Source organism: Streptomyces sp. NPDC029159, assembly GCF_055564055.1.
Genome location: NZ_JBVHWT010000005.1, coordinates 396,396 through 453,668, shown reverse-complemented (window position 1 = coordinate 453,668; position 57,273 = coordinate 396,396). Strand labels below are relative to the sequence as shown.

Genomic DNA, 57,273 nt, shown 5'->3' with positions numbered 1-57,273 from the left:
GCGCGGCCGATGGGGTTGTCGAGGAAGAGCGTGCCGGCGTGGGGCTGCTTGTCGCGACCGCGGTCGTTGCTGCGCAGCGCGGCCATCGTGCAGTACAGCGCGATGGCGGCGGTCAGCAGCTGGCCACCGGAGAAGACATCGCCCATCTGACCGACCGGCACCCGCTCGGCGCGCAGCACCGCGTCGGGCTTGAGGATCTCCACGGCCACCCCGCGCGGCGCCAGCGCGGCGGCCACCCCGCGCAGCAGCAGGGACATACCGTCCCGCCGCAGATCGCTGTTCTTGCGGACGGCGGCGCGGGTCGCCTCGTCGATGACCTCGCCCAGCCGCTCGGTGAGCGTGGCCTGGTCCGGGTCCTCAAAGCGGATACGCAGGAACTCCTGGCCCGACCACTCCCCCAGCCCCTCCGGCAGCCGGGAGAGCCGCTGGGCGGAGCGGAGCGTGGTCAGTGAGGACTCCACCAGACCGCGCAGCCGGTCGACGATGGAGTCGCGGTTGCGCTCCAGCTGCTCCAACTCGTCGGTGAGCACCCGCAGACGGGGCGCGAACGCCTCCGCCCACTTCGCGGCGTGCTCCGGCAGCGCCGCCGCCGGCAGCTCCCGGATCTGCTGCCGCGCCGGGGTGCGGACGTGCTCGAAGCGGGTGGCGTTGGCGTGCCGGACGAGGACGTCGCTCGCCTCGCGGACGGCGGCGTCGGCGGCGGAGAGGTCCTGGGCGCAGCCGCGCAGCGAACGGCGGGACTCGGCCGCGGCACGGCGGCCCTCCTCCAGCCGCCCGGGGTAGGGCTGCACGGGCTCGTCCGCGGTGTCGTCGGCGGGCTGGGCCTCGCGCAGCAGATCGCGCAGGAGCGCCGCGGTCTCCTCGAAGCCGTCGGCCGCCTCCTCGGCGGCGCGGTGGCCGCGCAGCAGCTCGTCGTGGTGGGTGCGGGCGGACTCCAGCGCCTCGGTGGCGGTGGCGAGTTCGCCGACGGCGGTGCGCAGCAGCTCCTTGGCGCGCTCCGCGTCGGCGGGCACCTGCTCCTCGGCGAGGTCGGTGTGGGCCGTGCCCTCGGCGGGCGCCAGCCGCTCGGCCTCGCCGCGCAGCCGGCCCAGCTGTTCACTGGCGGCCGAGGCGCGGGTCTCCAACATCGTCACCAGCGACTCGGCGCGTCCGGCGGCGGCCTGCCGGGACGGGCCGTCGGCGGCGTCCGGGCTCTCCAGCAGCGCCTCGGCGCGGGTGCGGACCTTGTTGGTGAGGCGGTTCAGCTCGGCGAGTGCGGCGGATTCGTCGCCCTCGGCGCGGGCCTGTTCGGCGCGGAGGTCGGCGCCGACGCCGACCTTCTCGTACAGCTGCGAGGCCGAGCGGTACGCCTCGCGCAGCGCGGGCAGCGAGGTGGGGGCGCCCTGAGGGGCGGGGCCGAGGTCGTCGGGGACACCGGCGATCTCGGCGCGTTCGGCGCGCAGGGCGCGGGCGGTGCGGTGGGCGTCGTCGGCGGCGCGCTGGGCGGCCCGGCGGTCCTCGTCGGCGGCGCGGGCGCGGTCCACGCACTCCTCGGCGCGGGCCTCGAACTCGGCGGCCTCGTCGGCCAGTTCCCGCATCCGCGACTGCCATCCGGCGCGCTCGCGCAGCCGGTGGGCGAGGCCCGCCAGCAGGTCGGCGGAGCGGCGGGCGCGCTGGGCGGTCTCCTGCCGCTCGTCGCGGACGGCGGTGGCCTCGGCGGCCGTCTCGTCGGCCTCGGTGCGGGCGGCGCGGGCCTCGGTCAGCTCGGCGGCCGCCTCGGTCGCCGCGGCACGGGTCCGCTCGGCGGCTTCGGCCAGCTCGGCGAGGTGACCTGCCGGGCATCCGGCACGCCAGGAGGTGAGGCGGGCGGCGAGGGCGCGGTCGGCGGCGAGGCGGGCGGCGAGCGCGCGGATCTCGTCGTCCCGCTCGACGGCGCGGGCGCGCAGCGCCTGCCGCTCCTCGTCGGCGGCGGACTCGTCGTGCATCGCCGGGTTCGGCGGGACGAGGAAGACGCCGGAGTCCGCGGCGGAGGTCTCGGGGGCGGGTGCGAGGAGCGCCTCGGAGGTGCCGACGGCGACGGCGGAGCGGGGCAGCAGCGCGGCGGCGGCGAGGATCTCCCGGGCCCGGGCGTGGGTGTCCGGGTCGGTGATGATCACCCCGTCGACCAGTTCGGGCCGGGCGGCGAGCACCCGGGCGTGGTCGGCGGGGTCGACGGACTGGGCCAGATAGCGCCAGCCGGGCAGCGCGGGGACGCCGTGTTCGCCGAGGTATTCGACGGCGGCGAGGACGTCGGGGCCCGGGGGCAGCAGTCCGCCGTCGCCGAGGGCGCCGAGGATGCGGGCGTCGTCGGCGGCGGCGGTGCGCAGGTCGAAGAGGTGGCGCTCGGCGGAGGCGACGCCGCCCTCCAGCAGCTCGCGCAGGGCGTCGGCGTTGCGGTCCAACTCCTCGGCGCTCAGGGGGCCGGCCGGGTCGGCGGCGTCGGCCGGGGTGCCCGTGGCGGGGTCGGTCTGCGGCAGGCCGAGGAGGTCGGCGAGGCGCTGTTCGGCGCCGAGGGCGGCGGCGGTGGCGCGCTCGGCCTCCCAGGCGCGGGCGGCGGCGGTGGCGGCGTCCTCGGCTCGGGCGGCGGCCAACTCGGCGGTGGTGTGCCGGGTGGTGGCGCGGCGGGCGTGTTCGGTGGCGGTGCGGGCGGCCTCGCGGGCGGTGCCCCAGGCGGCGACGGCGTCCTTCTCGGCGTCGGCGGCGGCGAGGGCCGCGCGGGCCGGGTCGGCGTCCGGGGTGCTGTCGTCGAGCCAGCCGGCGCGGACCGCCTCGGCGGTCTCCTCGGCGACCTCGGCGAGCCGCTGGCCGAGGTGGTCGGCCTCGCTGCGGGCGCGCTGGGCGTGGGTGGCGGCGGCGGTGGCGTCGCGGTGGGCGCTCTCCCCGGCCTCCTGGAGGGCGGCGGAGCGCTCCTCCTCCTCGCTCGCGAGGCGCTCGCCGGCCTCGGCCGCGGTGTGCAGGGCGCGGACGAGGTCGGCGGCGGCGGTGGCGCGGGCGGCCAGCGCCGGGGCGGCATCGCGTTCGGCCTCGCGGATGGCGGCGGCGACGCGGGCCGAGCGGTCGGCGGCGGCGCGGTGGCGCAGCACCGTCTCGGCGGCCTGCCAGGCGCTGTGCAGGGTGCGGGCGTCGTTCAGCTCGCGGCGCTGGGCGGCGGCGCCCTTCTCGGCGGCGGCGAGCGCCAGCGAGGCGTGGCGGTAGGCGAGTTCGGCGGAGACCAGGGCGCGGCGGTCGCGGGTGCGTTCGGCGTCGGTGACGCGGTGGGCCGCGGCGGCGACCTGTTCGGCCAGTTCGGCGGCGCGGCCGTGCTCCTCGGTGGAGCGGGCGTGCAGCTGCCGGGCGAGGGCGCGGGTGCGGCGTTCGGCGCCGGCGTGCACCTGGCGGGCCTGTTCGCGGCGGTCGGCGGCCTCGGCGATGGTGCTGAGCAGGTCGAGGGAGCCGGCGGTGAACTCCCGCTCGGCGGTCAGCTCGGCGCGGCGGCCGAGCTTGTGGGCGAAGCCGTGGACGAGGTCGGCGAGGCCGTCGGTGTCGCGGGTGTCGGTGACGGCGCGGAGCAGCAGGTCGGTGAAGTCGGAGTCGTTCTTCACCGCGAAGAGACCGGCGGCCTCCCCCTCGTCGGCGTTCATCTCGCGCTGGTAGCGGAAGAGTTCGGGGTCGAGGCCGAGGTCGCCGAGGTGTTCGTTCCAGCGTTCGTGGATCTCCTCCCAGACGACGTCGAGGTTGGGGTAGTTCTTGCCCGCCTCGGTCAGGACGTCGCGGAAGCCCTTCATGGTGCGGCGGCGGCCGCGGGCACCGGAGGCGCCTTCGCCGTCCTCGCCGCGCGGCCGGACGACGGTGGCCTCGGCGACGGGCAGCGCGTCCAGGCTCATCCCGGGGCCGGGGCGGAAGCTGTACCACGCCTCGGCGAACTTCCGCGGGTCGTTGGAGACCTGACGGCCGCGCCATTCGCTGACCTTGCCGACGACGACGGATTCGCCGGTGACGGTGTGCTGCCACTCCAGGGCGACATGGCCGCAGTCGTCGGCGAGCAGGAATTTGCGCAGCACACCGGAGCTGGCGCCGCCGAGGGTGTTGCGGTGGCCCGGCAGCATCACCGAGAAGATCAGCTTGAGGAGGACGGACTTGCCGCCGCCGTTCTCCAGGAAGAGGACGCCCGCGGGGGCCGGGCGGCGCGGCGGGCCGGTCGGTTCGTCCTCGAAGAAGTCCGCCTGGGCCGGTGCGGGCTGCGGTACGGGGGCGCCGACGCCGCGCAGGTCCAGCACGGTGTCGGCGTAGCGTGCGCCGGCCGGTCCGATCGAGTAGAGGCGGACCCGGGACAGCTCGTACATGGCGGACTTTCGTTGTCGGAGTGGGCGGGGACGGGCAGGAGACGGCGTCGGGCGGGCGGTCAGGTGCTGTGGAACGGGAGTCCGGCGTCGGCCACCAGGTCGAGGGCGTCGGTGTCCTCGCCGGGCAGCAGGGAGGCGGTGCCGTCGGCGACGGGGACCACGCCCAGCTCCAGCAGTTCGCTCATCGCGGCGCCACCGGCCAGGTCGCGGACCTGGAGTTGGTAGCGGGCGGTGGTGCGGTAGGTGCCGCCGGCGTCGTCGCCGGTGCGCTGGAGGAAGCCGGAGTCGACGAGGAAGGTGACGGCCTTGGCGATGATGCCGGTGGTGGAACCGGCCAGCCGCCGGGCGTCCTTGGTGGCGCCGGTGGCGCTGCGGCGGGCGTAGACGCGCCAGGCGGCCTCCAGGCCGGGGGCGCCGGTGGCCGGGTCGGTGTTCTCGCCGCTCTCGGCGGCGCGCTCCTCCAGGCGGCGGCATGCCTGGCGGACGAAGGCGTCGACGCCGTTGACGGTGAGGCGGCCGATGTAGCCGTCGTCGGCGAGGTCCTCGGGGCGCGGGAAGGCGAGGGCGGCGACGGCGAGGTGGGCCAGTCCGTGCAGGAAGCGGTCGGCGGAGTCGGCGGAGGCGCGGCGGGCGTAGTCGCCCATGCGGACCGCGAAGACGGAGTCCTCGGCGGCGGTGACGGCCATTCCGGCGCGGGTGGAGACCTCCAGGACGACGAGGCCGAGCCCGGAGGCGACGGCGTCGGCGAGCCGGGCGAAGGCGGGGTCGTCGCGGTGGCGGCGGAGCAGCTCGGCGTATTCGGCGTCGCGGGCCGGGAGCAGCTTGGGCTGGAGGCCGAAGGAGACGAGCCGGGCCGCGTCGGCGGCGTCGGCGGGGGTGACCGGCGCCGCGGCGGGCTCGGCCCCGGCGGTGGCTGCCCGCCCGGGGGGCGCGGGCGCCTGCTCCGGCTGCGGCACCTCGTCGGCGGCGTACTCGGTCACGGGCGGGGCTCCTTGCGGGGGACGGACGGGCGGGGCGGGGGTGCGGCGGGTGGGAGCCGGCGGCTGCGGGCGGGCCGGGGCATCAGGACCCCTCCGAGCGGTCGGCGGCCATGCCCGCGGCGTCCAGGAGGGCGGTGCCGACGATGAGGTCGGCGCCGCCGAATTCCGGGTCGGTCAGCTCGGTGCCGTCGTCGACGGCGAAGAGCAGCTGAGCCTCGCCCTGGCGGTAGGCGGTGCCGACCGGGGGGCTGGCGGCGTGCACGGAGAGGAGGGCGACGAGGTAGGCGAGGTCCGGGTCGCCGGTGCGGCGGGCGTCGGCGAGCAGTCCGGAGAGGCGGCGGGGCGCGTCGGACGGCAGGTCGAGCAGGGCCATGGCGGCGTCCAGCTGCGCCTCGCTGAAGCGGCTGTCGTCGGGGGTGGCGACGAGATCGGGCTCGGGCATCTCGGCGCCGAGGTGCTCCCGTTCGGCGGGCGGGGTGAGCAGGGTGTCGACGAGGTCGGTGACGCGGACGACGGCCGGGGTGCGCAGGCCGGTGCCGTGGGTGAAGAAGGCGTCGGTGACGCGGCGGGCCTGCTCGGTGGGGAGCGGCAGCAGCGGGGCGACGAGCTGGCCGTAGAGGTCGAGCCCGGAGCGGGCGGTGGGGGCGGCGAACGCCTGGCGGTCCTGCTCGGCGCGGAAGAGCGGTCCGGCCTCCAGCAGACGGGACTGGAGCTGGGTGTGGCGCCGGATGCAGTCCTTGACGATGTCGACCAGCTCGGCGGCGCGGCGCTTGTGCTCGGGCTCCTCGGTCTCGTCGCGGGCCTTGCGGATGTTGGTGAGGATCGCGTTCTCGTGGCGGTAGCGGTCGGCGACATGGTCGAGCGCTTCGGCGATCATGTCGGGGACCGTCTCCAGCCAGTCGACGGCGCGGACGTTGCGCCGGGTGGCGTCGAGGGTGCGGCGCAGGGTCTCGGCGTACTGGACCGTGCGGTAGCGGGCCTGCTCGGCGGCGAGCTGGGCGTCGGCGAGGCGGCCGCGGCTGATCAGCACCTCCAGCTTCACCTCGGCGGCGATCTGGGCGCTGGTGACGTCGGTGTCGAGGGCGCCGACGAGGACGTTGACGGCTTCGTCGGTGGTGCGCAGGAAGACCGCGCCGCCGGATCCGGGGACCTCTTCGACGAGTTTGAAGTCGTAGTCGCGGCGGACGTAGGTGCCGGAGGTGTCGAACGTGCCGTAGACGGCGCGGAATCCGCGGTCGACGCTGCCGACGTTGAGGAGGTTCTCCAGGACCCAGCGGGCGACGCGCTCGTGTTCGGCGGCGGGGCGGTCGGGGGCCTGGGCGGCGATGCGGGGCAGGACCCGGGCCACTATCTCCTCGTGGTCGGCGCCGGTGTCGAAGTCCATGTGGAGCGTGACCAGGTCGATGACGGCGAGCGCCACCTCCGCCATGGCGTAGCCGCCGTACTCGCCCGCGAGGTTGGTCTTGCGCGCGTCGAGGTCGTGCAGCGGCGCGGTGCACGCGAGGGCGCGCAGGCGGCGGGCCAGGCCCTCGTCGGCGGCGGGGCCCGGCGCGGGCCGGTGGGTCCCGGCCGGCTGGGGCGCGGCGGCCCCCGGAGCTGGAAAAGTCACGTCGCACAGAGTAAGCGCTCGCACTGACAACGGACGAAACGGCGGTGCCCCGGCCGGCTCCCGGGGCACGTTCCGGCCGGTCAGCCAGTGTACGCGGGCCTGCCACGGCCGGTGACGGCCCGTACCCGGCGGCCCGGCCGGCCACGCCTCCGCGCCGCCGGGCCGGGTCCGGTGTCAGTGGGTGGTGCCGCCGGGCAGCCGCAGGTCCTCGCGGGTGGTGGCGGCGGTCGCGGCGATCTCGCACAGTGCGCGGGCGACGGTGTCCACCGGCAGGGACGGCTGGGCCCGGCCGGTGACCTGCTCGGGCGCGTACGGGACGTGGACGAAGCCGCCGCGCAGGGCGGGCAGTTCGGTGGCGATGAGGTGGGCGAGGGCGTAGAAGACGTGGTTGCAGACGAAGGTCCCGGCGGTGTGCGAGACGGAGGCGGGCAGGCCCGCGGCGCGGACGGCGGCCACGCACGCCTTGACCGGCAGGGTGGAGAAGTAGGCGGCGGGGCCGCCCGCGACGACGGGTTCGTCGATCGGGGCGGCGCCCGCGTTGTCGGGGATGCGGGCGTCGTCGAGGTTGATCGCGACGCGTTCGACGGTGATGTCGGGGCGGCCGCCGGCCTGGCCGACGCAGATCACCACGTCGGGCCGGTGCTCGGCGACGGCGGCGCGCAGGGCGCGGGCCGCCTCGCCGAAGACGCAGGGCAGTTCGGCGGTGCGCAGGTCGAGCCCGGCGGGCGGCTGCCCGGCGGCGGCGCGGACCGCCTGCCAGGAGGGGTTGGTCTTCTCCCCGTCGAACGGTGCGAAGCCGGTCAGCAGTACCCGGGTCATACGGTCTCCTCGGTGGTGGTGGCCCGGCGCGGTGGGCGGACCGTACGGCGGCGGCTTCGGCCGGAAGACGGTCAGAAGGCGAAGAGCGCCATGATCACGATGTTGCAGCCGAGCAGGACGCCCGCGGTGGGCAGCTGCGCCTTGATCGGCCCGTACTGGTCCTTCAGCTCCAGCAGGGCGGCCGGGACGATGTTGAAGTTGGCGGCCATCGGGGTCACCAGAGTGCCGCAGAATCCGGCGAGCATGCCGAGGGCGAGGACGGCGGGCGCGTTGCCGTGGAAGTGCTCGACGAGGACGGGCCAGCCGACGGCGGCGGTCATGACGGGGAACGCGGCGAAGGCGTTGCCCATGATCAGGGTGAAGCCGAACATGCCGAGGCAGTAGACGACGACGGCGATGTACAGGGAGTTGTCGGGGAGCACCGCGGTGGTGATCTTGCCGACCTGGGTGCCGACGCCGGAGACCTGGAAGATGGCGCCGAGCGTGGCGAGCATCTGCGGCAGCAGCATCGCCCAGCCCATGGACTCCAGCATCGAACGGCCGGCGGCGACGGGCACCGGGAGCCGCTTCTCACGGAGCATCACCATGGCGACGACGAGCGCGACGACGGCGCCGATGCCCAGGCCGAGGATGGTCTCGCTGCCCTCCTGGAGGACCGGCCGTCCGCCGATGTGCAGCCGGGCGACGCCGACGGCGCAGACCAGTGCGACGACGGGGATGGTGAGCGCCGGGACGAAGAGGCGGCTGCCGAAGCGGGCGGCGTGGGCGGTGCGTTCGGCGGGGGTGGTGGTGCGCGGGGTGCCGCGTCCGGTGAGACCGCAGCCGGCCAGGAGAACCATGGCCAGCACGGCGGCGCCCAAAGGTTCGGCGGGCGCCCGGCCGCTCACGACCCAGCTGCTGTAGATGAACCCGACGCCGATCAGGCCCCAGAAGGCGGCGGTGCCCCGCCGTTTGGCGTTGCTGCGGTCGGTGTACATCTGCCCGGCCATCACCAGGAAGCTGAGGCCGACCAGCCAGTAGAACCACTCTGCCTTGATCATTCGGTGGCCTCCGCTGCGGTGGCGTTCCCGGCGTGGCCGGTCGGGTGGGTGGTCTCGGTGGGCCGGTCGCCGCCGGTGCTCGCGGGGTTGGCGGCGCGCAGTTCGCGCTCCAGCTGCCGGTCGAGGCGGAGCATCCGCCAGCCGTGGACGACGAAGGCGCACACGGCGGTGGGGATGGCCCACAGCGCCAGGTGGAGCGGTTCGAGGTGGGTCCCGTAGGTGGTGTTGACGAAGCCGGTGATCAGCAGGATCGAGCCGACGGCGAGGAAGACGTCCTCGCCGAAGAACCGGCCGACGTTGTCCGCGGCGGCGGCGCACGAGCGGATCCGTTCGCGGGCGGCGTCGGTGAGTGTGCCGTGGCGGCGCTCGGCGGCGCCCTCGGCCATCGGGGCGGCCAGCGGACGGACGGTCTGGGCGTGGCCGAAGACGTCGGTGAGGCCCAGCGCGGCGCCGATCTGCCGCATGCCCAGGTAGAGGGCGAGGAACCGTCCGGTGGTGAGCTTGGCGAAGCGGGCGATCAGGTTGCGGGCCTGCTCCTGGAGGCCGTAGCGCTCCAGCAGGCCGATGACCGGGAGGGTGATGGCGAAGATCGTCACCGACCGGCTGTCGGCGAAGCCCTTGCCGAAGGCGGCCAGCACCTCCTGGGGGGAGAGTCCGCCGAGGAGTCCGGCGACGATGCCCGCGGCACCGACGACGAGCAGGGGATGGCGTTTCGTGGCGAAGCCGATCACGACCACGAGCACGCCGAGGAGCACGATCATGGGCCCGCCTTCCGCGTACAGGACCCCACGCGGACCGTGAGGATCGTTGAATGGATTGCAGCGGAGGCTAGGCGATTGTTCAACGATCCGACAAGGGGTTCGGGGGCGGGAACTTTCCGGCGCCATCCCGCCGGTCGGGCGCCGGGCGCGTCGGCGACCCCGCGCCCGGCCGGGCGCCGCCGCACCCGCCGCCCGGTCCCTCACTCCTCCGCGATCAGCCGCCCGTACGCCCCGGAGAGCTGGGCGAGCGAGTCCTCCAGATACGAGCGGAGCAACTCCTCGGCCGCGGCGGCGTCGCCGTCCTCCAGCGCCTCGACGATCTGCCGGTTGCGGGTGAGGTACGGCGCGTGGAAGCGGCGCGGGTCGTCCATGACGTGGAAGACCAGGCGGAGTTCGGCGAGCACGGCGCGCATCAGCTCGTCGGTGCGCGGGCTGCCCGCCAGCGCCGCGACACCCTGGTGGAAGCGGATGTTGGCGGTGGACAGCTCCTGCCAGGCGCGCTCGCGCACCGCCGTCTCGCCGGAGCGCACCGCCGCCTCGATGGCGCCGATCGCCGCCCGCGTCCCCCCGCCGTACGGCCCCTGGCCCAGACCGCGGACGGCGGCGCACTCGACGAGCAGGCGGACGCGGTAGATGTCGGCCAGGTCCTCGACGGTCAGGACGCGGACGAAGACGCCGCGGTTGAGGCGGTGGACCAGCAGCCGTTCGTGGGTGAGCAGCCGGAACGCCTCGCGCAGGGTGTTGCGGGAGACGCCGAGGGCACCGCCGATGGACTCCTCGGAGAGCCGGGCGCCGGGCGGGAAGTGGCCCTCGGTGATGCGGTCGCGCAGGATGTCCGCGACCCGCTCGGCGGTGCCGGCGCGGCCGAGCAGCGCCCGGTCGCCCGCCAGCCCCCCGACATCGACCGGCTGCCGCCGCTCCGTCCTCGCCGCGCCGCCCGCCATCCGGCCCACCCCGCTTCCGCCGTGGCGCCGGTCCGTGCCGGGCGCCGTCTCGATCGTTCTCCCGCCGGAAGTCAATCCCAGAAGCCGGATCGGAACAACACACCTCTTGTCGGATCGTTCAACGATCGCTACCTTGGGCCCGACGCCGGTCGGCCCGTGCGCCCCACGGCCCCGGGCCCCACCGGCCCGCCCCGGGCGCCCGCTCCCCGCAGCCGCCGTGCCCCCTGCCACCGAGCCCTGGAGCGGAGACCCATGAGCGACCTCGCCGTCCAACCGGCCGTCATCGACCTCAACGCCGACCTCGGCGAGGGCTTCGGACGCTGGCAACTCACCGACGACGACGCCCTGCTGTCCGTCGTGACCAGCGCCAACGTCGCCTGCGGCTTCCACGCCGGGGACCCCGGCACGATGCGCCGGGTCTGCGAACGCGCCGCCGCCGGTGGCGTCGTCATCGGCGCCCAGGTCTCCTACCGCGACCTCGCCGGTTTCGGCCGCCGCGCCATGGACGTCCCCGCGGACGAGCTGGCCGACGAGATCGCGTACCAGATAGGCGCGTTGGAGGTCTTCGCCCGCGCCGCCGGGGCCCGCGTCGGCTACGTCAAACCGCACGGCGCGCTCTACAACCGCTGCGTCCACGACGCCGAACAGGCCGCCGGTGTCGTCGCCGGGATCCGCACCGCGGGCGGGTCGCTGCCGGTCCTCGGCCTGCCCGGCTCCCGGCTGCACGAGGCGGCGCGCGCGGCCGGACTGCCGGTCGTCGAGGAGGCGTTCGCCGACCGCGCCTACACCGCCGAGGGCACCCTCGTCCCGCGGCGCGAGCCCGGCGCGGTCGTCGAGGACCCCGAGGAGGTCGTCGGGCGCGCCCTGGGCATCGCCCGTGACGGCGCCGTCCGCTCCCACGACGGCACCCCGGTCACGGTCCGCGCCCGGTCGCTCTGTCTGCACGGCGACACCCCCGGCGCCGCGGCGCTCGCCCGCCGGGTGAAGGCCGAACTCGCCGCCGCCGGCGTGGTGGTGCGGAGCTTCATATGAGAGCGCTGCCCGTCGGCGCGCACGGACTCCTCCTCGAACCGGACACCGCCGACGGGGTCGGCGCGCTCCACGCGGAGCTGCTGCGGCGCGCCGCGGCCGGGGTCCTGCCACCCGTCACCGAGATCGTGCCCGCCGCCCGGACCGTCTTCCTCGACGGTCTCGACGACCCCCGCGGCTTCGCCGCCTCCCTCGCCACCTGGGACATCCCGCCGCTGACCGCCACCGACCGGCCGGCCGTGGAGCTGCCGGTGGTCTACGACGGCCCGGACCTGGCCGACGTCGCCGCGCTGTGGGGCACCACCCCGGACGAGGTGGTGCGCCGTCACGCCGCCACCACCTTCCATGTGGCGTTCTGCGGGTTCGCCCCCGGCTTCGGCTATCTCACCGGGCTGCCCGAGGAGTGCCACGTACCGCGCCGGGCCACCCCGCGCACCCGGGTCCCGGTCGGCGCGGTCGCGCTCGCCGGGCCGTACACCGGCGTCTATCCGCGCTCCTCCCCCGGCGGCTGGCAGCTGATCGGCCGGACCGACGCGGTGCTGTGGAACCCGGCACGGGAGAACGCCGCCCTGCTCACGCCCGGCACCCGGGTCCGGTTCGTTCCCGCGCACCGGGCCCGCGACACGGAGACCGTCCGATGACCGATCACGCCTGCCTCGTGGTGCGCGCCGGAGCCCTCACCACCGTCCAGGACCTCGGCCGCCCCGGCCACGCCCACCTGGGCGTCCCGCTCTCCGGCGCCCTCGACGCCCCGGCCCACCGCCTCGCCAACCGCCTGGTCGGCAACGCGGAGTCGGCGGCGACCCTGGAGACCACGCTCACCGGGTGCGCCGTCCGGATGCGCCGCGCCACCACCGTCGCGGTGACCGGCGCGCCCTGCCCGGTGACGGTCGACGGCCGGCCCGCCGCCTGGGGCGCCCCGGTCCGCGTCCCGGCCGGCGCCGTCCTCGACGCCGGGCCCGCCGTCCGGGGGCTGCGCTCGTACCTGGCGTTCGGCGGCGGCATCACGACCGAACCGGTGCTCGGCAGCCGCGCCACCGATCTGCTCTCCGGGCTCGGCGGCGATCCGCTCCCCGACGGCGCGGTGCTGCCGCTGGGCGCCGAACCCGCGGCCCCGGCCTGGGCGGACGCCGTCCCGCACCCCGGCCCGCCCGCCGAACTGCTGCTGCCCTACCGGCCCGGGCCCCGCGACGACTGGTTCACCGCGCACGGCCACCGCACCCTGGCCACCGGGCGGTTCGGGGTCTCGGCGGCGAGCAACCGCATCGGGCTGCGCACCGAGGGCCCGCCCCTGGAGCGCGCGCGGGACGGTGAACTGCCCAGTGAGGGTATGCCGCTGGGCGCCCTCCAGGTGCCGCCGGACGGGCTGCCGGTCCTCTTCCTGCACGACCATCCGACGACCGGCGGCTACCCGGTGATCGGCGTGGTCCCCGCCCGCCATCTGGCGGCCGCAGCCCAGGCCGTACCGGGCACCCCGATCCGCTTCCTGCCGCTACACGGGGCGTGAGGGCAGGGCGCACGCGCCCCCGCTCACGTCTCGTCCGGCTCCCCGTACCCGCCCCCGCCCGGCGTCCGCACCACCAGCACGTCGTCCGGGCCGACCTCGGCGGTGTCGCGGCCACGCAGCTGCTCGGTGGTGCCGTCGGCGCGCCGCAGGAGGTTCTCGCCGAGCGCGCCCGGGGCGCCGCCCGCCATGCCGTACGGCGGGACGCGGCGGTGGCCGCTGAGCAGGGCGATGGTCATCGGCTCCAGGAACCGCAGCCGCCGCTCGACGCCGTCGCCGCCGTGGTGGGCCCCGGCGCCGCCGCTGCCGGGCCGTACCGCGAAGGCGTCGACCCGCACCGGGTAGCGCCACTCCAGCACCTCGGGGTCGGTGAGCCGGGAGTTGGTCATATGGGTCTGGACGGCGTCGGTGCCGTCGAAGTCCGGGCCGGCGCCGGAGCCGGAGGCGACCGTCTCGTAGTACTGCACCCGGTCGTTGCCGAAGGTCAGGTTGTTCATCGTGCCGGAGCCCTCGGCCTGGACGCCCAGTGCGGCGTAGAGGGCGCCGGTGACGGCCTGGCTGGTCTCGACGTTCCCGGCGACCGTGGCAGCCGGGTGGGACGGCGCCAGCATGCAGCCGTCCGGTACCCGCACCTCGACCGGTTTCAGACAGCCGCTGTTGAGCGGGATGTCGTCGGCGACCAGGGTGCGGAAGACGTAGAGCACCGCGGCCATCACCACCGAGCGCGGGGCGTTGTCGTTGCCCGGCTGCTGCGGTGAGGTGCCGGTGAAGTCCAGCACCGCGGTGCGGGCGGCCCGGTCGACGGTCAGCGCCACCTTGATGTGCGCACCGCTGTCGGTGACGTAGTCGCAGCCGCCGTCGGAGAGCCCGGCGATGATCCGGCGGACCGACTCCTCGGCGTTGTCCTGGACGTGCCCCATGTACGCCCGGACCACGTCGAGACCGAACTGGGCGGTCATCCGGCGGAGTTCGGTGATGCCCTTCTCGTTGGCGGCGATCTGGGCGCGCAGATCGGCGAGGTTGGCGTCGGGGGCGCGCGAGGGGTACGGGCCGGAGGTCAGCAGCGCGCGGGTCTCGTCCTCGCGCAGGTGCCCGTCGCGGACCAGCAGCCAGTTGTCGAAGAGGACGCCCTCCTCGTCGACGGTCCGGCTGAACGCCGGCATCGAACCGGGCGTGATCCCGCCGATCTCCGCGTGGTGGCCGCGCGAGGCCACCAGGAAGAGCAGCTCGCGTCCGGCGTCGTCGAAGACCGGGGTGACGACGGTGACGTCCGGCAGATGGGTGCCGCCGTGGTACGGGTCGTTGACCGCGTAGACGTCGCCCGGCCGCAGGGTGGCGCCGCGCCGCCGCAGCACCTCCTTGATCGACTCCCCCATCGAGCCCAGGTGGACGGGGATGTGCGGGGCGTTGGCGATGAGGTTGCCGTCCGCGTCGAAGAGCGCGCAGGAGAAGTCGAGGCGTTCCTTGATGTTGACGGAGTGCGCGGTGTGCTCCAGCCGGACGCCCATCTGCTCGGCGATGGCCATGAAGAGGCTGTTGAACACCTCCAGCAGCACCGGATCCGCCGCGGTCCCGACGGCCGCCCGCTCCGGACGTGGCTCCGCACGGTCCAGCACCAGATGCCCGGCGTCGCCGACCGTCGCCCGCCAGCCCGGGTCGACGACCGTCGTCGCGTCCTCCTCGGTGACCAGCGCGGGCCCGGTGACGGTGTCCCCGGGCCGCAGCCCGGTGCGCGCGAAGAGCGGGGTGTCCCGCCAGGCGCCGCCCGCGTACATCCGGACGGTGGCGGCGGGCCGCATCCCGCCCGTACGGGGTCCGGGGCGTTCGGCGCCGGCGCCCGCACCGCCCGCGGCGCCCGTCGCCTCGACCGTCACCGCCTCGGCGACCAGCGGTTTGTCCATGGTGAAGGCGTAGCGGGCGCGGTGCAGCCGGGTGAAGGCGGCGGCCATCTCCGCCGCGGTGGCGAGCGGGACGCCGAGCGTGGTGTCGGTCCCGGCGTAGCGGATCAGCACCCGGGCGCGGGTGGTGACGCTCTCGGCGGGCACGCCCTCGGCGACGAGTTCGCGGCGGGTGTGCCCGGCCAGTTCGTCGCAGACGGCCCGGACCCGGTCCGCCGCCGCCTCGCCGTCCAGCTCCGCCTCGACCGCGCGCTCGCGCATCGCGGTGGCGTCCGCGACGCCGATGCCGTACGCGGAGAGCACCCCGGCGAGCGGCGGGATCAGCACGGTGTCGATGCCGAGGGCGTCGGCGACGGCGCAGGCGTGCTGGCCACCGGCGCCGCCGAAGCTGGTCAGCGCATAGCGGGTGAGGTCGTGGCCGCGCTGGACGGAGATCTTCTTGACCGCGTTGGCCATGTTGAGGACGGCGATGTCGAGGAATCCGGCGGCTACCTCCTCCGGCCCGCGGTCGTCGCCGCTCTCCCGGGCGGTGCGCGCGGCCAGCTCGGCGAAGCGGGCGCGGACCACCTCCGCGTCGAGCGGCCGGTCGCCGTCCGGGCCGAAGACCGCCGGGAAGTGGTCGGGCTGGATCCGGCCGAGCATGACGTTGGCGTCGGTGACGGTGAGCGGGCCGCCGCGGCGGTAGCAGGCGGGCCCGGGGTCGGCGCCCGCGGAGTCGGGGCCGACGCGGTAGCGGCGCCCGTCGAAGTGGAGGACGGAGCCGCCGCCGGCGGCCACCGTGTGGATGTTCATCATCGGCGCGCGCATCCGCACCCCGGCCACCTCGCTGCCGAGGACCCGCTCGAACTCGCCCGCGTAGTGCGAGACATCGGTGGAGGTGCCGCCCATGTCGAAGCCGATGACCCGGTCGTGTCCGGGCCCCGCCTCGGCGGCGGAGCGGACCATGCCGACGACGCCACCGGCCGGACCGGACAGCACCGCGTCCTTGCCCCGGAAGTGCGCGGCCCGCCGCAGTCCGCCGTTGGACTGCAGGAACATCAGCCGGATGCCGGGGAGCTGGTCGGCCACCTCCTCGACGTAGCGGCGCAGCACCGGCGAGAGGTACGCGTCGACGACGGTGGTGTCGCCGCGCGGCACCAGCTTCATCAGCGGGCTGACCTCGTGCGAGCAGCTGACCTGCGGGAATCCCGCATCGGCGGCGAGGGCGGCGACGGCCTTCTCGTGGGCGGGGTGGCGGTAGCCGTGCAGCAGGACGACGGCGGCGGCGCGCAGCCCGTCGGCGCGGGCCCGGGCCAGCTCGCCGCGGAGCGCCGCGGTCTCCAGCGGCCGGACCACCTCGCCGTGCGCGTCCAGCCGCTCGGGCACCTCGATCACCCGGTCGTACAGCGGCTCGGGCAGCACGATGTGCCGGTCGAAGATGCGGGGGCGGTTCTGGTACGCGATGCGCAGCGCGTCGCGGAAACCCTCGGTGACGAGGAGGACGGTCGGTTCGCCGGTCCGCTCCAGCAGGGCGTTGGTGGCGACGGTGGTGCCCATCTTGACGACGGCGACCCGCTCGGCGGGCACCGGCTCCCCCGGCGCGAGCCCCAGCATCCGCCGGATGCCCTCGACGGCCGCGTCGCGGTAGCGCTCGGGGTGGTGCGAGAGCAGTTTCGCGGTGACCAGCCGGCCGTCCGGCCGCCGGCCGATGACGTCCGTGAAGGTGCCCCCGCGGTCGATCCAGAACTCCCAGCGTCCGGTCATCCGGCCATTGTGGCAGCGGAGGCGGGGCACACCAGGGGGCGTCGAGGGCGTGGCGCGGGCGGCCCGGCCACGTACCCCGCGGGCAGCGCACGACCGCCTCCGCCCTCCCCTCCGGCGCCCCGACGCTGCCCCCGGCGCTGCCCTCGCGGACCTGGACCGGCGGGCGCGGGGTGCGGAGACTGCGGGGGCACCTCACACGCCCCGACGCCATGCCTTCAGGAGCAGCCCGTGTTCACTCGACAGGACCGCGGTGCGGCCGGTACCGCACTGGACCGGAGCCCCGCCCCGCGGGTGCCGGCGGCCCCGCGCCCGGTGCCGCGTCCCGGGGGCCCGGTGCCCCTCACGCCCGCCGGGCTGCGGGAGCTCCAGCGCAGCGCCGGGAACGCCGCCACCGTCCGCGCGCTCGGGCCGCGGCCGGTGCAACGGGCGGAACCCGACGGCAAGAACGAAGACAAGGACAAGAAGAACCGCCCCCGGTACCGGATCCAGCTCCAGTCGAACAAGAACAGCCGCACCCACCGCCTCGGCTACTGGACCGGTGGCTTCGGCCATGCCTGGGTCGCCCTCTACAAGGCCGAGAACGGCTTCGAGGAGTGGAAGTCCTACGGCTTCTTCCCCACCGAGGAGTTACCGCGCACCACCCCGCTGAAGACGGTGCCGGGCGAGGTCAAGCAGAACTTCGACAACCCCGGGTCCGCGACCTCCAAATTCACCGCGGAGCTGACGCAGGAGCAGTTCGAGAAGGCGAAGGAGTACATCCGGGCCAACAAGAAGCACTCCTACAACCTGGCGAGCTTCAACTGCACCACCTTCGCCCGCGGCGTCTACCGCGCCGCGACCGGCAGCTCCGCGCCCGGTCTCGGCCTGCCGCTGCTGGAGAACCCGAACACCCTCCAGGACTCCATCAAGCGCCGCAACGAGCGCGGCGGCGTGCCCCGCAAGGGCGAGAACATCGCCGCGGCACCGGGCGGGACGTCGGACTCGGAGAGCGGCGACGAGGAGTACGGCCCACCGGGGGAAGTCCCCACCGGCGCGGCACCCGCGGCGGCTCCGGCCCCGCGCCCGCCGGAGCGCCCGACACCGGGCCGCTTCGCGCTGGACTGAGCCCGGAGCACGAGCGGGCGGAGCGGTACGGGCGCCGGGCCCGTGCCGCCCGGGCGCCGGGTGTCCCTCAGACCGGCGAGGCGTCCGGTCCGAACCGGCGGCGGACGGCGGTCTGCACCTCGGCCTCCTCGGCCGGATCGGCGGCGAGCCTGCGGAGCTGTTCGACGACCCGGTCGTCACCGGTCGCGGCGTGCCGGGCGGCCAGCTCCCGGGTGGTCTCCTCGCAGTCCCAGAGGCATTCCACGGCGAACCCGGCGGCGAAGCCGGGATCGGTGACGGCGAGCGCGGCGGCGGTCCGCCCGCGCAGCTCGGAGGAGGCCGTCTCCCGGTAGACGTGGCGCAGCACCGGCGCCGCGCAGCCGACGCCGAGCCGCCCGACGCCGTCGACCAGCTCCCACAGCGCACCGGCGTCGGGCCCGTCGACACGGACCGTACGGCGCAGCGCGGCGAGCACCACCCCGGCGTCACGGGCGTCGCCGCGGCGGGCGAGGACGGCGGCAGCGGCGGTGCCCAGCCGGTCGTCGCGGCGGGCCCAGCCGCGGGCGCGGCCGAGGACGGCGTCGGCGGCGGGCATCCGGGCGAAGGCGGCGAGCGCGGCGGCGGTGGGCACCTCGCCCGCGTCGGGGCCACCGACGGTGGCCTCGACGAGATCGAGGGCGGCGGGGTCGCCGCGTTCGGCGAGGTGGTGCAGGACGGCGGCGCGGGCCGCGTCCGGACCGGTCCGGGCGGCGTCCAGCAGGGTGGGCCGGTCCTCGGGACCGGCGACGGCGCCCAGGCAGCGGGCGGCGGCGAGATACCGCTGTTCCTCGGCGCCCGGAGCCCCCTCCTCGGCCCAGCGCAGCACCTCGGTGACGCTCCAGCCGGGTCGCGGCCCGCGCGGGCGCAGCTGCCGCTGCCAGCGGTCGAAGGAGCCCTGCTCCCCGGCGGCGGCCAGGCGCGCCGCGTAGCGCGGGTCCTCGGCCCACAGCCGCCAGGGGTGGGGTTCGAAGGCGTCGCGGACGGCGGCGGCCAGCGCGGCGTCGCCCTCGGCGGTGGCGGGGAAGCGGGCGAGCACGGCGGGGGCCAGAGCGGCCAAGCCTGCGTCGTCGTCGCGCAGCGCCAGCTCGTCCAGGGCCCAGCGCCAGTTGCTGCCGGTCGCGGCGTACCCGCGCAGCAGCAGGCGGGCGGCGTCGCGGCCGTAGGCGGCGAGGTGGCCGAGGACGGCGAGGGCGAGGCCGGTGCGCTCCTCGGCGGTGTCGACGCCGTCGTCCGGATGGAAGAGGTGCCGTTCGATCGCGTCGAGCCCGCCGTCGAGCTGCATGTAGAGGCGCGCGTAGTAGAGGGAGCGGTTCTCCACCTGCCAGTCGCGGCGGGCATCGCGCAGCACGCAGTCGTCGAGCGCCGCGAGCGCCTCGGCCCGCGGCGCCGCGAGGGCGTGCAGGGTCCCGTCGCCGCGGCCTCGCTGCAGGAGGCCGAGCAGGGTGCCACTGGGCGCTATGTCTGGATCGAACATGAGGTCAGCATCCGGTGCGGGGGACTGGCTGGCAACGGGATTTCCGCCGACCGGCATTCTTGCCGGTGACCGCGGGCCGTATGCGTCGTTCCCAGCGTGGATCGGTGGGCCCGGCAGCGCGACGGCGGGCGCAGCCTAGCTTGGAATCTGTCATTCCGCCGATTCGGCCAGTGACGCCCCCACAGAGCCCGGGGCATATGCCGACCGCAACGCCGTCCCGGGTCATGCCAAATCACTTACAGACCGTCGCAGCCTGTGCAAGAGTCGTTACCCGGCCCACACACCAGCCCCCGGGCGCGCTCTGTCGGCCAGGACAGGACCGCCGTGGCCGGCGCCGCCATATCTCGGAGAATCGATGCCGTCCCCCCTCTTCGCGGACCGTCCGTCCGCCCAGCCACCCGAGCGCGACACGGTCGAGGCACTGATCAGCCAGGCCCGCCGGCTGCGCGGTGGCCTCGACGCCGTACGCGGGTCGTCGGCGACCGACGACGTGACCGTCGATCCGCAGCTGCGCTGGCAGCGTGCGCTGTGCGACCTCGCCGTCCACCACCTCGACGACGTCGGCGGCCATCTCGACCAGCTCAGAGAGGGACTGCCCCCGGAGGAGACCGACGGCGCGGCGTACGCCGGGCCGCTCGCGCCGCCCGCCGAGGAGGAGCCACCGCGCGGTTCGCTGCTGAGCCGGGTGGGCAGCGCGGAGTGGAATCTCCTCACCGACGAGGTCAGCTGGTCCGAGGAGCTGTTCACCATCCTGGGCCGGGAGCCCTCCGACGGCCCGCTGACCCTCGACGAGCTCCCTGCGCTGGTTTTCGCCGAAGACCAGCAACATCTGGCCACGATGGTCACCGACTGCCTGGTGGACGGCCGCCCCATCGACGGCGAGTTCCGTGTCGTACGCCCCGACGCCCGGGTGCGGACGGTCCACATGACCGGTGAGCCGGTGCTGGACGCGGACGGCTCGACGGCGTGCATGTGGGCGGTGCTGCGCGACGTCAGCGAGCTGCGGCGCAGTGAGCGGGCGGTGCGCGAGAGCCGCGATTCGCTCCAGCGCAGGCGCCACGCGGCACGGACGGAGCACCGGCTCGCGGTCGAACTGCAGGAGGCCGTGCTGCCGCCGTGGCGCGGTCCGCTCCGCTTCCCGCAGGGCGGCCCGGTCGCCCTCGATCTGGCCGGGCACTACCTCCCCGCCGCCACCAGCGCCCTGATCGGCGGCGACTGGTTCGACGCCCTGCAACTCCCCGACACCACCACACTGTTGAGCGTCGGCGATCTGACCGGACACGGCGCCAGCGCAACGTCCGGGATGGCGATGGTGCTGGGCGCGCTGCGCGGGATGGCGGTGGCCGGGCACCGCCCCGGGCCGCTGATGGGCTTCCTCAACCAACTCCTGGACTCCGCCGCGCAGCCCGCGCTGGGCAGCGCCGTCTGCGCCCGGTTCGACCCGGCCACCCGGGAGCTGGAGTGGGCCCAGGCCGGGCACCCCGCGCCGCTGCTCTTCCGCGGCGGCACGGGGCGCGCGCTGGACCCGCCGGAGGGCGTCCTCCTCGGCGCGACCGCCAGCGCCGCCTACGGTCAGCGCACCGAGCGGCTGGCCCCCGGCGATCTGCTCGTGCTGCACACCGACGGTCTGCTGCCGCGCCGCGCCCACGGTCCGGACGCGGCCCAGGAGGCGGCCGAGCGGCTGCTCTCCCTCGCGCCGCGCTTCACGGCGGCCCGGGACGCCCAGGAATGTGTCCGGCTCGCCGTCGAGGAGTTCGACGGCGCCACGCGTGAGGACGACGCCTGTCTGCTGATCGCGCGGGTCAGCTGAGCCGAGGGGGAACGGCCGGCCGGGAGGGCCGGGATGCGGTGACCGGATCCGGCGTCCCGGTCACGCCGCCCCTCCCGGCCGTCGGTCTGCTCCGGCGCGTACGGGCCGGGCCGGCGTCGAGGGCGTACGGCATCGGCTCAGACCGAGAAGGTGGTGGTACCGAGCCGGGTGTCGAGCGCCGTCGCCGGGGCCGGCACCTTCGCCTTGCCGCGTGGCTTGGGCATCACCTCGTCGATCTCCGCGCGCAGCTCCTTGATCCGGTCGTTGCCGGAGTACTGCCCGGCGAGGCGGTACATCTCGCGGAGCCGGTCCCAGGTGCGGTGCGAGGAGTTCTCGCCGATGGCGGCCAGCGCCAACCGGGCGTAGCGGTCGGCCTGTTCGGGGTCGTTGCCGATGAAGCAGGCCGAGGCCATCGAGAGGTAGTCGAAGATCTGCGACCGGCGGCGGCCGGACTCCCGTAGCTGGAGGGCCCGGTTGGCGTGGCTCTGCGCGAGACCGGCGGCCGACGGGTCGTGTTCGGCGAGGGTGCGGTAGGCCAGCGCCTCCATGCCGTGCAGATCGGCCTCGTCGAACATCTGCATCCAACCGGGCGGCGGCACATCGCCCTTGTCGGAGACGAACAGCTCCTCGGCCTCGCCCAGCGTGCGGCGGACGGCGTTGCCGTTGCCCTTGGCCGCGTGGGCCCATGCCTCGATGGTGCGCAGCATGGCGCGGGTGCGGGGCAGCGCCTGTTCGCCGGAGCCGGAGGAGGCCAGCTGCATCAGGTCGAGCGCGTCGTCCGGGCGGCCCAGGTGGACCATCTGGCGGGCGGCGCGGGAGAGCGCCTCACCGGCGCGCGGCCGGTCGCCGCCCTCCCGCGCGGCGTGCGCGGCGATGACGAAGTACTTCTGCGCCGTGGGCTCCAGTCCCACGTCGTGGGACATCCAGCCGGCCAGCACGGCGAGGTTGGCCGCCACGCCCCAGAGCCTGCGCTGGAGATGGTCGGGGTGGCGGTAGGCGAGCATGCCGCCGACCTCGTTGAGCTGGCCGACCACTGCCTTGCGCTGGAGCCCGCCGCCGCGGGCGGCGTCCCAGGCGCGGAAGACCTCCACGGAGCGTTCCAGCGCGTCGATCTCCTGGGAGCCGACGGGCGCCGCCTCGTAGCGGTCGAGGCCGATCTGGTCGTAGCGGTGGGAGGGTTCGAAGCCGGCGGAGGTGAGCGGATCGGGGTGCGCCGCGGCGTCGGGCCGCGGCGTCGGGTCGGTGTGCAGCCAGTTGTCCATGGCGCCGGTCAGCGCGGAGCCCGCGGCGAGCGCCGCGCCCGCGCCCACCAGACCGCGTCGGTTGAGCATGAGGTCCATTCCCGTGAATTCCGTGAGGACCGCGGCGGTCCGCTCGGGAGCCCACGGCAGCCCGTCGTCGGACTGCCGCCTCCCCGTACGGCCGCTCCGGGCGAACCCGAGATCCTCGGTGGTTACGACACGGCCGAGGCGCTCGGTGAACAGGGAGGCGAGCACCTTCGGCACCGGATCTCTGGGGGTCTCCCCCATGTCGATCCAGCGCCGGACCCGCGAGGTGTCGGTCGCCAGCTGCGGATGGCCCATGGCCGCCGCCTGCCGGTTGACCGCCCTCGCCAGTTCGCCCTTGGACCAGCCGGCCAGTCCGAAAAGGTCCGCGAGACGGGTGTTCGGCTCCCTGCCCACGTCAAGCCCCCAGGTTCCTCGACTGCGTTGACACTAACCGCCGTTGACATGGGCTGTGAGCATTCGCCAGGGGTTCGCCAGGGTGCGCCACATGGTCTGCCACCCGCGCCGGTGTGTTGTGTAGACGTGCCGCCCCCGGCTCGGTGGCGGGACCGCATTCCCCAGGGTGCGCGCCCTGCTCCAGGGGCACGCCGAACCGGCCTTCTGCACGAGGTCCGTACGGCGGGCTCCCGCCACCGGGCCGGGAGCGCACCACTCGTCGGCGCACGAAGGGATCCGTCTCACCCATGTACGCAGCATCGTCCGCCGTGACCGCCCCCACCCGGACGTACCGTCACCAGCCCGCGGGCGGCCGGCCGTACCCCGATCCGGCCGCCGCGGGGATGGTGCCCGGGCTCGCTGGTGGCCGGGTCCGGCGGGCGGGCGCGGTCGCCCAGCCGCTGAGCGGGCGGCTCGATCTGTCCGGCCCCCAGGGCGCCCCGCTGCGCGCCGCCGTCGCCGCCGTGCACCGCATCTGTCCGGAGTTCCATCCGGTCCAGGTGCTGCGGCGCGGCGGCCGGTCGGTGCTGCTGGTGGGCACGACGGGGCGGACCACCGCGGTCGCGAAGTGTTTACTGGACCACTCCCCCGCCTGGGTCGAGCGGTTCCGGCAGGAAATAGTGGCGTACCGGGCGTTCGTCCGGCACCGTCCCCCGGTGCGGGTGCCGCGGCTGGTCGCCGCCGATCCCGACAACTGCACGCTGGTGGTGGAGCGGATGCCGGGCCGCGTCGCCGCCCTCCAGCGCCACCCCTCCGAGGCTCCGGCCCGCGGGGACGTGCGGGCGGCGCTGGGTGCGATCTGCCGGATCAACCTCTGGCAGCCGCCACCCGGGCTCTTCGACGCCCCGCTGGACTACGGCCGCCGGATCGCGCGCTACCACGAGCTGGGGCTGCTGACCGACCGGGACCTGGGCGACCTGCGGAAGCTGCTGCGCGGGATCCCGCACGTCCGGGGCCAGTTCTCGCACGGCGACGCGCTCCTGAACAACGTCCTGCTGTCGCCGATGGGTCCGGTGCTGCTCGACTGGGACAGCGCCGGGTGGTACCTGCCCGGCTACGACCTGGCGACGCTGTGGGCGCAGCTCGGCGAGGCGCCTGCGGCCCGCCGTCAGATCAGCCAGCTGGCCCAGGCGTCGGGCCCGGCGGCACGGGATGCGTTCCTGGTCAATCTGATGCTGGTGCTGACGCGGGAGATCCAGCGGTACGAGAGCGCGGTGCAGCGCACGATGCGGGAGCCGGTGCCGGAGGGCACTCCGGCGGGGGGCGTGCCCGGCGTGCTCTCCGCGGGCGAGGAGCAGCGGCTGTTGCTGCGGCGGCTGCACGACGACGCCCAGATGGCCCGGCGGGCGGTGCGGGCGGCGGTCGGCACCCGCTGAGCGGTGAAGCGGAGGGGCGGCGCATCCGGAGCGACGGATGCGCCGCCCTTCGTCGTGCCGGGGCCCGGGCGGGCCATGACGCGGCGGTCGCTTCCGGGCCGCCACTGGTCCACTCCACTGACGCCCCGCAGGCCGCAGGCCGATCCCGGGAAGACTCGCCCCGTACCGCGCTGACATGCGAAATTCCGCGGTGGCCAGGTGATTGACGGATCGTCGGGCACCCGATACCTCTAGGCCGGTCGGGGCTCATGGGTCGAGTCCCGGCCCGTTCGGACGTCTGCGCATCACCCGTCACAACGCCCCGGCCGGGGCCGGTCCCAGGAGGTTGCCTTGCGAAGACTGCGAAGATTCCGGAGCACCGATCCGGAGGGCGGGCGACGCACCTCCCGTCCGGCCGTCCGCACCGCGACGGCCCTCGCCGCCGGGGCGCTGCTGCTCCCGCTGGTGTCGGCCACCGGCCCGGCCGGCGCCGCCGAGCCCGCGGCGGACACCCTCCAGCGGGCCTTCACCGAGGCCGCCGCCCGCTACCACGTACCGAGCAGTGTGCTGCTGGGCGTCTCCTACCTGGAGTCCCGCTGGGACGCGCACGCCGGTGCGCCCAGTGTGGACGGCGGGTACGGCCCGATGCATCTGACGGACGCCCGGGCGGCGGTGGCCCGGGTGGCGCGGCACAGCGAGGCCGACGACGACCCGCGGGGCGACGCCGCGCGGCCGGTCGCGGCCGGTCACCGGGGGGCCGCCCCGCAGACGCTGCCCGCCGCGCTGCCCGCGCGGCTGCGGACGCTGCCCCGGGCGGCCGAGCTGACCGGTATCCCGGCGGCGAGGCTGCGCAGCGATCCGGCGGCGAACATCCTCGGCGGTGCGGCGCTGCTCGCCGCGGAACAGCGGAACCTGGGGCTGGCGCCCGACGCCGGCCCGGCCGGCTGGTACGCCGCGGTGGCGCGGTACGCCGGGGCGGGTGACGCGGCCGGCGGGCGGGGCTTCGCCGACGAGGTCTTCGACACGCTGCGGCACGGCCAGGCGCGGACCACGGACGCGGGGCAGCGGGTGACGCTGGCGGCGGCTCCCGCGCTGCGCCCCGACGCCGCGCAGGCGAAACGTATCGCTCCGGCGGTCCGGCAGGCGTCGGCCCCGGCGGCGCGGCCCGAGTGCCCGGCGTCGGTGGCGTGCGAGTCGGTCCCGGCGCCGTACGAGAAGTTCGGGGACGGCGACTACGGCAACCACGACAAGGCCGACCGGCCCGAGGACCTCAAGGTCGACACGATCGTCATCCATGACACCGAGGGGTCGTGGGAGACGTCGCTGAAGCTGGTCCAGGACCCGACGTATGTGTCGTGGCACTACACGGTCCGCTCGTCCGACGGGCTGATCGCCCAGCACGTGCCGACGAAGGACGTCGCCTGGCAGGCCGGGAACTGGTACATCAACTCCCACTCCATCGGTATCGAACACGAAGGGTTCCTGACCGCTCCCGACGCCTGGTACACGGAGGCGATGTACCGCAGCTCGGCGCGGCTGGTGACGTATCTGAGCAGGAAGTACGGGGTGCCGCTGGACCGGCAGCACATCCTGGGCCACGACAACGTACCGGGGACGACGACCTCGACGATCCCGGGGATGCACACCGACCCCGGTCCGTACTGGGACTGGGCGCACTACTTCACGCTGCTGGGCAAGCCGTTCGCGGCGCAGCGGCGGGCGGCGGGCGATGTCGTCGTGATCGCGCCGGACTACGCGACGAACAAGCCGCCGTACACGGGGTGTGAGAAGGCGGGCGAGCCGTGTGCCGCGCACGGGTCGGAGGCGGTGCGGCTGCGTGTCGCGCCGAGCGCGGACGCGGCGCTGGTCAAGGATGTCGGGCTGCGGCCGGACGGCAGTCCGTCGACGACCGACGTCAACGATCTGGGGGCGCGGGCCAGCACCGGTCAGCGGTTCGCGTTCGCCGGGCAGCAGGGCGACTGGACGGCGATCTGGTACCTCGGGCAGCGGGCGTGGTTCGAGAATCCGGCGAAGCACCGCACGGCCTTCCGCACGTCGGGCGCGACGGTGACGCCGAAGGCGGGGCGGGCGACGATCCCGGTCTACGGGCGGGCGTACCCGGAGAAGGCGGCGTATCCGGCAGGGGTACCGGTGCAGGCGGTCTCACCGCTGCCGTACCAGCTGCACGCCGGGGAGCGGTACGCCACCGGCGGGTCGCTGCTCGGGGACTACTTCTCCGCGCCCGGCTACGACACGGCCACCCATGCCGTCGTCCGGGGCGAGGACCGCTACTACGTGATCCAGGTCGGGCACCGGATCGGGTATGTGCGGGCCGCGGATGTCGAGGTGCGGCGGGGCGGGGCGTAACCGCCTGCCGTGCGGGCCGGGGGCCTCGCGCTCCCGGCCCTTGCGCCGTCAGTGCTGCTGGAAGAGTTCGGCCGGCAGCGGCTTGAGGAGGGCGTAGAGGTCGTCGGTGATGGGGCGGTCCCAGCTGGCGATGGTGACCAGCACGCCGTCGCTGCGGTCGAACTGCACGCAGGAGACGCGGCTTTCAGAGCACTTGATGCGCTTGACGATGAGGAGGTTGTCGTCGTGCATGACGGGGGTGTCCTCGCTCTCGACGACCTCGACCGGCTCGTCGTTGCCGAGCGCCGCCAGCAGCTGGGCGACCTCGAAGGGCACCTCGCCCTCGTCCAGCTCGCGGGCCGGGGAGCCCTCCGGGAGGTTCCCGATGACCATCGCGGGGCCGCGGCCGCCGAACAGGTCGTAGCGGAGGAAGACGCCCTGGCAGGTGCCGTCGGGGGCGGGCAGCAGCCCGGCTCCGAGGTTGCCCGGCCAGTCCCCGGGATCCATGGCGAGGACGTCGAAGTCAGGCCCGGCGGGCGTGGCTGCGCTGCGGCGGCGGAGGAAGGACATGCCGCCATCGTACGTGCCCGGACGGCGGTCGGCGGACCCGGCGGCGGGGGCCCGGCGGGCCGGTGCGGGGCCCGGGCCGCGGGGTGGCGGGCCCCGGCCGCGGGGGTGGCGCGGCCGGGGCGCGGCGGATCGTACGGCCGTCCCGGCGGCGCTCGTGCCGAGGGGTACGGACGGTGCCCGCCGCCGGGCCCCTCTTGGTAGCGTCCGGCGCATCCACTCCATCCGTCAGGGGGCGAGATGAGCGACATCCGGCAACTGCTGCGTGCTCTTCCGGTTTTCGCGGGTGAGCTGCCCGTGTTCGATCCCGACGACACACCGGACGATCCGGTGGCGCTGTTCACCACCTGGTTGATGGACGCGATCCGCCGCCAGGTGCCCGAACCGCATGCGATGACGGTGTCCACGGCCGACGCCGCGGGCCGGCCGTCGGCGCGGATGCTGATCCTCAAGGACCTCGGCCCGGACGGCTGGCGGTTCGCCGTGCACCGCGACAGTCTCAAGGGCCGCGAGCTGACCGCCCGCCCGTACGCGGCGCTGACGTTCTACTGGCAGCCGCTGGCCCGGCAGGTCCGGGTGCGGGGGCCGGTGGTGGAGGAGAGTGCGGAGGTGGCGGCCGCCGACTTCCTGGCGCGCGGCGCGGAGGCCCGGGCGGAGGCGTTGCCGGGTCGCCAGAGCGCTCCGCTGACCGGCCTCGACGAGCGGGACACCGCGGTGAAGGCGGCGGCGGAGCGGATCGCGCGCGATCCCTCGCTGGTGGCGCCCGGCTGGACGGTGTGCACCGTACGCGCCGAGGAGGTGGAGTTCTGGCAGGGCGCCCGGGACCGCCGCCACACCCGGCTCGCGTACCGGCGCGACGGCGCGAGCTGGACGAAGGGCCTGCTCTGGCCGTGACGGCGGGCGGCCGGCCTCACTCCGGCCGGTCGGCGCCCACCAGCCACATCGAGAAGAACTGTGCGCCGCCGCCGTAGGCGTGGCCCAGGGCGCGGCGGGCGCCGTCGATCTGGTGGTCGCCGGCCCGGCCGCGTACCTGGAGGGCGGCCTCGGCGAAGCGGAGCATGCCGGAGGCGCCGATGGGGTTGGTGGACAGGACGCCGCCCGAGGGGTTGACCGGCAGATCGCCGTCGAGGGCGGTGGCGCCGGACTCGGTGAGTTTCCAGCCCTCGCCCTCGGCGGCGAAGCCGAGGTTCTCCAGCCACATCGGTTCGTACCAGGAGAACGGGACGTACATCTCGACGGCGTCGATCTCGCGGCGCGGGTCGGTGATGCCGGCCTGGCGGTAGACGTCGGCGGCGCAGTCCCGGCCGGCGCGCGGGGAGACGAAGTCCTTGCCGGCGAAGAGGGTGGGCTCGCTGCGCATGGCGCCGCCGTGCAGCCAGGCCGGAGGGTGCGGGGAGCGGGCGGCGCCGGTGCGGTCGGTGAGGACCATGGCGCAGGCGCCGTCGGAGGAGGGGCAGGTCTCGGAGTAGCGGATGGGGTCCCACAGCATGGGCGAGGACTGCACCTTCTCCAGGGTGAGGTCCGTCTCGTGGAGGTGGGCGTAGGGGTTCTTCAGGGCGTTGCGGCGGTCCTTGTACGCGACGAGGGAGCCGATGTGGTCGGGGGCCTTGCTGCGGCGCATGTAGGCGCGGACGTGCGGGGCGAAGAAGCCGCCCGCCCCGGCCAGCAGCGGCTGCTGGAAGGGGATCGGCAGGGACAGGCCCCACATGGCGTTGGACTCGGACTGTTTCTCGAAGGCGAGGGTGAGGACGGTGCCGTGGACGCGGGCGGCGACGAGCTTGGCGGCGACCAGCGCGGTGGAGCCGCCGACGGAGCCCGCGGTGTGCACCCGCAGCAGGGGTTTGCCGACGGCGCCCAGCGCGTCGGCGAGGAAGAGCTCCGGCATCATCACGCCCTCGAAGAAGTCGGGGGCCTTGCCGATGACGACGGCGTCGATGTCGCGCCAGTCGAGGGCGGCGTCGTCGAGGGCGCGGCGGGCGGCCTCCCGGACGAGTCCGGCGAGTGAGACGTCGCGGCGGGCGGCGACGTGGGCGGTCTGGCCGATGCCGACGACGGCCACGGGCTCCTTGCTCATGACTCCCCCTCCAGGACGGCGACGAGGTTCTGTTGCAGGCAGGGGCCCGAGGTGGCGTGGGCGAGGGCGCGTCGGCTCTCGCCGCGCTGGATGCGGGCGGCGGCCTCGCCGATGCGGATCAGGCCGGTGGCCATGACGGGGTTGGCGGCGAGCGCGCCGCCGGAGGGGTTGACGTCGACGTCGTCCCCCAGGCGCAGGGCGCGGCGCAGCACGATCTCCTGGGAGGTGAACGGGGCGTGCAGTTCGGCGAGGTCGACGGGGCGGTCGAAGGCTCCGGCGCGGTCGGCGGCGAGGCGGGTGGAGGGAGAGGTGGTGAGGTCGCGGACGCCGAGGGAGTGGGCCTCGACGCGGTGGTCGAGGCCGCGGATCCAGGCGGGCCGGTCGCAGAGGGCGCGGGCGCGGTCACCGGCGGCGAGGACGACGGCGGCGGCGCCGTCGCCGACGGGTGCGCAGTCGCCGCGGCGCAGCGGGGCGACGAGCGGGTCACCCTGCGGGCGGGGGCCGCGCAGCTGGGCGTGCGGGTTGTCCGCGGCGGCGGTGCGGGACCGGGTGGCGACGGCGGCCAGCTCGTCCTCGCAGGTCAAGCCCGCGTCGAGGAGGGCCTGGGCCTGGAGGGCGGCGAGGGCGACGGAGTCGGGCCACAGCGGGGCGAGGTAGTACGGGTCGAGCTGGCGGGTGAGGACCTCGCGGAGATCGCCCGGGGAGGACTTGCCGTAGGCGTAGACGAGGGCGGTGTCGGCCTCGCCGGTGAGGAGGGCGACCCATGCCTCGTACAGGGCCCAGGCGCCGTCCATCTCGACATGGGACTCGGAGATCGGCGGCCAGGCGCCGACGGCGTCGAGGGCCATGGTGAAGGAGAAGGCGCGGCCGGCGAGGTAGTCGGAGGAGCCGGAGCAGACGAAGCCGGCGTCGCGGGCCTTGAGGCCGGTCCGGTCCAGGACGTCGTGGAGGACGGGCAGCACCATCTCGGCCTCGGAGACCGCGCTGCTGTCGGCCACGTGGTCGCTCTGGGCGAAGGCGACGACGGCGATGTCGCGGAGCGGGGCCGGCATCAGATCAGCTCCTTGTAGCTGTCGTGGTCGGCGTCGGGTTCGCCGGTGGGCCGGTAGTGGTCGGGGTAGCGGCTGCCGTCGCGCCAGACCGGTTCGACGCGCAGGCCCATGCGGACCTGGTCGTACGGGATGCCGCCGATGCGGGCGTGGAGCGGGAGTCCGGCGCCGTCGAGGGCGATGTGGGCGTAGACGTAGGGGACCTCGATGTCGAGGTTGCGGGCCTTGATGTTGACGATGCAGAAGGTGGTGACGGTGCCGCGGGGGCCGACCTCGACCTGTTCGGCGGTGGCGACGCCGCAGGTGGGGCAGGCGCCGCGGGGCGGGACGTAGACCTTGCGGCAGGCCGGGCAGCGCTCGCCGAGGGTGCGGCGGTCGCCGAGCGCCCGCAGATGGCGGGAGTGGGCGCGGCCGGGTGTGTAGGTGTAGTCGAGCCGGGCGGGGACGGTGATGCCGGTGACCGGGTCGTCGAACCCGCCGTGGTGGGCGGCGGGCCGGGCGCCGTCCGGGGCGGCGGTGTCGTCCGTGTAGTCCGGGACGAAGCAGGCGATGTCGGTGACCGCGCCGGTACGGTCGGCGGCCCAGCGGATGCGGACGCGCATCCCGGTGCGTACGGCGTCGGGCCCGGGGGCGTCCAGGGCGTGCAGCAGGGCGGTGTCGGCGCCGTCGAGGCGGACCAGGACCCAGGCGAAGGGGGTGGCGAGCGGCTGGCCGCGGCGCGGGGAGGGGTTCCAGGCCCAGGTGGTGACGGTGCCGGTGGGGGCGACCTCGACGAGATCGCGCAGCTCCTCGCCGGTCTCCGGGTCGTACTCGGTGGGCGGGACGACGATGCGGCCGCCGGCGGTCTTGATGCCGAGGACGGTGCGCTCGCGCAGTCCGGTCAGGAAGGCGCCGCGGACGGGGCCGAGCGAGCGGGTGAAGGGGAATTCCACGACGAGGGGCGCGGTGAGGACGTCCGCCGGTGCGGCGGGTGGCGCGGTGGGCTCGGGCGTGACCTCTGGCATGCGGACTCCTTGGGTGGGCGCGTGGCCGGGGCGCGCGGGGTGCGGTGTGCGCCCCCCCGGCGACGGGACGCGCGCGAGGGGTGGTCCGGTGCGCGGGTCAGGCGCGCCGGAAGACGGGCGGGCGTTTCTCGGCGAAGGCCCGGGCGCCCTCCTTGGCGTCGGCGGTGTCGAACACCGGCCAGCCCCGGGCGAGTTCGGCGGCGAGCCCGTCGGCCTCGGACAGGTCGGCGCTCTCGTAGACGGACGCCTTGACCGCCTCCACGGCGAGCGGGCCGCAGGCGTTGATCCGCTCGGCGATCTCCAGGGCCTTGGCCAGCGCCCCGCCGTCGGGGACGACATGGCCGATCAGGCCGATCCGGGCGGCCTCGGACGCCGGGTACGGGCGGCCGGTGAGCAGCATCTCCAGGGCGTGGGTGCGCGGGATCTGGCGCGGCAGGCGGACGGTGGAGCCGCCGATCGGGAAGAGCCCCCGGGCGACCTCGAAGAGACCGAAGACGGCACTCTCCCCCGCGACGCGGATGTCGGTGCCCTGGAGGATCTCGGTGCCCCCGGCGACGCAGTGGCCCTCGACCGCGGCGATCACCGGTTTACGGGGGCGGTGGTGGCGCAGCATCGCCTTCCAGTGCAGGTCGGGGTCTTCCCGGAGCCGTTCGCGGTAGTGGTCGCCGGCCATGCCGTCGCCGGCGAGGGCCTTGAGGTCCATGCCCGCGCAGAAGGTGCCGCCCGCGCCGGTGAGCACGATCGAGCGGACCGTGTCGTCCTCGTCGGCGGCGCGCCAGCCGTCGTGGAGGCCGACCAGCATCGGCAGCGACAGCGCGTTCTTCGCCTCCGGCCGGTTGAGGGTGAGCACCAGGGTCGCCCCCTCGCGGTGCACGGTGAGGTGTTCCGTCCCGCCCATGTCCGTCTCCCGTCTGTGGACGCAGAACAGGGTGCAGGAGCGGTACGGCGACTTCAAGAGTTTTCTGACACCCAGTCAGTTTTCTTCGCCGTGGCCCTTCCCTGCTACCGCGGGCCCCGCTCTAATGGCCGCCGAGCCGCCGTCCGGCACGGTCTGGAGGAGACGTGGAGTACAACCTGGCCGACCTCTTCGAATCGATCGTCGACGCGGTCCCCGACCGCGAGGCGCTGGTGTACGTCGACCATCCGGGCAGCGGCGCCGAACGGCGGCTGACCTACGCACAGCTGGACCGCGCCGCCAACCGCCTCGCCCACCACCTCGCCGACCAGGGCGTCCGCCCCGGCGACCACGTCGGACTCCACCTCTACAACGGCGTCGAGTACCTCCAGACCCTCTACGCCTGCCTGAAGATCCGCGCCATCCCCGTCAACGTCAACTACCGCTACGTCGAGGACGAGTTGGCCTACCTCTACCGGGACGCGGACCTGGTGGCACTGGTCTTCGACGGCGAGTTCACCGACCGGGTGGCCACCGCCGTCCCGCACGCGCCCCGGCTGCGCCATCTCGTACGGGTCGGGCAGGCGCCCCAGGGCGCGCCGGTGCCGGATCCGGTGCCGGTGGCGTTCGCGGACGCGGAGGCCGCGGGGGCGCCGGGGCGCGGGTTCGCGCCGCGCTCCGCCGACGACCGGTTCATCATCTACACCGGCGGCACCACCGGGATGCCCAAGGGTGTGGTCTGGCGCCATGAGGACCTGTTCTTCTCCGGGATGGGCGGCGGCGCCCCCACGGGGGAGCCGGTGCGGCGGCCGGAGGAGGTCGCGGAGCGGGTGGCGGCCGGGGGCGACGGCATCGTGTTCTTCCCGACGCCGCCGCTGATGCACGGCACGTCCACGCTGACCGCGTTCATCGCCTTCCACTTCGGCCAGAAGGTCGTCCTGCACCGCAAGTTCGTGCCCGAGGAGGTGCTGCGGACGGTGGCGCGGGAGAAGGTCACCAGCATCTCGCTGGTCGGCGATGCGATGCTGCGGCCGCTGACCGATGCGCTGGCCGGTCCGCTGCGCTCCACCGACTGCTCCTCGCTGTTCAGCGTCTCCAGCTCCGGCGCGGTGCTGTCGGACACGGTCCGCGCGCAGTTCACCGCGCTGGTGCCGCAGGCGATGCTGCTCAACAACTTCGGCTCGTCGGAGTCCGGCTTCAACGGCACGGCGACCGACGACTCCGGGCCCGACCGGGGCTTCCGGGTGCGGGTCAACCCGCGTACCGCGGTGGTCGATCCGGCGACGCGGCGGCCGGTCGCCCCCGGCGAGGTGGGCCGGATCGCGCTGCGCGGCCATGTCCCGCTGGGCTACCACAACGACCCGGCCAAGAGCGCCGAGACGTTCTTCGAGGCGGACGGCGACCGCTGGGTGCTGCTCGGTGACATGGCCACCGTCGACGCGGACGGTGTGGTGACGGTCCTGGGCCGCGGTTCGCAGTGCATCAACTCCGGCGGCGAGAAGATCTATCCGGAGGAGGTCGAACAGGCCCTCAAGGCCCACCCGGACGTCTACGACGCGCTGGTGGCGGGCGTACCGGACCCGCGCTGGGGCAGCCGTGTCGCCGCCGTCATCCAGCTCCGCCCCGGCGCCGCCCCCCTGGACACCGAGGCGGTACGCACCCACTGCCGCGCCCGCCTCGCCGGGTACAAGGTGCCCCGCACGGTGGTCGTCACCGAGCAGATCCAGCGGTCACCGAGCGGCAAGGCGGACTACCGGTGGGCGAAGGCGGTGGCGGCGGGCGGTGGCGAGGAGTAAGAGGCGCGTCGGCCTCACCCGTCACCCCGCACACACCGACCGCACCGCGCGCCCCAGCGCCCTCGTGTGCAGGGTGTCCAGCCGCTGCTCGTACCGCACCCGGTCGGTGGCCGCGCCCAGGACCACCGGGCAGTACCGCGCGGAGCGGGCGTCGGGGGAGGCGGCGACGGCGCGGACCAGGGACGCGTTGACGCGGTTGCTCTCGGTGCGGACCTTTGCCAGGTCGGGCCGCTCCTGCGGAACCCGCGCCGGATCCGCCGCCCAGCGGCGGTAGAGGCCACGCTGCACCACCTTGCTGGCGTCGATCTGGTCGCGGAAGATCCGCCGGGTGGCCTCCGGGTCGGCACCGAGCTGCGTGGCCTGCGCGGCGACGGCGTCCAGCACCTCCTGCTCCCGCGCCGGGTCGTCGATCGGCGCGCCGGTGCCCCACTTGGCGGCCGCCACCAGATCCCCGAGGGCGGCCCGCTCGGCGGACAGGGCGGCGAGCGGCCGGAGTTGACGGTACGGAGAGCGGGTGGCCGCGCCACCGGTGGGTGTCGCCGCGGACGGCGTGCCCGGGGCGGCGTGCGAGGGGGCGGGGTGCGCCCCCGCCGTGGTGGCGGCGTGTGCGCCGCCCGCCCCGGCGAGCAGGAGCACCGCGCTCGCGGCGGCGGGCAGGAGGCGTCGTGTCACGGGGGTCGGCTGCACCTTTCGGCCTTTCTCGTACCGGGCTCTCCGGGAGGGCTCCGCGCCGGAACGGGCCGTCGTACGCGGCCCGGGCCGATGAGCTTACGGGGCCCGGGCCGCGGCCGGGCGGTGTTCGGTCCGGCCGGTTCCGGGAGGTGGCCACTGGTCGTCCGGCCGGCCCGGCTGCCACGATGAACAGCCATCGAGGAGAGGCGGGAGCGGCCATGACCACCTGGGACGCGGAGTCGTTCGACCGGTTCGAGCGGGCGGGCTGGGCCGGGCGCAGCGATGCGTACCGCGAGGGGTTCGCCCGGCTCACCGCCCGGTTCGTCGCGCCGTTGCTGGACGCCGCGGGCGTCGGGCCCGGCACCCGGCTGCTGGACGTGGGGTGCGGCCCCGGTCCGGTGTCGGCCGCGGCGCTGCGGCGCGGCGCTGAGGTGACGGCGGTGGACGCCTCCCCGGAGATGGCCGCGCTCGCGGCGGCCGCGCACCCCGGGCTCGACGTACGGGTCGCCCTGCTGGACGCGCTGCCGTTCGCCGATGGTGAGTTCACCGCCGTGACCGGCAACTTCGTCATCCACCACCTCGGGGACCCGGCCGCGGGCCTCGCGGAGGTGCACCGGGTGCTGGCGCCCGGCGGCCGGGCCGCGCTGTCCTGCTGGGACCAGGAGGCGATGCGGGCGCTGGCGCTGTTCGGGGAGGCGCTGACGGAGTCGGGGGTGGCGCGGCCCGCCGAGGCGCCCGAGGCCGCGCCGTTCCTCGCCGGGTACGACGTCACCGAACGGCCCGGGGCCTTCTGCCGGTTGCTGGACGCGGCCGGTTTCGGGGACGCCGATGTGGAGCGGTTGCAGCTGCTGCACCGCGTCGATCCGGGCCAGTGGTGGCACGACATCACCACCGGTACACCGGTGGCCGCCACCGTCCTGCACCATCTCGACGACGCCTCCCGCGCGGCGGTCCGCCGGGTCTACGACCGGAAGGTGGCCGCCCACGCGGTGGGCGACGGTTTCGTGGCCCTGCCGGCGGTGGCCCTGCTGGGCACCGCCACCCGGGTGGGGTGACGCGGGAGGGGGTGGGCGGGTCGCCTCGGCCGGCCCCTCAGGCCCGCCCGCGGCGCGTCCCTCTCACGTCATCGTCGGGTCCCCCTTGATCAGTGCGAACGGGGCGCCCCACGGGTCCTGAACCGCGGCGATGCGGCCGACGCGCGGTACATTCATGGGCGGGATCTGCACGCGGGCGCCCAGCTCCGTGGCCATCTCGAAGGTGGCGTCGCAGTCGGTGACGCCGAAGTACGGATGCCATTCGGAGACCGCACCGGCGTCCAGGTGCTCCTGCTGGAGCTGGAAAATGCCGCCCTGGCCGGTGTCCGCGTCCTTGCCGCCGCCGGCCGCGGAGACGACGCCGTAGACCATGCCGTCGCCCATCGGCATGTCCTGGTACGTCCAGGAGAAGACCGCGCGGTAGAACTCCTTGGCCGCGGCGTCGTCGGTGGTGTACAGCTCCGTCCAGCAGAGGGTGTCGGGCGCCATGACGGCCTGGAGGCCGGGGTTCTCCCGGGGCTCCCAGACGCCGAAGTCGGCGCCGGTCGGGTCGGTGAAGGCGGCCATCCGTCCGGCGGTGAAGACATCGCCCGGCGCCATCCGCACCGCTCCCCCGGCCGCCTCGACGGCACGGGCGGTGGCCTCCGCGTCGGCGGTGTGGAAGTAGACGGTCCAGGACGGGGTGGCGCCCTCCTCGGTCAGCGGGCCGATCGCACCGACGGTCCGGCCGTCGAGCTGGAAGAAGCCGTAGCCCCCGGCCTCGGGCCCCGCGGACCGGTGCGTCCAGCCGAAGACGGCGGAGTAGAACGCGACGGCGGCGTCGGTGTCGGTGGTGCCGAGGTCGATCCAGTTGGGCATGCCCGGTGCGTAGTCGGTGGTCAGCATGGGTCCTCCGAGGTCCTTCGCCTTGCGCGGACGGGTGGCTGTGCGGTGCCGGAACGGCGCTGCGGTCGGCGCGCCGTGGCGCGGCGCACGGCGACCGTGGCCCCCGCGGAGCGATGACGCACCGTCACCGCACGCGGGATTTCGACCGGTTCCCAGCATGGCAGGGGGCACTGACAGTCGCCCTCCGTACACGCGGTGGCCCGCGATCTCCGCCGGTGCCCCGCCGCCCGGTCCGGGCGCCCGGCGGGCCGGCGCCACCGGTCAGCCGGCGGCGAAGCGGGCGCGCAGCTCGCGTTTGAGGATCTTGCCGCTGGCGTTGCGGGGCAGCGCGTCGACGAACACGACGCGCTTGGGCACCTTGAACCCGGCGAGCCGGGCCCGTGCCGCGTCGATCAGCTCCCGCTCCCCGACCGGCGCGTCCGCACCCTCCGGTGCGGGCGTGCGGACGACGACGGCGGTGACCGCCTCGATCCACCGCTCGTCGGGCAGCCCGATCACCGCGACCTCCGCCACCTGCGGATGCGCGTAGAGCGCGTCCTCGACCTGGCGGGAGGCGACCAGCACGCCGCCGGAGTTGATGACGTCCTTGACCCGGTCGACGACGGTGAAGTAGCCGTCGGCGTCGCGTACCGCCAGGTCACCGGAGTGGAACCAGCCGCCGCGGAACGCCTCGGCGGTCTCCTGCGGTTTGCCCCAGTAGCCGCTGCACAGCTGCGGGGAGCGGTAGACGATCTCGCCGCGTTCGCCGTCGGGCATCTCGCGGCCGTCGCCGTCGACCACCTTCGCCTCGACGAAGAGCACCGGGCGGCCGCAGGAGTCCATCCGTCCGGCGTGCTCCCCGGGGCCGAGGACGGTGGCGAGCGGGCCGATCTCGGTCTGTCCGAAACAGTTGTAGAAGGCGAGTGCGGGCAGCCGGGAGCGGAGATGTTCCAGGACCGGTACGGGCATGATCGACGCGCCGTAGTACGCCTTGCGCAGTCCGCGCAGGTCGCGGACGGCGAAGTCGGGGTGGCGGGCCAGGCCGATCCACACCGTGGGCGGTGCGAACAGGCTGTCCACCCGGCCGGTCTCCACCAGGGAGAAGAGCTGCTCGGCGTCGGGCCCGTCCACGAGGGTGTTCTCGGCGCCGACCGCCAGATAGGGCAGCAGGAAGACGTGCATCTGCGCCGAGTGGTAGAGCGGCAGCGCGTGCAGCGGCCGGTCGCTCTCCGCCAGGTCGAGGGCGACGACGGCGCTGGTGTACGCGTGCACCAGGGCGTGGTGCGTCATCATCGCGCCCTTGGGCAGCGCGGTGGTCCCGGAGGTGTAGACGAGTTGGGCGAGCGCGTCGCCGTCGTCGCCGGGGAGGTCGTCCGGGGCCGTCTCCGGTACCTCCGCGAGACGGGCGAGGAGTCCGTCCGGGGCGTCGCGCAGCGGCAGCGCGGGCAGGCCCTCCGGGAGCCGGGCGGCGAGGGCGGGGTCGGTCAGGACGAGGGAGCTGCCGGACTGGTCGAGGACGTAGCGCAGGTCCTCGCCGGTGAGGGCGTGGTTGACGGGGACGTGCACCAGCCCCGCGCGGGAGCAGGCCAGGAAGCCGATGAGGTACGCGTCGGAGTTGCGTCCGTAGGCGGCGACCCGGTCGCCCGGGGCGAGGCCGAGGCCGCGCAGCACCCGCGCCGCCGCGGTGACCGCCTCGTCCAGTGCCCGGTAGGTCCAGGCGCGGTCGGCGTACCGCACCGCCGTCCGCCCGGGCACCCGCCGGGCGCTGCGCCGCAGGACTCCGTCGACCGTGTTGCTCCGCGCTGCCGTCATGGCGCGATCCTCGGGCCCGTCCCGGCCCCGGTCAAGGTACCGGGCAGGGGCGCTGCTGCCCGGCGCACGCCCGTCCACCGTGCGCCGGGGCTTGGCCCGCGTCCCCTGCAGCGCACCGGGGGCGTCCCCCCTCGCCCGAGCAGGCCGTACCGCCTGCTTTCCGCTCAGCCACGGCCCACGGCAGCGGGTTCGGCGGGCCGGGACCTGGGGCGCGCCGGTGGCCCGCCGCCCTGGGTGGCCCTCTAGGGGGCGTCCTCCCAGTACGGTGCGCGCAGCCGTCGCTTGTAGAGCTTGCCGTTGGGGTCGCGGGGCATGGCGGGGACGAAGTCGACGGACTTGGGGAGTTTGTATCCGGCCAGTCGTCCGGCGCAGAACTCCAGGACGGAGGCGGCGAGTTCGGCTCCGGGTTGCTGCCCTTCGGCCGGTTCGACGACGGCCTTGACCTCCTCGCCCCAGTCGTCGTGCGGGATGCCGAAGGCGGCGGCGTCGGCGACGGCGGGGTGGGCGAGGAGGACGGATTCGATCTCGGCGGGGTAGATGTTGACGCCACCGGAGATGATCATGTCGATCTTGCGGTCGCGGAGGAAGAGATAGCCGTCCTCGTCGAGATAGCCCAGGTCACCCACGGTGAAGAAGTCACCGACGCGGTTCTGCCGGGTCTTGGCGTCGTCCTTGTGGTAGCGGAAGCCGCCGGTGCGCATCTTCAGGTAGACGGTGCCCACCTCGCCCGGGGGCAGGCGGTTGCCGTCGTCGTCGAGGACGGCGAGTTCGCTGATCGGCCACGCCCTGCCGACGGTGCCGGGCTTCTTGAGCCAGTCGTCGGCGGTGGCGAACGCGCCGCCGCCCTCACTCGCCGCGTAGTACTCCTCGACGCAGCCGCCCCACCAGTCGATCATGGCGCGTTTGACGTGGTCGGGGCAGGGCGCCGCCCCGTGGATGGCGTGCCGCATCGACGACACGTCGTACCGGGCGCGGACCTCCTCGGGCAGTGCCAGCAGCCGGTGGAACTGGGTGGGGACCATATGGGTGTGGGTGGCGCGGTGGGTGTCGATCAGCCGCAGCATCTCCTCGGGCGCCCAGCGGTCCATCAGGACCAGCCGGTGGCCGATGTGCAGGGAGGCGCCGGCGAACTGGAGGACGGCCGTGTGGTAGAGCGGCGAGCAGACCAGGTGGACGTTGCCGTCGAACGGCCGGATGCCGAAGATGCCGAGGAAACCGCCGAGATGGGTCTGTTCGGGCGGGGTGCCGGGCAGCGGGCGGCGGATGCCCCGGGGGCGGCCGGTGGTGCCGGAGGTGTAGTTCATGACCCAGCCCAGGGTGCGGTCGGCGGGCGGGGTGTCCGGCTGTCCGTCGAGGAGGTCGGCGTAGGGGCGGAACCCCTCGGCGGCGCCGACCGCGTAGCGCCGTTCGGCGGGCAGCCCTGCCTCGTCGGCGGCGGCGCGGGCCGCGTCGGCGAACCGTTCGTGGGTGAGCAGCACCTTCGCGCCGGAGTCCGCGACGATCCAGGCGATCTCGGGCCCGACCAGGTGGTGGTTGACGGGGACGAAGTAGAAACCGGCCTGGGACGCGGCGAGGTAGGCGGTGAGGAACTCGACGCCGTTGGGGAGGACGGCGGCGAAGGCGTCGCCGCGGGTGAGTCCGGCGGCGCGCAGCCCGTGGACGAGGCGGTTGCCCGCGGCGTGCAGGCGGCCCGCGGTCCACTCCTCGCCGTCGGGGGCGATCAGGACGGTGCGGTCCGGGTCGGCGGTGGCCTGGGCCCAGAAGCCGGTGGGCGGTGCGGGGTGGTCCGTCATCGTGCTGCCTCCTCGGGGGTCGCGGCGGTCAGGAGCGGCCCGCGATGCGGTTGATGCGGTCGACGGCCTTCTCGAAGCCGCGGGTGAGGTCGTCGAAGACGGCCTGGACGCTGCGTTCGCTGTTCATCCGGCCGACGATCTGGCCGACGGGCGTGCCCAGCAGCGGATCGATCTCGTGGCGCTGGATGCGGGAGGTGGCCTCGGCGACCAGCAGGCCCTGGAGGGGCATCGGGAGCGGGCCGGGGCCGTCCGCGGCGTCCCAGGCGTCGGTCCAGGCGGTGCGCAGCTGGCGGGCGGGTTTGCCGGTCAGGGCGCGGGAGCGGACGGTGTCGCCGGGCCCGGCGGCGAGGAGCTTGGCGGTCAGCCGCCGGGAGTGGAGTTCGGCCTCCTCGGTGGTCAGCCAGAGCGAGCCGAGCCAGACGCCCTGGGCCCCGAGGGCGAGTCCGGCGGCGATCTGTTCCCCGGTGCCGATGCCCCCGGCGGCGAGCACCGGCAGCGGATCGACGGCGGCGACAACCTCGGGGGTGAGCACCATCGTGGCGATCTCGCCGGTGTGCCCGCCGGCCTCGTACCCCTGGGCGACGACGATGTCGATCCCGGCGTCGCGGTGGTGGCGGGCGTGGCGGGGGCTGCCGGCCAGTGCGGCGACGCGGATGCCGCGGTCGTGGGCGCGCGCGATGACGTCGGGCGGCGGGGAGCCGAGGGCGTTGGCGAGGAGTTTGATCGGGTGGTCGAAGGCCACGTCCAGCTGGCTGCGGGCGACCTCCTCCATCCAGCCGGTGATCCGCCAGCCGGACGCCTCGCCCTCGGGCAGCGGCGGCACGTCGTGCTCGGCGAGGATCCGCGCGACGTAGTCGCGGTGGCCGTCCGGGATCATCGCCTCGACCTCGGCCTCGGTGACGCCTTCGACCTTGCGGGCGGGCATGACGACGTCGAGCCCGTACGGCAGGCCGTCGGTGTGCGCCGTCATCCATTCCAGGTCGCGGGCGAGTGCGTCGGGCGCGGTGTAGCGGACCGCACCGAGGACGCCGAAGCCGCCGGCGCGGGTGAGGGCGGCGGCGACCGCGGGGAACGGGGTGAACCCGAAGACGGCGTGCTCGACGCCCAGCGTGGTGCTCAGCTCGGTCTGCATGGGCGCAGGATGCCGCAGGGGGGCGGAGGAGGGAAGAGGTTTTCTGACGTTGCGTCAGGTCAGATCGGGGCGCCCCGGCCTCGGTGGCCTGCCCCCCGCCCGGACCGCGCGGCGGACTCCGGCGGCTGAATCGCCGTCAGCTCGCGGCGGGGTGTCTTGACCGGCCTCCGGCGCGGTCCTAGCCTCCGGCCGACCCCGCCCCGCTTCGTCCCTCGTGAGGTGCCCTGTGCGTATTCCTCCGGTTTCCCGTCCCGGCCGTGCCGTCGTCGCACTGACCGCCGCGGCGCTCTGCGCGACCGGCCTGGTCGCGGCCACCGCCCCGGCGTCCGCGGATCCGGCGCCCGCCGCCCGGCACGGCGCGGAGCGGTACCCCGATCTGACGCCGACCCCGCCGATGGGCTGGAACAACTGGTCGTACTACATGTGCGACGTCAGCGAGAAGGTGATCCTCGACAACGCCCGGGCGCTGGTCCGTACCGGGCTGGCGGCGAAGGGGTACGACACCGTCACCGTCGACGACTGCTGGACGCTCAAGGAGCGTGGCAAGAAGGGCGAGTTGGTGGCCGACCCGGCGAAGTTCCCGCACGGGATGGCGTACGTCGGGCGGGAGTTGCACAAGATGGGCCTGAAGTACGGCATCTACGGCGACGCCGGGACGCTGACCTGCGAGAAGTATCCGGGCAGCCTCGGCCACTTCCAGCAGGACGCCGATCTGTTCGCCAGCTGGAAGGTCGACTACCTGAAGTTCGACGGCTGCAACGTGCCGACGGCGGCGGGCCGCACCAAGGAGGAGACCTACCACGACGTCTACGGGCAGATGAGCCGGGCGCTGCGCGCCACCGGCCGCCCCATCGCCTTCTCGGTCTCCGCCCCGGCGTACTTCCAGTACGAGGGCGATGCGCTCTGGCACCGGGTCATCGGCTGGTCCGGGGAGGTCGGCAACCTCTGGCGGGAGGGGCGGGACATCGCGGTGGAGAAGCACACCCCGGCCGCGAAGTGGTCCTCGATCCGCTACAACTTCGACTACAACGCCCAGTTGGCGGCGTTGCAGCGGCCCGGCCGCTGGAACGACCCGGACTTCCTGCTGGCCGGTGACTCGGGGCTGACCGAAACGGAGATCCACAGTCAGATGGCGCTGTGGGCGGTGATGGCCGCGCCGCTGATCTCCAGCACCGATCTGACCCACCTCTCCCCCGCCGCACTGCGGGTCCTCGGCAACAAGGAGATCATCGCCGTCGACCAGGACCCGCTGGGCGTCCAGGGCGAACTGGTGCGGCACGACGAGGACACGGCGGTGCTGTCGAAGCCGCTGCGCGGCGGCGATCGGGCCGTGGCGCTGTTCAACTCCGGTGACACGCCCCGCACGGTGTCCACCACGGCGACCGCCGCCGGGCTGCCCGCCGCGCACTCCTACCGGGTCCGCGATCTGACCACCGGCCGCACCACCCGCACCACCGGCCCGCTCACCGCCACCACGCTCGCCCCGCACGCGACGGTGCTGTACCGGGTGAGCGCGGAGTAGCGGGCGCGGCACCGGCGGGCGAGGCCGCGGGCCCGTACGCCGGTGCCGCCACGCCTCGGCGTGGCCCTGCTCCGGCGGTGCGCCCACCGCCCCCACGCGGGCCCGGACCGCGAGGAACGGCAGCATCAGCAGGGCGCCCAGCCCCACGGCGACCAGCACGGACCCGGTCCCGTCGATCCGGTCGGCGTCCGGCGCCGGTGCGGGCACCGCGTACCGGACGAGCAGCAGCGCGGCGATCCCGATCGGCACGTTGATGAGGAACACCGGGCGCCGGCCGAGCCCCAGCAGATCGGCCTGGGTGACCCCGGGTGTCCTCCGCGGTCTCGGGGGCCGTGCCTCGGCGGGCGGCGGTGGTCAGACGGTGGCCACCAGGAAGTCCTCACCGCTGGACGGGCGGAGGCCGTCGGGCCGGTCGGCGAAGTAGCGGGCGGCGAGTTCGGTTCCGGCCACATGGCGGACGTCCCGGAAACCGGCCTCCCGGGCCGACGCCAGCATCCGCTGCGGGGTGAAGAAGCTGCGGAACGGCGTTCCGGCGGCCTTCGCCTGCGGTGCGGTGGCCTCCAGCGCGGGGCGGTCGGCGGCGTCGAGGAGTTCGGTGGGCAGCAGGAACGTCATGGCGAGCGTCGAGCCCGGGGCGAGCGCGGCGAGGCGGCGCAGGGTGGCCGTGACGGCTTCCTCGGTGAGGTACATGGTGACGCCGGTGCAGGCGACGACGGCGGGCCGGGCGGGGTCGAAGCCCGCGTCGACCAGCCGCGCCCACCAGTCGTCGCCCGCCTCGAAGTCGACCGGCACCAGCCGCAGCCGGTCCGGGACGCCGTAGCCGAGCGCGTCGAGGCGGCGCCGCTTCCACGCCTGGGTGCCCGGCTGGTCGATCTCGAAGATCCGCAGCCGGTCGGCGGTCTCCGGGCGGCGCTGGGCGAAGGTGTCGAGCCCGGCGCCGAGGATGACGTACTGGCCCACGCCGCGGGCGAGTTGGCCGGTGACGAGGTCCTCGACGAACCGGGCGCGGGCGACGACGGCGGCACGGAAACCGCTGGTGCCGTGCAGGTCCATGTCGCCGCGCCGCTCCCACCCGTCCTCGGAGTCGGCCAGTTGCAGCCCGGTCTCGTCGTCGAGGACCGGGGGCGCCGCGTCCGCCCGGACGTGCAGCGCCCGCCAGAGGGCGACCCGTACGGCGGTGCTGTCCGGGGTCTCGTTCGCTTCGTCCGCCACGGCGTCCGCTCCTCGTGTGTGCCGCTCCCGGCCCCGGCCCCGCGGCCTGCCGGTGGCGGCGCTCCGGGCCGCCCGGGCGAGGCTATCGCCGCGGGCCGCCCACGGGGAGCCGCCGCGCGCCGCTACCGCGGCCGGTCCGCCGTGACGACGTAGTAGTCCAGGATCCCTTCCTGATAGGCGCGCAGAAAGTTCCGCGGCCAGGTGTCCGGGGCCCACCAGCGGGCCAGCCAGCGGTCCCAGCCCGGCCAGACGTACCGCCCGATCGATACGGCCGACACCTCGGCGAGCCCGGCGTCCGCGAACGCGTCCGTGAGGGCGCGCACCGGCCGGGCGATGTCCAGTCCGCTGCCGAAGCTCTCCAGCAGCCGGGCGAGGCGGCCGGGGCGGTCCGGAGCATCGTCCACGGTGAAGAAACCGGCGACCGCCACCCGGCCGCCGGGCCGCAGCACCCGCGCGCTCTGCGCGGCGAAGGCCCCGAGATCCGGGAAGTGCTGCGCCGCCTCCACGCTGACCACCACGTCGAACTCGCCGTCCGCGCACGGCATCCGCTCGGCGGCGCCCCGGACGAACCGCAGCCGCTCCGGCTCGGCCCGCAGCAGCTCCGCGTGGGCCGCGCGCGCCCGGCTCAGCTGCTGCGGATGGATGTCCATCCCGGTGACGGCGCACCCGTACTCCCGCAGCATCACCACGCACCCCATGCCCAGCCCGCAGCCCACCTCCAACGCGCGGGCGCCCGGGCGCGGCGCGGCGGTGTCCAGGACGTGCCGGTACAGGTCCTCCTGGCTGCGGACCCGCTCCGCCTCCCCGAGCGGGCCGTCCGGATCGACGGCGCGCCAGTACCCGAAGTTGATGAACCCGCCGCCGAAGATCGGCTGACCGCCCAGATCCCGCGGCCCGTAGGTCTCCCGCACCACGGGCCGCATGGCGGGACCCGTCCCCTCAGCACTCTCCGCCATCCGTGCCACACCTCCTGGAAACCGCCGTACGCGGCCCGTCCACGGGGACCGCTCGACGGGGACAACGCCGGGCGGGGAGCGCGGGTGACGGTTCCGGCCTCTCAGCCCCCGCCCAGCGCCTCCGTCGGTGCCACCCCCGCCGCGCGCATCGACGGATACACGCCCGCCACCACCCCGATCACGACCGCCCCGGCCGTGCCGGCGCCGATCGCGGAGAGGGGGACGACGGGGGGCCAGCCCTGGTAGGTGGCGTAGGCGAGGGAGGCCAGGACGCCCACGACGGTGCCCAGGAGGCCGCCCAGGAGGGAGAGGGCGACCGACTCGGTGAGGAACTGGCCGCGGATCTGGCCGCGGTGGGCGCCCAGGGCCCGGCGGAGGCCGATCTCCCGGCGGCGTTCCAGTACGGAGATGTACATCGTGTTGGCGACGCCGACGCCGCCGACCAGCAGGGCGACGCCCGCGAGGCCGAGAAAGAGGGCCGAGAACGTCGCCGCGGTGGCGCGTTTCGCGGTCAGGGCGTCGGAGGGGCGGCTGACCTGGATCAGGCCGGGGGCCTCCGGGTGGACGGTGGCCCCCAGCACCGCGGCGACATCCTCGACGGCGTCCTCGCGTGCCGTCGTGTAGATGACCGTCGGATGGCCGTCGAAGTGCAGTTCCTTCTTGGCCGCGCCCCAGCCCACCAGCACGGAGCGTTCCAGGTCGGGGGCGAGCTTCATCGGTCCGAGGACGCCGACGACGGTGAAGTACGTCTGGTTGATGATGACTTGGGGCGGCTCCTGGCCGGGGGTCAGACGCGGGATGCCGAGCCGGGCCGCCGCTTCGTAGCCGAGGACGACCGTCGGGAAGGCGTCGGTCGCGGCCTTCAGGAACGTACCGGAGCGGACCTTGCCGTTCACCGCGGACAGCAGGTCGGTGCGGGCCGCGAGCACCGTCAGGCCCAGTCCGTCGTTGGGGTCGGTACGGTCCGAACGGCGCACCGTCGCATGGGTGTTGGCGACCGCGCTGGCATGGGTGACCGGGCCGATCCGCCGGACCATGTCCGGGGCCTCCGCGGGGAGGAGAATGGGCGGTTTCTGGTCGGGCATCGGCTCGGCGCGCAGCGTGTTCGTGCCCAGGGCGGACAGCTGCTGGTCGAGGTGGCGCTGGCTGGCGGCCGGAATGCTGGTCACCAGGATCAGGGTGGCGATGCCGATGGAGATGCCGAGCGCGGAGAGCGCGGCGCGCATCCGGCGGGTGCGGATGCCGAGCAGGCCCAGGCGCAGCACGTCGGAGGGGGCGAGCCGGACCGGGCGGCTGGGGTCGGCGTCCGGGGCGGCCGGGTCGGGGAGGGTGTCGGAGCGTGTCACTGCGGGCCCCCGGTGTGTGCTGCGGTGTCGGCGACGATGCGGCCGTCGCGGATCTCGACCCGGCGCGGGAGACGGGCCGCGAGGTCCCGTTCGTGGGTGATGACCGCGATGGTGGTGCCCTCGGCGTTCAGCCGGATGAGCAGGTCGAGCACGGCCTTGCTGTTGGCGGTGTCGAGGGCACCGGTCGGCTCGTCGGCGAGGACCAGCGCGGGCCGGTTGACCAGGGCGCGGGCGATGGCCACCCGCTGGCGTTCACCGCCCGAGAGCTGGTGCGGCAGATGCCCGGTGCGGTGGCCGAGCCCGACGCGTTCCAGCGCGGCGAGCGCCAGCGGTCTGCGCTCCCGGCGCGGCACCCCCGCGTACAGCAGTCCGGTGGCGACGTTCTCCGCCGCGCTCAGGCCCTCGGTGAGGTGGAACTGCTGGAAGACGAAGCCGAGCCAGCGTCCGCGCAGCGCCGACAGACGGCGGTCGGACAGCCGGGCCGGGTCCTGGCCGCCGATCTCGACGGAGCCGCCGGTCGGCAGGTCGAGGGTGCCCATGATGTTCAGCAGCGTCGATTTGCCGGAACCGGACGGGCCGACGATGGCGAGCAGTTCGCCCTCGCCGATGGTGAGCGAGACGTCGTCGAGCGCCTTGACGCCGCCGTGGTACGCCTTCGTCGCGTTCCGGACGGTCAGGACGGGCGGGCCGGTGCGGAGGACGAGAGGGGCGCCGGCCGCCGTGTCCTCGGCGACCGGCGTGGTGTGCGGCAGGCTCATGACGTCGTCACCACCGTGTCGCCCTCCTTGACGCCGGTGCCCGAGACCTCGACCATGCCCTTCGCGAACAGCCCGGTCTTGACGGCGACGAGCGTGCCGCCGGGGCGCTGGAGCGCGTAGCCGCCCTCCCGCAGTGCCAGCAGCGCGCCGACCGGAACGGCGAGCACCTGCTTGCGCTGCTCCGCCGTGAAGGTGACCTGGACGGGCGCCGAGCTGAGGTCCTTCACCACGGCGCTGTCCACCGGCTCGACCGTGACCTGGAGCGTGGCGTCGGACGGTGTGCCCCCGGCGTCCTCCTCGGTTCCGCCCTGCACGGTCTGTCCGATCGAGGTGACCTTGCCCGGCACGGTCTTGGTGTCGGGCAGGGTGAGGGTGACGTGGTCGCCCTTGTGGACCGGGCCGGATTCCTGCGCCTCCATCTTCACCTGGACCCGCTTGCGGACGGAGGTGAGGGTCAGCACCTCCTCCGCCGCCGGGTCCCCGAGCTGCGCCTTGACGGCGCTGACCCGGTGCGGTCCGGGCACCACGACGACCTGGTCGGGGGCGAGCTTCCCGGTCTCCTGCTGGCCGGTGTCGTGCTGCCAGCGCTTGAGCGCGGCGAGCAGCGCGGGGGTCAGTTCGGTGCCGGGTTCCGCGCCGTCGGCGTGGCCGCTCGTACGAGGGGTGGGGCCGGTGTCGTAGCCGAGCGCCTTGAGGTTGTCGGCGAGCACGGTCACGTCCCGCCCGCCGGTCCCCGCGGTGCCGAGGGTGCGGAAGAAGGGGGTGTCGCCGAAGAACACCATCACGGGCCGGTCGTCGACCCAGTACAGCGGCTTGCCGCGGGCGACCGGTGTGTCCGTCTTCGGCAGCCTGGTCACCAGGCCCTTGCCCGTGCCCTTGACGGTCCGCCGGCCGGCGAAGCCGAGGGTGCCGGCGAGCGTCTTGCTGTCGGCGAGGTCCCTCCGCACGATCTTGGTCGTCCCCGCGGAGGGGGCGCCGGCCTCCTTGGGCTGCTGGTCCCGGCCGTGCGCGGACAGCGCCACCGCACCGGCGGCGCCCCCGGCGAGCACCACCAGGGCCGCCGCCACCACCGCGACGCGCCTGCCCCGGCGGCGGCCGGGCACCGGTGCGCTGTCAGTGCTCGACACGGAAGGACTCCTTCACACACGCCGCGTCGGCCTTGCTCTGCTCGGCCTCGGAGAGCGCGTTGCCGCCGTTGTCGTTGTACGTCCAGCCGTTCGCGACGCCGTGCTCGTCCTGGGTCATGTGGACCCGCATGCCCTTGCCGTTGAGGCACTTCACGTAGGCGCGGTACTGGTCCGTGTAGTGCGGGTTGACCGCCGAGTCCAGCTCACGGGGCGGCAGGGGCTTCTTCACCAGACACGCGTCGAAGGACGACTTGTACTTCGCCTCGATCTCCTTGCCCTGCACCGGCCACGCCTGCTTGGCGCCCGCCGATTCGGCCCGCTTGGTGTTCATGGGGACGCCGTGGGCCTGGAGGCAGGCGTGGTAGGCGTTGAGGAGCTTGTCCTTCTCCTCCTCCGTGGAGTCCATACGCTCCCGGGGCCGCTTGGAGTCGGCCTTCGACGCCTCCGAGGAGCCGGACCCACCGGCCGCCGGGCTTCCCGATTCCAGGGTCGAGACACCGTCGTCGGCGGCCTTGGCGCCGGATGCACCGCCCGTACCGCAGGCGGTCAGCACGGTCGCGGCGAGGAGCGTGCAGACGGCGAGCGCGGTGGTACGGACCGAGGGAGAGAGAGTTGGGGTCTTCTGCATGCCGCCCAGCATCACGACGACTTGTCAGGAAGCTGTCAGGAACTCATGGCGTCCCGATAGGGGCCTGGTCCGGTGGCCCGGCGCGGCGCCCGGCGTTCCTAGACTCACCGCATGTGCGCGCATGTGGTCGTCGCCGAGGACGACGCGAAACAGGCGGATCTGATCCGCCGCTATCTGGAACACGAGGGCCACGACGTGGTCGTGGTGCACGACGGGCCGGCGGCGCTCGCCGAACTCCGGCGCCGGCCACCGGATCTGCTGATCCTCGATGTGATGATGCCGCACATCGACGGCCTCGACGTGTGCCGGATCGTGCGCGCGGAGACGGAGCTCGCGGCCCTGCCGGTGATGATGCTGACCGCCCGTTCCACCGAGGACGACCTGCTGCTCGGCCTGGACCTGGGCGCGGACGACTACCTGACCAAACCGTTCAGCCCGCGGGAACTGATGGCCCGCGCCCGGTCGCTGCTGCGGCGCGGCGGCCGGACGGGCGGCGCCCCGGCGACGCCCGCGCCCGACCCCGTGCTGCGGTCCGGGCCGCTGACCGTGGACCCAGGGCGCCACGAGGTGTGGGCCCACGGCCGCCGTGTCCACTGCACACCGGGCGAGTTCCGGCTGCTTGAGGTGCTGGCGTCGCGGCCGGGGCAGGTCTTCACCCGGGCGCAGATCCTGGAACGGCTGCACGGCATCGACCGCTACATCACCGCCCGGACCGTGGACGTCCACGTCATGAACCTCCGCAAGAAGATCGAACAGGACCCCCGCCGCGCCCGCCGCCTCCTGACGGTCTACGGCGTCGGCTACAAACTCGTCGACGAGGAGCCGCCCGCCGAGGGCCGCCGGGACGCGCACCGTGGGCGCTGAGCCGCCCCGGCGCCGGGGCGGCGCCACAGTGGTGAACCCGTCGCGCCCACGGATCCGTTGGCGCCGTGCGCCGAGGGCGCTGCGCCGCAGTCTGCTGCTGCGGCTGCTGGCCGTCTCCGTGGTCGTCTCCGTCTGCTCGGTCGCCGCCACCGCGTACGTCGTCGTCCGGATGACGGCGGTCGCCATCCGTCAGGAGCAGGGCCAGGCGCTGGCCGACGAGGCCAAGGCGTACGACGTGCTGCTCGGCTACGCGGCCCGGCACCCGGACTGGTCGGACGCGGGCACCACGGTGGCCGCCCTCGCCCGCCTGACCGGCCACCGCATCGTGCTGACCAGCCGGGGCCGGCCGCAGCCGGTCGCCGACTCCGACCCGGAGCCCGGCGTGCCGTTCCGGCGGCCCGCCAAACCCACCGCCGTCATCGACCCGCTCGCCGTCGACCCCGACCTGCTGCCCCGCTCGGCGGGCGACCGGATCGACGCGCGGGCGGTGGGCCCGTTCCTGCTGCCCCGGGACGAACGCGCCACCCTGGACGGCCGCGCCTCGCGCCTTCAGAGCTGTCTGCACGAGACCACCGGCACCGAGGTCCGCATCGAGCGGTTGCCGAGCGGGCGGCCCCGTCTGGTGCCGCCGGCCACGAGCGCCGCCCCCGCCTGCCCCACCACGGCCCTCAGCCGCGAGCCGACCCCCACCGAGCGGAAGGCGCTCACCGCGCTCAGCACCCTCGTCAACTCCTGCCTCGCCCACCGCGGCGCGCACCCCGCGACCCTCACGCTCGACGGCGAGGGGCGACCGGCGGCCACCGGCCGCTGGTCCGGCGGCCCCCTGGTCTCCTCGTGCCTCGCCACCGGCCGCGCGGAACAACTCGCCCCGTACGTGGCGCCCGCCGCGCAGCTGTACGTCTCCACGCCGGCCCGCACCGCGACCACCTTCTTCTCCCTGTCCCCGGCCAACAAGGCGCGGATCGCCGGGGGCGCAGCGCTGGTGTTGCTGGTGACCGTCGCCGTCACCGTCCTGGCGGGCATCCGGCTGGTGCGTCCGCTGCGCGCGCTGACCGCCGCGGTGCAGCGGCTGACGGACGGCGATGCGTCCGCCCAGGTGCGGGTGGTCGGCGGTGACGAGATCGGGCGGCTGTCGGCCGCTTTCAACACGATGGCCGGGCGGCGCGCGGAGCTGGAGCGGCTCCGCAAGGCGATGGTCAGCGACGTGGCACACGAGCTGCGTACGCCGCTGAGCAACATCCGGGGCTGGCTGGAGGCGGCGTCGGACGGCGTCGTCGACAACGACGCGGAGCTGCTGGCCTCCGTGCTGGAGGAGGCCCTGCTGTTGCAGCACATCATCGACGACCTGCGTGATCTGTCGGCGGCCGACGCGGGCGAGCTACGGCTGTCGAAGGTGCCGGTGGCCGTCGCGGACGTGCTGGCGCAGACCGCGACCGCCCACCGCGCCGACGCGGACGCGGCCGGAGTGCGGCTCACCGTCACCGCCGACGAGGTGCCGCCCGTGGACGCGGACCCGGTCCGGCTCCGGCAGATGACCGGCAATCTGCTCTCCAACGCGATCCGCCACACACCCCGCGGCGGCACGGTGACCCTCCGCGCGCGGGCGGCGGAGGGCTCCGTACGGATCGAGGTGGCGGACACGGGAACGGGCATCGCGCCGGACGAACTCCCGCACGTCTTCGACCGTTTCTGGCGCGCCGAGAAGTCCCGCAGCAGACAGACCGGCGGCAGCGGCCTGGGCCTCTCGATCGTCCGCAAACTCGCGGAGGCCCACGGCGGCACCATCACGGCACACAGCGCCCCGGGCGCGGGGGCCGTCTTCCGGCTCACCCTCCCGTCGGCCCGGGAGGCCCCCGGGCCGGAGCGCGGCGGTGGGGCCTGACGGCGGGTGCGTTGTCGGGGGCGCCGGGCAGGGGGCCTTACCGGTGCCGTGGCTCCCGCAGGGTCCGGTCATGTCAAGGACGAGTCCGCGCACGCACCGGGGCCGGCTTCCTGCCCGCGGTGATCGATCTGATGATTCCGGTACCGATCGCGGCGTCCCTCGCGCCAGGTGAGCCGACGAGCCTGCGGAAACTCCGTCGCTCCGGTGCGGCGCAGTCAACCGCCCCCTCGGGATCACCCGAAAGAGATCTTGCACCCCGACCCTTTGCATGACTTTCTGGAGTCATCCAACAACCGTCCGTAGCGGGCGGGTTGACGAAGGGACGACGATGAGCGATGACCACGCGGCAGCCACGGATGGTGCGGGTTCCACCCCTCCGATCAGCACGGTCGCGGGGACCGGGGTCGCGGGGTTCAAGGGGGACGGCGAGCGGGCCGTCTCGGCTCAGTTGAACTCCCCGTACGGGGTCGCGGTGGACGGCACCGGCGCCCTCTACATCTCCGACTACAGCAACCACCGGATCCGCAAGCTCACCACGGACGGGAAGATCAGCACGGTCGCGGGCACCGGCGCCGCGGGCTCCGGCGGCGACAACGGCCCAGCCTCGGCGGCCCAGTTGAACTACCCGCGTGAGGTGGCGGTGGACCGCTCGGGCGCTGTCTACGTCGCCGACGCCAACAACCACCGGATCCGCAGGATCACCGCCGACGGAAAGATCACCACGGTCGCCGGGGCGGGCGTCGCGGGGTTCAGCGGTGACGGCGGCCCCGCCACCGCCGCCCGGCTGAACCTCCCGACGGGGGTGGCGATCGACAGCACCGGCGCCCTCTATGTCTCCGAGTACCACAATCACCGGATCCGGAAGATCACTACGGACGGGAAGATCAGCACGGTTGCGGGGAACGGCTCCGGCGGGTTCAAGGGAGACGGCGGTCCTGCGGCCGCCGCCCAGCTGAACCGCCCGCACGGACTCATGGTGGACGACACGGACGCTCTCTACCTCGCCGACGCCGGCAACCACCGGATCCGGAAGATCACGGCCGACGGAGAGATCAGCACGGTCGCCGGCGCGGGCACCGCGGGCTTCAGCGGCGACGACGGCCCGGCGACCGCCGCCCGGCTGAACACCCCGGTGTCCGTCGCGAGGGACAGCACCGGCGCCCTCTACGTCTCCGACTACGGCAACCACCGCATCCGCAAGGTCGCGGCGGACGGCACGATCACCATGGTCGCCGGGACGGGCGCCGCGGGCTTCGGCGGCGACGACGGACCGCCCGCCTCGGCCCAGCTGAACCGCCCGTTCGGACTCGCCGTGGACTGCGTCGACGCCCTCTACCTCGCCGACCACGCCAACTGCCGCATCCGGAAGATCGCCTCCCCGAAGCTGGCCGGGCTGCCCGATTCGGGCGCAGTCGTCTCCTGGGCCAACGTCCGCAGCAGGCTGCGGATGGCGGTGCAGCGGGAGTCGACCAAGGACGGGGCCGAGATCCACCAGTCCCTGGCCACTCCCAGGGACGGCCAGCGGTGGCGGCTGGTCGCAGCGGGCCAGGACAACGGCGAGGTCCTGTACACGATCGAGAATGTCCGCAGCGGCAAGGTCGTGGAGGTCGTCGGCGCGGGGCAGGCGCCCGGGGCGGCGGTCGCCCAACGCGCCTACGAGGGCGGCGACGCACACCACCAGCAGTGGCGGCTGATCCCCGTCGGCGCCGCGACCGAGACCCCGCGGGTGTACGAGATCGCGAACCGGAGCAGCGGTCTGCTCCCGCGGGTCGGCACCAACGCCCGTGCGGCGGTCACGCAGCACGGTGCGGAGGGCGACCACCGGGAACGGCAGTGGCAGCTGCTCCCGGTATGACGCACGACGAGGGGGCAGGGGCGGTCTGGCCCCTGCCCCCTCGGGGGCCTGCGCTACTTGCCGCCGGAGGAGCCCTCGTCGTCCGGCTTGGCCGCCTTGGGGGCCTCCGGTGTCTTGGGCGGCTTGCTGAAATCGCTCCTCTTCGGCATGTTCTCCAAGTCCTCGTCCTTCTGCAGGTCGCCGTTCTCCTTCACCGTCACACTGGACTCCTGCATACCGGCGGACGCCGCCTTGGACACCGAGCCGGGATCCCGTGCGTACTCAGCCTGTGTATGGGCCGAGTCCTGGGTGGTCTGGATGAAGGAGCCGAGGAAGCCCAGGACGGCCCGCGCTTCGGGCGAGGTCTCCTGCACGATCTTCGCGCGGGAGTTGGCCCCGTGGATGGCGCTGTTGAACAGGCTCGTGGTCGTGTCGTCGTATGTGTCGTCGTCGGAGTCCTCGAAGTCGACGCCCGCCCCCGGCTGTGGCTTGGCCGCGTCGGTCGTTACGGAGAAGAGGCCCGCACCTTTGCTTGCCGAGCCGAAGATGTTGTCGAACACCATGGTCGTCACCCCTGGTCGTCGTCGTGGCGGCGCCGCCCGCCCGGTCAAGGCTGTTTGTGCAGCGCTCGTTGGCTGTCGGTCAGGTCCTCGTCGTCGAACATCGTGTGGTGGACATCGAGGGCAGAGACGACCTCGGCCAGCCCCTTCATACGGAAGCCGTTGCCGCCCGCCAGGTCGATGTCACCGAGGTCGCGGGCGACCACGTGGTCGAGGCCGGGGTAACTCCGGGGCTGCGGGGGTGAGAGGACCGCCACCGGCACGGCGTACTGCACCGCGAACAAACCGGAGAAGGTCACCGGGATTTCGTAGGTGTACTGCTTGTGGGCACGCCGCTGAGTGACGAGGGTCGTCACCCGGGAGCCCGGCGGGACCTCGCCGGAGATCTGGGATTTCGAGGACCAGGTGGTGGTCAGGGAGCCGCCGACGGTGGCCGCGATGCCCAGCGCCAACTGAGCGTTGAGGGTGGCGGTTCCCGTGGCGCTGCCCGTGGTCGTGAAACCCACCGAGTTCGTCACCGAGTTGGTCGAGGTATTCGTCGCGGAATTCCTCGTGGACGTCTCGGTGGCGTGGGCGTGGTCCGTGCCCACGCTGTCCTTGCTGTTCTTCTGGGTGGTGGTGTCCGTGCTCCGGTTCGCCATCTCGTTCTGGCACTGCGCCTGGAGCTGCGATTGCAGGTCCAGGCGGAGCTGGTTCTGCAGTTGGAGCTGGAGCGCCGCGCTGACGCTGCCGCCGAAAGTGAGCTTGGCGTCCCCGCTGAGTGACCAGGTGACCCCGTTGGACACGGTGAAATCGACCGAGTCGGTGAAGGTCATCTTGGAGGTCTGACTGCGGTTGACATAGGCGCGTGAGGAGAACGTGTCGGGCGGGGGCTGGCCGATGTCGGCCCGCTCCTCGATCAGTGGTTCCCCGAGGTTCATGTAGGCGAGCCAGCCCAGTTTGAACGCGGAGCCGGAGAAATTGCCGAAACTCGACTTGTTCAGGGAGAACCCGACGGGCTTGTGCTGCACACCGTAGTCGTCGACATAGACCAGGTTGGGGTGGTCCAGAATGGACTGCCAGGTCTGGTCGATATTCAGTTCCCGCAGGTTTTTCTTGGTCAGTGGCTGGCGCTTGGCCCGTTCCAGGTTGTACGCGTTGGAAGGCATTCCCCGTCCTCGACTGGTCTGGCCGAACCGTGCTTGATGAAAACGTGCTCGGTGAAATATCAACAGGAATCTGTGCGCGTTCCGAAAATCGAAGCTAGCACGGGCCCCATCGACGCAGAAGGCACCTCCGTCCAACACCCTCGAACGGGTGAATGAGGTTCGCGGATCTCCCTCAACTCCCCTGGAACAACGGTACGTTGATACCCCGTTGATCACCCGGTCGACGGCTTACCGGCAGCCCTGTCCGCGGGCGCCACGGCCTTCGTGGTCGCCGCGGGAAGGGGCATCCCTCAGCCATCCATTCGTTCTCCGTGCCGCTCGGGACGGGGGCGACGAGGCATGCGGTAAATGCCGCGTGATATCCGGCTCAACCGAGCGACCGACGCGTTGTTCTCCATACTCCAGACCAGGTGAGGTTTCCGCGATGTACACCCAAGAACGCACGGCGATGTCGAATTTGGTGGTCGGCGGCCCGGTGGCGGTGAACAGTTATGACAACGCCATCGTGGCGGCGCTGATCGAGAACCGCCCGGTCATGCTCGTCCACGCCTTCAACGGCGGCTATCTGAAGCCCGCCGAGCTGAAGGAGGAGAGCCACGACAAGGGCGTCCAGCTGGCCACCGCGCTCGACCCGGCCACCAAGGAGGCGCAGGGCCATCTCTGGTACCTCACCCCCGCCGGCTTCTTCGGGCAGCGGCCGCTGTACTTCCTGGAGAGCGCCGCGGGCCAGGTGACGCCCAAGCCCGCCGCCGCGGGTGCGGCCGACGGCGGGCGCGGCGACGACGGCGCGCCGAAGCCGCGGCGCCGCCGCATCACCGTCCATCAGGACGCCCCGAAGAGCACGGCCGACACCGTCCAGGTCGGCCTCCCGGACAAGGTCGGCGACAAGTGGCGGGGGAAGAACGGCGCGCCCGAGGACACCCAGCTCTGGGTCGTCACGGTGACGCCGTGGGGCGGCATCACCTTCGTGCCGATCACCCACCCCGACGCGATTCTCGGGTTCAAGGACCATGCGGTGACGGCCAACAGCGAGGTGCGGCTGACCTACAACTGGGGCGGCGACTTCACCGGGACGGTCATCAACACCTTCTACCCGCGGCTGCCCAACGAGTGGAGCGTCCCGTACCACCACGTCTTCACGTGAGCCGCGGCCACCGCCGTACCCCACCCGTCCCGAGTCCGCTCCCGTACCGCCTGGAAGAGGCACCACGATGTCCGTGCCCACGGAAGAACTGAAACTGGAGATCGTCAACGCCGCCACGGGGAAGTCCCTCGGCGCCAAGGCCGCGCCGGGCGCGGACGGGGCGCTCGTCGTCCGCGACTTCCCCGATGACGGCCCGAGCCCGGAGCAGTGGCAGCTCACCCCCGCCGCCCAGGGCGATCCGGCCTATGTGATCCGCAACGCGGACAGCGGCAAGGTGCTCGACAACGCCGCCGCGAACGGCGGGGTCCGCCAGTGGAACGCCGCAGCGGGGAAGAAGGGCCAGCAGTGGCACCTCGTCCCCGTGGAGGGCGCGGCGGGCCTCTACTGCATCGAGGGCGCGGCCGACGGCACCGTTCTCGACCTCGACGAGCCCGGCGAGGACGACACCCGGATCGTCCTGCGCGAGTACGACGAGGACGCGGCGAGCCAGCGCTGGCGGTTCGTCCCGGCCGAGCCCGAGCGCACCAGCGACCTCGTGCTGCGCTGGGCGCCGCTGAGCCACTGGAACGGCCGCCGGTCCTGGCGGCTGGCCCGGTCGGCCGCGCTGCGTCCGGTGCCTGGTGCCGCGCCCGCCTTCAGCGACCTGCTACTGGTCCTCGAACAGTTCGGGAGCGACCAGGACGCCGGCGGCTGGAAGAGCGAAGGGGCCACCCGATCCCCCGGCGGGCAGCTGGGCTGGTGGGCCGGGGCCGGAGCGCGGTTCCTCGCCGACACCGCGGGGACGGGGCAGCAGGACATCGTCGGGCTCAAGCCCGGCAAGGGCGCCGTGACGGCGTCGGGCCGGGGCGACGGGACATTCGACGACGAGGAGCGGGTTCTCCACAAGCCCGCGCCCTCCCCGAGCCCCAAGGATCTGTGGACCGTCGTGGACACGACGGGCGACGGCACGCCCGATGTCGTCGTGCTGGCCGCCGACGGGGTCCGGGTCTCCGCCCGCGACGAGGCCGGGGCGTTCGGGCCCGCCGGCGGGAAGCTGGTCCTCAAGGCGTTCGGACACGGCGGTCAGGCGGGCGGGTGGCTGGCCGAGAAGCATCCGCGGTTCCTC

The 57,273-nt window shown here is 74.3% G+C and carries 44 protein-coding genes (1 of these 44 cut by a window edge); 16 read left to right on the top strand and 28 right to left on the bottom strand.

Going from position 1 to position 57,273, the window contains the following annotated elements; all coding sequences use genetic code 11:
• The 7 genes from ACZ4U4_RS14270 to ACZ4U4_RS14240 form a co-directional block, all read right to left on the bottom strand.
• On the bottom strand, positions 1-4,340 hold the 5' portion of the coding sequence (locus ACZ4U4_RS14270) for a coiled-coil domain-containing protein (RefSeq protein ID WP_467873064.1). 295 nt of this gene lie to the left of the window's left edge; the window shows 4,340 of its 4,635 coding nt (coding positions 1-4,340); its start codon is at positions 4,338-4,340; its stop codon lies off the left edge, out of view.
• Positions 4,341-4,399: 59 nt separating this feature from the next.
• On the bottom strand, positions 4,400-5,296 hold the full coding sequence (locus ACZ4U4_RS14265; protein ID WP_467873146.1) for a hypothetical protein: 897 nt from the start codon (positions 5,294-5,296) through the stop codon (positions 4,400-4,402).
• A 106-nt stretch (positions 5,297-5,402) separates the two neighbouring features.
• Positions 5,403-6,929 (bottom strand): hypothetical protein, encoded by a 1,527-nt coding sequence (locus tag ACZ4U4_RS14260; RefSeq protein WP_467873062.1) that lies wholly within the window; start codon positions 6,927-6,929, stop codon positions 5,403-5,405.
• A 174-nt stretch (positions 6,930-7,103) separates the two neighbouring features.
• On the bottom strand, positions 7,104-7,748 hold the full coding sequence (gene pcp / locus ACZ4U4_RS14255; RefSeq protein WP_467873060.1) for a pyroglutamyl-peptidase I: 645 nt from the start codon (positions 7,746-7,748) through the stop codon (positions 7,104-7,106).
• Positions 7,749-7,819: 71 nt separating this feature from the next.
• Positions 7,820-8,788, bottom strand: a complete 969-nt coding sequence (locus tag ACZ4U4_RS14250; RefSeq protein WP_467873058.1) for a DUF979 domain-containing protein — start codon at positions 8,786-8,788, stop codon at positions 7,820-7,822.
• A complete protein-coding gene (locus ACZ4U4_RS14245; protein ID WP_467873055.1) occupies positions 8,785-9,549 on the bottom strand; it encodes a DUF969 domain-containing protein in 765 nt (254 codons plus the stop codon). The genes ACZ4U4_RS14250 and ACZ4U4_RS14245 overlap by 4 nt, the downstream gene beginning before the upstream one ends.
• A gap of 200 nt (positions 9,550-9,749) precedes the next feature.
• On the bottom strand, positions 9,750-10,493 hold the full coding sequence (locus ACZ4U4_RS14240) for a GntR family transcriptional regulator (protein WP_467873053.1): 744 nt from the start codon (positions 10,491-10,493) through the stop codon (positions 9,750-9,752).
• Between the two features lie 252 nt (positions 10,494-10,745).
• Here ACZ4U4_RS14240 and ACZ4U4_RS14235 point away from each other — a divergent pair, with 252 nt between their 5' ends.
• The 3 genes from ACZ4U4_RS14235 to ACZ4U4_RS14225 are packed head-to-tail and all read left to right on the top strand — an operon-like array spanning position 10,746 to position 13,029.
• Positions 10,746-11,525, top strand: a complete 780-nt coding sequence (locus tag ACZ4U4_RS14235) for a LamB/YcsF family protein (RefSeq protein ID WP_467873051.1) — start codon at positions 10,746-10,748, stop codon at positions 11,523-11,525.
• Complete coding sequence (gene pxpB / locus ACZ4U4_RS14230) at positions 11,522-12,163, top strand: 5-oxoprolinase subunit PxpB (protein WP_467873049.1); 642 nt, start codon at positions 11,522-11,524, stop codon at positions 12,161-12,163. The genes ACZ4U4_RS14235 and pxpB overlap by 4 nt, the downstream gene beginning before the upstream one ends.
• Positions 12,160-13,029, top strand: coding sequence for a 5-oxoprolinase subunit C family protein (locus tag ACZ4U4_RS14225; protein ID WP_467873046.1), 870 nt, complete (start codon positions 12,160-12,162; stop codon positions 13,027-13,029). The genes pxpB and ACZ4U4_RS14225 overlap by 4 nt, the downstream gene beginning before the upstream one ends.
• 23 nt (positions 13,030-13,052) lie before the next feature.
• Here ACZ4U4_RS14225 and ACZ4U4_RS14220 read toward each other — a convergent pair whose 3' ends face one another.
• Positions 13,053-16,667 carry a hydantoinase B/oxoprolinase family protein gene (locus ACZ4U4_RS14220; RefSeq protein WP_467873043.1) on the bottom strand — a complete coding sequence of 1,205 codons (3,615 nt, stop codon included), beginning with the start codon at positions 16,665-16,667 and terminating at the stop codon, positions 13,053-13,055.
• Between the two features lie 228 nt (positions 16,668-16,895).
• Between ACZ4U4_RS14220 and ACZ4U4_RS14215 the strand changes: the two genes are divergently transcribed.
• Positions 16,896-17,771 carry a C97 family peptidase gene (locus ACZ4U4_RS14215; RefSeq protein ID WP_467873041.1) on the top strand — a complete coding sequence of 292 codons (876 nt, stop codon included), beginning with the start codon at positions 16,896-16,898 and terminating at the stop codon, positions 17,769-17,771.
• Between the two features lie 67 nt (positions 17,772-17,838).
• Here the strand turns inward: ACZ4U4_RS14215 and ACZ4U4_RS14210 are convergent, their stop codons facing one another.
• Positions 17,839-19,263, bottom strand: a complete 1,425-nt coding sequence (locus ACZ4U4_RS14210) for a HEAT repeat domain-containing protein (protein WP_467873038.1) — start codon at positions 19,261-19,263, stop codon at positions 17,839-17,841.
• 355 nt (positions 19,264-19,618) lie between these two features.
• Between ACZ4U4_RS14210 and ACZ4U4_RS14205 the strand changes: the two genes are divergently transcribed.
• Positions 19,619-21,073, top strand: a complete 1,455-nt coding sequence (locus tag ACZ4U4_RS14205; protein ID WP_467873036.1) for a PP2C family protein-serine/threonine phosphatase — start codon at positions 19,619-19,621, stop codon at positions 21,071-21,073.
• Between the two features lie 137 nt (positions 21,074-21,210).
• On the opposite strand, the gene ACZ4U4_RS14200 is transcribed toward ACZ4U4_RS14205, so the two are convergent.
• Positions 21,211-22,755, bottom strand: coding sequence for a DNA-binding protein NsdB (locus ACZ4U4_RS14200; RefSeq protein WP_467873034.1), 1,545 nt, complete (start codon positions 22,753-22,755; stop codon positions 21,211-21,213).
• Positions 22,756-23,042: 287 nt separating this feature from the next.
• Between ACZ4U4_RS14200 and ACZ4U4_RS14195 the strand changes: the two genes are divergently transcribed.
• Positions 23,043-24,170, top strand: coding sequence for an aminoglycoside phosphotransferase family protein (locus ACZ4U4_RS14195; RefSeq protein WP_467873031.1), 1,128 nt, complete (start codon positions 23,043-23,045; stop codon positions 24,168-24,170).
• Between the two features lie 330 nt (positions 24,171-24,500).
• A complete protein-coding gene (locus ACZ4U4_RS14190) occupies positions 24,501-26,516 on the top strand; it encodes an N-acetylmuramoyl-L-alanine amidase (protein ID WP_467873029.1) in 2,016 nt (671 codons plus the stop codon).
• Between the two features lie 48 nt (positions 26,517-26,564).
• On the opposite strand, the gene ACZ4U4_RS14185 is transcribed toward ACZ4U4_RS14190, so the two are convergent.
• Complete coding sequence (locus tag ACZ4U4_RS14185; RefSeq protein WP_467873026.1) at positions 26,565-27,065, bottom strand: hypothetical protein; 501 nt, start codon at positions 27,063-27,065, stop codon at positions 26,565-26,567.
• 237 nt (positions 27,066-27,302) lie between these two features.
• On the opposite strand from ACZ4U4_RS14185, the gene ACZ4U4_RS14180 reads away from it, so the two are divergent.
• Positions 27,303-27,956: a pyridoxine/pyridoxamine 5'-phosphate oxidase gene (locus tag ACZ4U4_RS14180; protein WP_467873023.1), complete on the top strand. Its 654-nt coding sequence runs from the start codon at positions 27,303-27,305 to the stop codon at positions 27,954-27,956.
• Positions 27,957-27,972: 16 nt separating this feature from the next.
• On the opposite strand, the gene ACZ4U4_RS14175 is transcribed toward ACZ4U4_RS14180, so the two are convergent.
• The 4 genes from ACZ4U4_RS14175 to ACZ4U4_RS14160 all read right to left on the bottom strand — a co-directional run bounded on the left by ACZ4U4_RS14175 (position 27,973) and on the right by ACZ4U4_RS14160 (position 32,087).
• Positions 27,973-29,136 carry a thiolase domain-containing protein gene (locus tag ACZ4U4_RS14175; protein WP_467873020.1) on the bottom strand — a complete coding sequence of 388 codons (1,164 nt, stop codon included), beginning with the start codon at positions 29,134-29,136 and terminating at the stop codon, positions 27,973-27,975.
• Positions 29,133-30,188: a thiolase domain-containing protein gene (locus tag ACZ4U4_RS14170; RefSeq protein ID WP_467873018.1), complete on the bottom strand. Its 1,056-nt coding sequence runs from the start codon at positions 30,186-30,188 to the stop codon at positions 29,133-29,135. Before ACZ4U4_RS14170 ends, ACZ4U4_RS14175 begins: the two co-directional genes overlap by 4 nt.
• On the bottom strand, positions 30,188-31,189 hold the full coding sequence (locus tag ACZ4U4_RS14165; protein WP_467873015.1) for a Zn-ribbon domain-containing OB-fold protein: 1,002 nt from the start codon (positions 31,187-31,189) through the stop codon (positions 30,188-30,190). The genes ACZ4U4_RS14170 and ACZ4U4_RS14165 overlap by 1 nt, the downstream gene beginning before the upstream one ends.
• A 97-nt stretch (positions 31,190-31,286) precedes the next feature.
• Entirely contained in the window at positions 31,287-32,087 is an 801-nt protein-coding gene (locus tag ACZ4U4_RS14160) for a crotonase/enoyl-CoA hydratase family protein (protein ID WP_467873013.1), read from the bottom strand.
• A gap of 164 nt (positions 32,088-32,251) precedes the next feature.
• On the opposite strand from ACZ4U4_RS14160, the gene ACZ4U4_RS14155 reads away from it, so the two are divergent.
• Complete coding sequence (locus ACZ4U4_RS14155; RefSeq protein WP_467873010.1) at positions 32,252-33,880, top strand: acyl-CoA synthetase; 1,629 nt, start codon at positions 32,252-32,254, stop codon at positions 33,878-33,880.
• Between the two features lie 21 nt (positions 33,881-33,901).
• Here the strand turns inward: ACZ4U4_RS14155 and aroQ are convergent, their stop codons facing one another.
• Positions 33,902-34,552 (bottom strand): gamma subclass chorismate mutase AroQ, encoded by a 651-nt coding sequence (gene aroQ, locus ACZ4U4_RS14150; protein ID WP_467873007.1) that lies wholly within the window; start codon positions 34,550-34,552, stop codon positions 33,902-33,904.
• A gap of 218 nt (positions 34,553-34,770) precedes the next feature.
• On the opposite strand from aroQ, the gene ACZ4U4_RS14145 reads away from it, so the two are divergent.
• A complete protein-coding gene (locus ACZ4U4_RS14145; RefSeq protein WP_467873005.1) occupies positions 34,771-35,607 on the top strand; it encodes a class I SAM-dependent methyltransferase in 837 nt (278 codons plus the stop codon).
• 63 nt (positions 35,608-35,670) lie between these two features.
• Here the strand turns inward: ACZ4U4_RS14145 and ACZ4U4_RS14140 are convergent, their stop codons facing one another.
• The 4 genes from ACZ4U4_RS14140 to ACZ4U4_RS14125 all read right to left on the bottom strand — a co-directional run bounded on the left by ACZ4U4_RS14140 (position 35,671) and on the right by ACZ4U4_RS14125 (position 41,187).
• A complete protein-coding gene (locus ACZ4U4_RS14140) occupies positions 35,671-36,471 on the bottom strand; it encodes a VOC family protein (protein ID WP_467873002.1) in 801 nt (266 codons plus the stop codon).
• Positions 36,472-36,732: 261 nt separating this feature from the next.
• Complete coding sequence (locus ACZ4U4_RS14135) at positions 36,733-38,262, bottom strand: fatty acyl-CoA synthetase (RefSeq protein WP_467873000.1); 1,530 nt, start codon at positions 38,260-38,262, stop codon at positions 36,733-36,735.
• 242 nt (positions 38,263-38,504) lie between these two features.
• Positions 38,505-40,055, bottom strand: coding sequence for an acyl-CoA synthetase (locus ACZ4U4_RS14130; protein WP_467872997.1), 1,551 nt, complete (start codon positions 40,053-40,055; stop codon positions 38,505-38,507).
• A gap of 28 nt (positions 40,056-40,083) precedes the next feature.
• Entirely contained in the window at positions 40,084-41,187 is a 1,104-nt protein-coding gene (locus ACZ4U4_RS14125; protein WP_467872994.1) for an NAD(P)H-dependent flavin oxidoreductase, read from the bottom strand.
• Between the two features lie 226 nt (positions 41,188-41,413).
• On the opposite strand from ACZ4U4_RS14125, the gene ACZ4U4_RS14120 reads away from it, so the two are divergent.
• A complete protein-coding gene (locus tag ACZ4U4_RS14120; RefSeq protein WP_467872991.1) occupies positions 41,414-42,709 on the top strand; it encodes a glycoside hydrolase family 27 protein in 1,296 nt (431 codons plus the stop codon).
• A 354-nt stretch (positions 42,710-43,063) separates the two neighbouring features.
• Here ACZ4U4_RS14120 and ACZ4U4_RS14115 read toward each other — a convergent pair whose 3' ends face one another.
• From ACZ4U4_RS14115 to ACZ4U4_RS14090, 6 genes are all read right to left on the bottom strand, one after another.
• Positions 43,064-43,921 (bottom strand): class I SAM-dependent methyltransferase, encoded by an 858-nt coding sequence (locus tag ACZ4U4_RS14115; RefSeq protein ID WP_467872988.1) that lies wholly within the window; start codon positions 43,919-43,921, stop codon positions 43,064-43,066.
• Positions 43,922-44,043: 122 nt separating this feature from the next.
• The gene (locus ACZ4U4_RS14110) at positions 44,044-44,877 is read right to left on the bottom strand and encodes a class I SAM-dependent methyltransferase (RefSeq protein ID WP_467872986.1); all 834 of its coding nucleotides are present in this window, start codon (positions 44,875-44,877) and stop codon (positions 44,044-44,046) included.
• A gap of 101 nt (positions 44,878-44,978) precedes the next feature.
• Positions 44,979-46,223, bottom strand: coding sequence for an ABC transporter permease (locus tag ACZ4U4_RS14105; protein ID WP_467872983.1), 1,245 nt, complete (start codon positions 46,221-46,223; stop codon positions 44,979-44,981).
• Positions 46,220-46,981, bottom strand: coding sequence for an ABC transporter ATP-binding protein (locus tag ACZ4U4_RS14100; protein ID WP_467872980.1), 762 nt, complete (start codon positions 46,979-46,981; stop codon positions 46,220-46,222). Before ACZ4U4_RS14100 ends, ACZ4U4_RS14105 begins: the two co-directional genes overlap by 4 nt.
• Entirely contained in the window at positions 46,978-48,108 is a 1,131-nt protein-coding gene (locus ACZ4U4_RS14095) for an efflux RND transporter periplasmic adaptor subunit (protein WP_467872978.1), read from the bottom strand. Before ACZ4U4_RS14095 ends, ACZ4U4_RS14100 begins: the two co-directional genes overlap by 4 nt.
• Positions 48,095-48,736 (bottom strand): hypothetical protein, encoded by a 642-nt coding sequence (locus ACZ4U4_RS14090; protein WP_467872975.1) that lies wholly within the window; start codon positions 48,734-48,736, stop codon positions 48,095-48,097. The genes ACZ4U4_RS14095 and ACZ4U4_RS14090 overlap by 14 nt, the downstream gene beginning before the upstream one ends.
• Before the next feature lie 111 nt (positions 48,737-48,847).
• Between ACZ4U4_RS14090 and ACZ4U4_RS14085 the strand changes: the two genes are divergently transcribed.
• From ACZ4U4_RS14085 to ACZ4U4_RS14075, 3 genes are all read left to right on the top strand, one after another.
• On the top strand, positions 48,848-49,600 hold the full coding sequence (locus ACZ4U4_RS14085; protein ID WP_467872973.1) for a response regulator transcription factor: 753 nt from the start codon (positions 48,848-48,850) through the stop codon (positions 49,598-49,600).
• A 31-nt stretch (positions 49,601-49,631) separates the two neighbouring features.
• Positions 49,632-51,482 carry a sensor histidine kinase gene (locus tag ACZ4U4_RS14080; protein ID WP_467872970.1) on the top strand — a complete coding sequence of 617 codons (1,851 nt, stop codon included), beginning with the start codon at positions 49,632-49,634 and terminating at the stop codon, positions 51,480-51,482.
• Between the two features lie 328 nt (positions 51,483-51,810).
• The gene (locus ACZ4U4_RS14075; RefSeq protein WP_467872968.1) at positions 51,811-53,337 is read left to right on the top strand and encodes an NHL domain-containing protein; all 1,527 of its coding nucleotides are present in this window, start codon (positions 51,811-51,813) and stop codon (positions 53,335-53,337) included.
• Between the two features lie 53 nt (positions 53,338-53,390).
• Here the strand turns inward: ACZ4U4_RS14075 and ACZ4U4_RS14070 are convergent, their stop codons facing one another.
• Positions 53,391-53,879, bottom strand: a complete 489-nt coding sequence (locus ACZ4U4_RS14070) for a hypothetical protein (RefSeq protein ID WP_467872966.1) — start codon at positions 53,877-53,879, stop codon at positions 53,391-53,393.
• A 44-nt stretch (positions 53,880-53,923) separates the two neighbouring features.
• Positions 53,924-55,024 carry a hypothetical protein gene (locus tag ACZ4U4_RS14065; protein ID WP_467872964.1) on the bottom strand — a complete coding sequence of 367 codons (1,101 nt, stop codon included), beginning with the start codon at positions 55,022-55,024 and terminating at the stop codon, positions 53,924-53,926.
• 424 nt (positions 55,025-55,448) lie between these two features.
• Between ACZ4U4_RS14065 and ACZ4U4_RS14060 the strand changes: the two genes are divergently transcribed.
• Positions 55,449-56,168, top strand: coding sequence for a hypothetical protein (locus ACZ4U4_RS14060; protein WP_467872962.1), 720 nt, complete (start codon positions 55,449-55,451; stop codon positions 56,166-56,168).
• A 67-nt stretch (positions 56,169-56,235) separates the two neighbouring features.
• Positions 56,236-57,273, top strand: a 1,038-nt coding sequence (locus ACZ4U4_RS14055; RefSeq protein ID WP_467872959.1) for an RICIN domain-containing protein, incomplete at its 3' end; no start/stop codon positions are given.

Coding starts and splice junctions, on each gene's coding strand:
- ACZ4U4_RS14210 (WP_467873038.1), bottom strand. CDS start 19,263: ATGTTCGATCCAGACATAGCGCCCAGTGGCACCCTGCTCGGCCTCCTG.
- ACZ4U4_RS14130 (WP_467872997.1), bottom strand. CDS start 40,055: ATGACGGACCACCCCGCACCGCCCACCGGCTTCTGGGCCCAGGCCACC.
- ACZ4U4_RS14125 (WP_467872994.1), bottom strand. CDS start 41,187: ATGCAGACCGAGCTGAGCACCACGCTGGGCGTCGAGCACGCCGTCTTC.
- ACZ4U4_RS14065 (WP_467872964.1), bottom strand. CDS start 55,024: ATGCCTTCCAACGCGTACAACCTGGAACGGGCCAAGCGCCAGCCACTG.
- ACZ4U4_RS14075 (WP_467872968.1), top strand. CDS start 51,811: ATGAGCGATGACCACGCGGCAGCCACGGATGGTGCGGGTTCCACCCCT.
- ACZ4U4_RS14140 (WP_467873002.1), bottom strand. CDS start 36,471: ATGCTGACCACCGACTACGCACCGGGCATGCCCAACTGGATCGACCTC.
- ACZ4U4_RS14220 (WP_467873043.1), bottom strand. CDS start 16,667: ATGACCGGACGCTGGGAGTTCTGGATCGACCGCGGGGGCACCTTCACG.
- ACZ4U4_RS14175 (WP_467873020.1), bottom strand. CDS start 29,136: ATGAGCAAGGAGCCCGTGGCCGTCGTCGGCATCGGCCAGACCGCCCAC.
- ACZ4U4_RS14250 (WP_467873058.1), bottom strand. CDS start 8,788: ATGATCAAGGCAGAGTGGTTCTACTGGCTGGTCGGCCTCAGCTTCCTG.
- ACZ4U4_RS14060 (WP_467872962.1), top strand. CDS start 55,449: ATGTACACCCAAGAACGCACGGCGATGTCGAATTTGGTGGTCGGCGGC.
- ACZ4U4_RS14145 (WP_467873005.1), top strand. CDS start 34,771: ATGACCACCTGGGACGCGGAGTCGTTCGACCGGTTCGAGCGGGCGGGC.
- ACZ4U4_RS14070 (WP_467872966.1), bottom strand. CDS start 53,879: ATGGTGTTCGACAACATCTTCGGCTCGGCAAGCAAAGGTGCGGGCCTC.
- ACZ4U4_RS14195 (WP_467873031.1), top strand. CDS start 23,043: ATGTACGCAGCATCGTCCGCCGTGACCGCCCCCACCCGGACGTACCGT.
- ACZ4U4_RS14235 (WP_467873051.1), top strand. CDS start 10,746: ATGAGCGACCTCGCCGTCCAACCGGCCGTCATCGACCTCAACGCCGAC.
- ACZ4U4_RS14240 (WP_467873053.1), bottom strand. CDS start 10,493: ATGGCGGGCGGCGCGGCGAGGACGGAGCGGCGGCAGCCGGTCGATGTC.
- ACZ4U4_RS14170 (WP_467873018.1), bottom strand. CDS start 30,188: ATGCCGGCCCCGCTCCGCGACATCGCCGTCGTCGCCTTCGCCCAGAGC.
- pcp (WP_467873060.1), bottom strand. CDS start 7,748: ATGACCCGGGTACTGCTGACCGGCTTCGCACCGTTCGACGGGGAGAAG.
- ACZ4U4_RS14165 (WP_467873015.1), bottom strand. CDS start 31,189: ATGCCAGAGGTCACGCCCGAGCCCACCGCGCCACCCGCCGCACCGGCG.
- ACZ4U4_RS14245 (WP_467873055.1), bottom strand. CDS start 9,549: ATGATCGTGCTCCTCGGCGTGCTCGTGGTCGTGATCGGCTTCGCCACG.
- pxpB (WP_467873049.1), top strand. CDS start 11,522: ATGAGAGCGCTGCCCGTCGGCGCGCACGGACTCCTCCTCGAACCGGAC.
- ACZ4U4_RS14185 (WP_467873026.1), bottom strand. CDS start 27,065: ATGTCCTTCCTCCGCCGCCGCAGCGCAGCCACGCCCGCCGGGCCTGAC.
- ACZ4U4_RS14110 (WP_467872986.1), bottom strand. CDS start 44,877: ATGGCGGAGAGTGCTGAGGGGACGGGTCCCGCCATGCGGCCCGTGGTG.
- ACZ4U4_RS14225 (WP_467873046.1), top strand. CDS start 12,160: ATGACCGATCACGCCTGCCTCGTGGTGCGCGCCGGAGCCCTCACCACC.
- ACZ4U4_RS14100 (WP_467872980.1), bottom strand. CDS start 46,981: ATGAGCCTGCCGCACACCACGCCGGTCGCCGAGGACACGGCGGCCGGC.
- ACZ4U4_RS14160 (WP_467873013.1), bottom strand. CDS start 32,087: ATGGGCGGGACGGAACACCTCACCGTGCACCGCGAGGGGGCGACCCTG.
- ACZ4U4_RS14205 (WP_467873036.1), top strand. CDS start 19,619: ATGCCGTCCCCCCTCTTCGCGGACCGTCCGTCCGCCCAGCCACCCGAG.
- ACZ4U4_RS14090 (WP_467872975.1), bottom strand. CDS start 48,736: ATGCAGAAGACCCCAACTCTCTCTCCCTCGGTCCGTACCACCGCGCTC.
- ACZ4U4_RS14085 (WP_467872973.1), top strand. CDS start 48,848: ATGTGCGCGCATGTGGTCGTCGCCGAGGACGACGCGAAACAGGCGGAT.
- ACZ4U4_RS14180 (WP_467873023.1), top strand. CDS start 27,303: ATGAGCGACATCCGGCAACTGCTGCGTGCTCTTCCGGTTTTCGCGGGT.
- ACZ4U4_RS14135 (WP_467873000.1), bottom strand. CDS start 38,262: ATGACGGCAGCGCGGAGCAACACGGTCGACGGAGTCCTGCGGCGCAGC.